We start from the raw sequence: 57671 nt of genomic DNA, 5'->3' as shown, positions 1-57671 counted from the left end.
ACCTGTATGGCGCCGAAGTGAGCCTGGACACCAGCCGTTTCAGCCGCCGCAACAACGAACTGATCGGCCTGTTGCGTGGCGACATCGATGCGATCTTCCTCAAAGGCGCCCATGCCGTTCACCTGGCCCACGAATTCGGCCTGCGCGTGGTGGTCGACACCGGTAGCCACCCCGACCCGCTTATCCGCAGCAATAACGGCACGCCGCGCACCTTGACCGTGGATCGGCACCTGCTGGAAGAGCATTTCGATGCCAGCCGCACGCTGGTCGACACCGTGCTGCGCACCGAGCAGTGGGCCTGGGCCAACCCTGAGGAGACCCGGCGTTTTCTGGCCCGCGAGCTGAACACCAGCGAGTACTGGGTGGCAGCGGCGTATGGTGACGATGCCCACCGGCGCTTACGCACGACCCTGGACAGCCGCTCGATCGAGGCGTTGCAGGACTTCACCGAGTTCCTGTTCAGGTGGGGGTTCATACCGCGCCGCTTCGATGTGCGGGAGTGGATCGACTTTAGCGTGCTGGAGCGTGTGATCGGCTCGACTTCGCGGTTGGCTGTTTGAATTTGGGGGCGCTTTGCGCCCCTTTCGCGGGACAAGCCCGCTCCCACAGGGATTGCAGCAACCTTTGGACTGTTGCCCCCACAACCTCTGTAGGAGCGGGCTTGTCCCGCGAATGGGTTACAAAGCAGCCCCCGGCAATCCCACCCCGAAACTGCTGCCTGACCCGCACCTGCTGCCCCAGCAGCACCCGCCAAGCACCCCACTGCTGCCCTACCTGCAACAGCTCCCTTAAAATCAAATTTAATTCATATAATTCAATATCTTACAAACATGGCACAGTCCCTGCTCTAGCTCTCCCCAACAACGCTTTACATACGGGGAGATCCACCATGCACCAACTCCATCCACTGGCCCGCCAGATCAGCCTCGCGCTGCTGTTGGCCGGCACTGGCGGCCAAGCCGTCGCCGCCAGCGAAGACACCAAGACCGAGCCAGCCCTGGAAACCGTCACCGTCACGGCCCAGCACCGCGAGCAGACCCTGCAGGAAGTACCCGTCGCCGTGTCGGCGATCAAGGGCACCAGCATCACCGCCGACGGCGTGCGCTCGATGGGCGACATCACCACCTTCGTACCCAACGCCTCCGCCAAAAACCCCGACGGCGATGGTCGCCCGCGCTGGTACATCCGTGGCCTGGGCACCGGCGACACAGGGGCCGCGACGGTGTTCCCGGTGGGCATCTACGCCGACGATGTCTACCTCAACGCACCGATCGCCGGGGGCGGCCCTCTGTTCGACCTCGAACGCATCGAGATCCTGCGCGGGCCGCAGGGCACCCTGTATGGCAAGAACACCACGGCGGGCGCGGTCAACGTGATCTCCAAAAAGCCGACCTTCGACACCGACGGCTACGGCACCGTCGGCTTCGGCAGCAAGAACGAACGCATCCTCACCGGTGCCATCGGCGGCGCGCTGGTGGACGAAAAGCTGGCCGGTCGGGTGTCGCTGTACTCCGAAGAGCGTGATGGTTTCCAGAACAACGACTTCGACGGCAACACCTATGGCGACGTGAACAAGAAGGCGATCCGCCTGCAGTTCCTCGCCCAGCTCAACCCCGACCTGGACGCGCTGCTCAAACTGCACAGCCGCCAGTTCAAGGGGGACGGCAGCAACGGCTCGCTGCCCGTAGGCCGCTACTACAACGTCGGTTACGAACGCCCCCATGGCCGCGACATTTCGCTCAACGTCAACGAAGATTACCGCCTCGACCACGACGGCGCATCGCTGACCTTCAACTGGTACCTGGGCGACTACACCCTGACCTCGATCAGCGCCTACGACTACATCCGCAACCGCTCGACCAGCGACGCCGACTACACCCCCTACGAAGTCAACGGCGCCGCAATCACCGACAACAGCTACCGCCAGTGGTCGCAGGAGCTGCGCCTGGCGTCGCCGGAAGACCGCCCGCTGCACTGGCTGGCAGGCGCCCACTACTTCCATGAAGACCTGGACAGCTCAGCCCAGCGCATCATCACGCCGGGCCCGACCCCCAACGGCACCGGCTCCAACCAGGTCGGCACCACCGCATTGCGCGACCTGGGTTACGACCACCGCACCGACAGCTACGCGCTGTTCGGCAACCTGACCTACGACTTCACCGATGACTTCAGCGTCACCGGTGGCCTGCGCTGGACCCAGGAGAAAAAGGACATCGACCTGGACCTGGTGCAACTGACCCGCGCCACGGCCAACGGCCCGCTGATCCCGCTCGGTGGCGTGGGCAGCAACGGCAATCGCCAGGAAGACAAGACCTGGGAAGCCTGGACCTACGACCTGACCCCCGAGTACCGCATCAACGACAACCTGCGGGTGTTCTTCCGCTACGCCCACGGCTTCCGCTCCGGCGGTTTCAACACCGGGCTGTCGACCAGCCTTGCACAGCTGACCACGGTCGATCCGGAAGAGCTGGATGCCTACGAGCTTGGCCTGAAATCCGAATGGTTCGACCGCCGCTTGACGGTCAACGCCAACGTCTTCTACTACGACTACAAAGACATCCAAGTGAACCTGCTGACGGTCAACAACGGCGTCCTCACCACCGCCTTGACCAACGGCGCCAAAGGCAAGGTCAAAGGTGCGGAGCTGGAGATCGAAGGCCAGCCGACCGACCGCCTGCACCTGCGTGCGGCGGTGTCGTTCCTCGACACCGAGTACACCGATTTCAAGAACACCAACCCCACCACCGGCGCTGTGACCGGCGACTACAGCGGCAACAGCTTCGTGCGCTCACCGCGCAACGTGGTGTCGCTGGGGGCCGACTACACCATCCCGCTGCAGGTCGGCGGCAAGCTGGTGGCCGGTGGCGACGTGAGTTTCCGCGACAAGGAGTACTTCCTTGCCGACCGCCAGAGCAGCGCTGACGAAACCCTGAGCCAGCCGCACTACACCCTGGCCAACGCCCGCCTCACCTGGTTCAGCCCCGACGACAAGCTGAGCGTGACCGGCTTCGTCAATAACCTGACCGACCGCCGCTACCAGGTGCATGGCCGGCCCAACGGGACCGCCGGGCAGTACGTGATCACCTACGGCGACCCCCGCACGGTGGGCCTGAGTGTCACCAGCCGCTTCTGAGTTGCCCTTTCGGACCCTATCGCCGGCAAGCCGGCTCCCACAGGTACTTCGCTGAGCCTGAGAACCGTGGGGGCCTGTGGGAGCTGGCTTGCCAGCGATAGGGCCAGCACTGCCAATACATCATTCAGCAGGAATACCCCATGCCCCACTACACCCCCTTGGCCAGCGCCATCGCCCTGGCCATCGGCAGCCTTGCCGTGCCCGCATTCGCCGCAGAACCCGCCGCCAACCTCGACACCGTGGTCGTGGTCGGCACCCACCGCAGCGACGTCACTGCCCTGCAGAGCGCCGCGCCCGTCGATGTGCTGAGCGGCGAAAAACTGCAAGAAACTGGCGCCAGCGACCTGTCCGCCGCGCTCACCGCCTTGTCGCCGTCGTTCAGCTTCCCGCAATCGCCGCAAGGCGCCTTCGCCGGCTCCATCGCCCAAGGCGCCTCGTTGCGCGGCCTGGCCTCCGACCAGGTGCTGGTGCTGGTCAACGGCAAACGCCGCCACACCAGCGCCAACGTCACCCGCCAAGGCCTGGTCAACGCCCGCGGCGCGGCGGCGGTGGACCTCAGCCTGATCCCGCTGTCGGCCATCGAGCGGGTGGAGATACTGCGTGATGGCGCGGCCGCCCAGTACGGTTCGGATGCCATCGCCGGGGTGATCAACATCGTCCTCAAGGAGCGCGACGACGGCGGCAACGCCGGCTACCGCTTCGGCGGCTACAACAAAGGCGACGGCCTGCAGCGCAAGCTCAGCGGCTGGAAAGGCTTTGCCTTGCCCAACGACGGCTTCCTCACCCTGGCCTTCGACGCCGGCAGCCAGGACCCGGCCAGCGATACCCGCGATGACAACCGCATCTTCTACCCAGGCTCGACCAGCATCGACACCCCGCGTGAGCAAAACAACCGCTACCGCAACTGGCGCTGGGGCTCGGGTAACGTCTCTGACCAGTACAACTTCACCGCCAATGCCGAGATGGGCGTTGGCGAGGGCTTGAGCGCCTACGGCTTCGCCACCTATGCGCACAAGAACACCGACGCCGAGAACTTCTTCGACCCGCCCACCACCCTGCGCAACAACTACGGCAGCGTGGCCCTGGCGCGTTACCCCGACGGCCGCCTGCCGGTCACCCGCTATGGCCTGGAAGACTTTGCCGTCACGGGCGGCCTGCGCTTTGAAAACGAAACCCTGGGCAACTTCGACCTCGCGCTGAACTACGGCAACAACCGCGTCGACTCCACCGACCGCGACGCGATCAACCCCAGCTGGGGCAACGCCAGCCCATCGACCATCTACACTGGCCGCCGCGAAGCGGACCAGACCAACCTGACGCTGGACTGGACCCGCGACTACGCCAACGACTGGCTGTTCAAACCCCTGACCGTGTCGGCAGGGCTGGCCTGGCGCCAGGAGAACTACGACCTCACAGCAGGTGACGCAGCCGGCTGGTCCAACGGGCCGCTGTTCAACACCATCGATCCCGTGTCTGGCCGGCGCATTCCCGGTTATTACTCGGGCATCACCCAGGTCGATGCGGTGTCACTCGACCGCCGGGTGATCGGTGCCTACTTCGATGTCGAAGCCCAGCTCACCGAAAAATTCCAGGCGGGCGTCGCGGTGCGCAGCGAGCACTATTCGGACTTTGGCGACACCACCAATGGCAAGCTGTCGCTGCGCTACGACTTCACCCCTGAAATTGCCGCACGGGCCAGCGCCAGCACCGGCTACCGGGCGCCGTCGTTGGTGCAGAGCGGGCTGTCATCGTTCAGCGTGCAGGTGGTCGAGCAGCCACCGGGCAGCGGCAACTGGGTCGAGGTGCAACAGCGCACCCTGCGTGCCGACAGCCCGGAGGCGGCGCTGCTGGGTGGCAAGTCGCTCAAGCCCGAGGAATCGACCAACGTCTCCGTGGGCCTGGTCTGGCGTCCGCTGCCAAACGCCTCGCTTACCCTGGATGCCTACCGCATCGACATCGACAACCGCATCACCCTGTCCGACCAACTGCCGTCGTCGGTGGTCACGCCCATTTTCGCCGGCACGCCCTACGCCAATATCCAGAGCGCTGCGTTCTACACCAACATCGCCGACACCCGCACCGATGGTTTCGAGCTGGCCGGCCACTACCAGCTTGAGCTGGGCGGCTGGGGGCGCCTGGACTTCAACGGCGGCTATGCGCGCAACAACACCCGCATCACCGGGCTGGACGATGTGGGCAGTATCTCCGGCAACCAGATCATCGGCCGCAACACCCAAGGCCTGATCGAGGACGGTACCCCCAAGGACAAGCTGACCTTGAGCGCCAACTGGCTGTATGACGGCTGGAGCGTCACCGTGGCGCAGCGGCGCTATGGCGAATGGCAGAGCCGCAACGCCGCCAACCCGGCGCTGGACCAGACCTTCGGGGCGCAGTGGGTGACCGACCTGGATGTGTCCTACCGCTTCGACCTGGGGCTGACCTTGTCGGCGGGCGCGATCAACCTGTTCGACAGCCACCCGGACAAGCTGGAGGGCGCGCAGCTGTATGGGGTGCCGAAGTATTCCATCACAAGCCCCGAGGGCGCGCAGGGAGCGTTCTACTACACCAGCGTCAGTTACGATTTCTGATCAGCGGCCGCGCTGGCTTCTTCGCGGGCAAGCCCGCTCCCACAGGCCTTGCACCAACCTGTGGGAGCGGGCTTACCCCGCGAAGACGCCAGCACACCTGTTGCTGACGGCCTGCTGCTGGAGCAGCAGCCCTGTGCTGCTCCAGCATCACCTCGTGCTCAGCCCCCGTACTTCCGGGCCTTCACCGCCTGGCACAGCTCTTGCGATAGCCCTTTCTATCGTCTGCTTTCCCAAGGCCCGCCATGCGCTTGCTCTCGCCCCTCTCCTGGTTGATCTCCCCTGTGGCCCTGCTCGCACTCTGGGCCGTGCTGGCCAACAGCGGTCTGTTCCCTGCCAACTTGCTGGTGCCACCCCTGGAGGTCTGGCGCAGTTTCAGCGAGCTGTTGGCCACCGACGAACTGCAGGCGCACCTGGCCGCTAGCCTCTCGCGCCTGGCCCTGGGTTTTGTCGGCGGCGCGCTGGGCGGCCTGGCCTTCGGCACCGCATTGGCCTTGTCGAAAACCGTGCAAGCCTACTGCGCACCGCTGTTTCACACCCTTCGGCAGGTGCCCAGCATCGCCTTGATCCCGATGTTCGTGCTGCTGTTTGGCGTCGATGAAACCTTCAAGATTGTCATCGTTGCCAAGACCGCGTTCTTCCCCGTGGCCCTGGCCACCTGTGAAGGGGTGCGCGCCATCCCGCGCAGCCACTTTGAAGTTGCAGCGGTGTACCGCCTGCGCTGGCCCACGCTGGTGGGCCGTATCGCCCTTCCCGCGGCCGTGCCGGCGATCGTCACTGGTATCCGCATCGCCCTGACTCGCGCCTGGGTGGTGCTGGTGGCATGCGAACTGCTGGCGGCAGATAGCGGGCTGGGCCAGATGATCGAAATGGGCCGGCAGATGCTGCGTATCGACGTGGTGATGGTCGGCGTGGTGGTCACCGGGCTGATCGGCTTCACCCTTGACTACGGCCTGCGTCGCGTCGAACGACGCTTTACCGGCTGGCAGAGCCGCTGAGGAATTGCTGATGACACTGAAAAATCTGCGTGGCCTGGTGTTGCCGTTAGTGCTGCTCGGCGCCTGGGAATACGCCTCGCGTCAAGGTGCTGCCGGTGCCTATGCCTTCGTGCCACTGGCCCAGGTCGGTTCGGCATTGACCGAACTGCTGGGCAGCGGCGAACTGCTGGTCAACCTAGGGGCCAGCCTGCTGCGCACCTGCACGGGCCTTGCCATCGGCGTTGTCGCGGGCATCGGCCTGGGCGCCTTGATGGCCCTGTCGGTGCCGGCCAACCGCCTGATCGCGCCGCTGTTCCATGCCCTGCGCCAGGTGCCGATGCTGGGCTGGATCCCCTTGATCGCCCTGTGGCTTGGCAACGGCGAAAGCGCCAAGCTGCTCATCGTCAGCCTGGCGGCTTTGTACCCCATGGTGCTCAACACCTTCGAGAGCCTGCGCCAAGTCGAGGGCCAGCACCGCGAGGCTGCCCGGGTGCTGATGCTCAGCCGCTCACAGCAGTTGCGCTTGATCCTGCTGCCCGCGGCCTTGCCGGGCATCGCCGCCGGCGTTCTGCAGGCGCTGGCGTTCGCCTGGGTGACCTCGGTGGGTAGCGAACTGTTCCTGTCCTCGGGCGCCGGCCTTGGCAGCCTGATGATGACCGCCGAGGCCGGCGCACGCATGGAGATCATCGTGGTCTGCGTGCTGTGCATCGGCCTGTGCGGCTACCTGATGTCCTGGCTCTGCACCCTCCTCTCCCGCCGCCTGCTGCGCTGGCGCCCGACCCGTTGAAAGGCCCGACCATGAACGCCATCGCCCACGCTTTACCGACCACCGCCACCCACGGCGCACTGACCCTTCGCGGCCTGAGCAAAACCTACGCCCTCAAGGGCAAGCCGATGCAAGTGCTCAAGGACATCGAGCTGAACATCCGGCCTGGTGAATTCGTCAGCATTGTCGGCGCCAGTGGCTGTGGCAAGTCCACGCTGCTGCGGCTGATCGTCGGCCTCGACCAGGACTACCAGGGGCAGATCCTGCTCGACCAGCAACCCGTGCACGGGCCGGGCCTGGAGCGCGGCATCGTGTTCCAGGACCACCGCCTGTTCCCGTGGATGACCCTGCAGCAGAACATTGCCCTGGCCCTTAAAAACCACGCCATGCCGGCCGCGCAGAAGGACCGCCTGGTGGCCGAGCATATCGAACTGGTCGGCCTAAGCGGATACGAACAGGCCTACCCACACCAGCTCTCCGGCGGCATGGCCCAGCGCGCGGCCATTGCCCGGGCGCTGGTGAACAAACCCAAGGTGCTGCTGCTGGACGAGCCGCTGGGCGCCTTGGATGCACTGACCCGAGTGAGGCTGCAACAGGAACTGCAGCGTATCTGGGTGCAGGAGCGCTGCACCGTGATCATGGTCACCCATGACATCGAGGAGGCGCTGTACCTGGGTGACCGGGTGATCGTGATGGATGCCCACCCCGGCAGAATCCGCGAGGACCTGCGCATCGACCTGCCGCACCCGCGCGAGCGCGACAGCGCGTTGCTGCACGACTACAAGCAACGGCTGTTGGGCGAACTGGTGGGGCATTGAGCTGCAAGTGAAATGGCCTGTGGTACTGTGCTGCGACACACCTGAAGGAGACTGCCACATGGACGTACGTTGCACCTCGATCGAGGACGTTCGCTCGCGCATCGATCACATCGACCAGAACCTGGTCGCCCTGCTTGCTCAACGCGGCCAACTGGTCGCCCAGGCGGCGACGTTCAAGAAGACCACCGACGATGTGCGCGCACCGGCGCGGGTCGAGCAGGTGATTGCCAAGGTGCGTGCAATTGCCAGCGAGACAGGCGCATCGCCCGAGGTGGTGGAACGGGTGTACCGGGCGATGATTGCGGCGTTCATCGATGAAGAGCTGAAACTGCATGCCGCGTTGAACGATGAATGAAACGGGGCCGCTTAGCGGCCCCGATGTACATCGACTCTGGTTTAGAAGATTGAGGGCATCCCTTGCCCTCACCTGCGCGACTCACCCCACCAGGACGAAGTCTGCCGCCGTCACAGTCGTGGCGTCGGCTACCCCTACCAGGCGAATCGAGTCGGCAGCGCCGATGCTGACCAGCGTATCGGCGCCGACATCGGCGATGGTGACGTTAGCCGCAAAGGTTGCCGCAGTGATGTTGAATGCAGTGATATCCAGCAGGTCCTGCCCTCCCGCCAGGTTGGCATCGAAGTTGATGATCAGGTCGGCTCCGGAGCCGGCAGCGAACTGGAAGGTATCGTTGCCATCGCTGGCGATCATCGTGTCATCACCCGCGCCGCCGTTGACCGTGTCATCGCCAACCGCACCGTTGATGAAGTCATTGCCGCTACCACCCGACAGGATGTCGTTGCCATCATCACCGAACAGCGTGTCGCTGCCTGCCCCACCGTTCAGGATGTCGTTGCCCAGACCTCCATCAAGGCTGTCGTTGTCGTCGCCGCCGTTCAAGGTATCGTTGCCAACGCCACCCAACAGTTGGTCGTTACCCGCACCACCGTTGAGGGTGTCGTTACCTGAACCACCGGTGATGACGTTGTCCAGGGCGTTACCTGTGCCGACGAAGTTGCCCACCCCGGTATAGCTCAGGTTCTCGATGTTGCTGGCCATGCTGTAGCTGGCTAGCGTGGTACGCACGGTATCCGTACCGGCCCCCGTGGCCTCGATCACTACATCCCCGGCGTTATCCACCACGTAGCTATCGTTGCCGAGACCACCCGCCATGCGGTCGGCACCTGCGTCGCCGTTGAGCGAGTCGTTGCCAGCGCCGCCGATCATGGTGTTGTCCAGCGCGTTACCTGTGCCGACAAAGTTGCCCACCCCGGTATAGCCCAGGTTCTCAATGTTGCTGCTCATTCTGTAGCTGGCTAGCGTGGTACGCACGGTATCCGTACCGGCCCCCGTGGCTTCGATCACTACGTCCCCGGCGTTATCCACCACGTAGCTATCGTTGCCGAGACCACCCGCCATACGGTCGGCACCTGCGTCGCCGTTGAGTGAGTCGTTGCCAGCGCCGCCGATCATGGTGTTGTCCAGCGCGTTACCTGTGCCGACAAAGTTGCCCACCCCGGTATAGCCCAGGTTCTCAATGTTGCTGCTCATTCTGTAGCTGGCTAGCGTGGTACGCACGGTATCCGTACCGGCCCCCGTGGCTTCGATCACTACGTCCCCGGCGTTATCCACCACGTAGCTATCGTTGCCGAGACCACCCGCCATACGGTCGGCACCTGCGTCGCCGTTGAGTGAGTCGTTGCCAGCGCCGCCGATCATGGTGTTGTCCAGCGCGTTACCTGTGCCGACGAAGTTGCCCACCCCGGTATAGCCCAGGTTCTCAATGTTGCTGCTCATTCTGTAGCTGGCTAGCGTGGTACGCACGGTATCCGTACCGGCCCCCGTGGCCTCGATCACTACGTCCCCGGCGTTATCCACCACGTAGCTATCGTTGCCGAGACCACCCGCCATACGGTCGGCACCTGCGTCGCCGTTGAGTGAGTCGTTGCCAGCGCCGCCGATCATGGTGTTGTCCAGCGCGTTACCTGTGCCGACGAAGTTGCCCACCCCGGTATAGCCCAGGTTCTCAATGTTGCTGCTCATTCTGTAGCTGGCTAGCGTGGTACGCACGGTATCCGTACCGGCCCCCGTGGCTTCGATCACTACGTCCCCGGCGTTATCCACCACGTAGCTATCGTTGCCGAGACCACCCGCCATGCGGTCGGCACCTGCGCCGCCGTTGAGCGAGTCGTTGCCAGCACCGCCGATCATGATGTTATCCAGCGCGTTACCTGTGCCGACGAAGTTGCCCACCCCGGTATAGCCCAGGTTCTCAATGTTGCTGCTCATGCCGTAGCTGGCTAGCGTGGTACGCACGGTATCCGTACCGGCCCCCGTGGCCTCGATCACTACGTCCCCGGCGTTATCCACCACGTAGCTATCGTTGCCGAGACCACCCGCCATGCGGTCGGCACCTGCGCCGCCATTGAGCGAGTCGTTGCCAGCACCGCCGATCATGATGTTATCCAGCGCGTTACCTGTGCCGACGAAGTTGCCCACCCCGGTATAGCCCAGGTTCTCAATGTTGCTGCTCATGCTGTAGCTGGCTAGCGTGGTACGCACGGTATCCGTACCGGCCCCCGTGGCCTCGATCACTACGTCCCCGGCGTTATCCACCACGTAGCTATCGTTGCCGAGACCACCCGCCATGCGGTCGGCACCTGCGCCGCCATTGAGCGAGTCGTTGCCAGCACCGCCGATCATGATGTTATCCAGCGCGTTACCTGTGCCGACGAAGTTGCCCACCCCGGTATAGCCCAAGTTCTCAATGTTGCTGCTCATTCTGTAGCTGGCTAGCGTGGTACGCACGGTATCCGTACCGGCCCCCGTGGCCTCGATCACTACATCCCCGGCGTTATCCACCACGTAGCTATCGTTGCCGAGACCGCCCACCATGCGGTCGGCACCTGCGCCGCCATTGAGCGAGTCGTTGCCAGCACCGCCAGTCATGGTGTTGTCCAGCGCGTTACCGCCAGCGATGATGTTGCCTACCCCGGTATAGATCAGGTTCTCGATGTTGCTGGCCATGACGTAGCTGGCTAGCGTGGTACGCACGGTATCCGTACCGGCCCCCGTGGCCTCGATCACTACATCTCCGACGTTATCCACCACGTAGGTATCGTTGCCGAGACCGCCCTCCATGCGGTCGGCACCTGCGCCGCCGTCGAGGAGGTCGTTGTCAAGCCCACCGCTGAGGATGTCGTTGCCAAGCCCGCCAAACAGCTGGTCGGCACCGTCCAGACCTGAGATCACGTCATCGCCCGCGCTCCCACTCAGGAAATCGTTACCGTTGGTGCCGACCAGCGTCAACCCTGGCACTGGAGCAGTCGCCGCCGAGGTGATTGACTCCTGGGTGCCGAAGGCGTCGGTGTAGCGCACGATCACCTGCAACTGCTGATTTCCCTGATTGAGGCCCGGGGTGAAGGTGGCCGCAGTTGCGCCAATGATGTCGCTGAAGACCCCGCCAGTACCTTGCTGCCACTGGAAGCTGAACGCTCCCAGACCGTCAAGGTCGGCAATACTGCCGGTAAGTGCCGTCAGCACTTGCCCCTGAGCCGGTGTAGTGTCGCTGATCAGTACCGCTCCGGTCGGTGCATCGTTGGCGTTGGCCACCGGGTCGAGGATGTCGGAGGCGATGCTTTCATGCACGCCGAAGTCATCCACGTAGCTGACCACCACCCGCATGTTCTGCCCCACCTGGGCCTGGGTCAGGACGAAGGTGCTGCCAATGGCGCCAACGATGTTGACCCAGCCAAGCCCCCGGTTCGACTGCCACTGGAAGGTGAACTGCGGATTGCTCAGGCCGTCGGCATCGACGATGGTCGCCGTATTGGCGGTCAGCGTCTGGTTCTGCACCAGCAGCCCGGTCACGGCCGGCCCGGCGCTCGGCGCGCTGTTCGGTGCCGAATCGACGATCTCCAGGGTGCCCTTGGCATCCTGATACACCGCCCGCACCCGAATGCTCAGCCCCGCCACATCGTCCGCGACCCGGTAGGTGCTGCCAATTGCCCGCGACACCTCGCCTGCGGCGACGAAGGTGATGTCCTCGTACACACCCGAGCCCGGCAGTTGCTCGACCTGCCAGTAGTAGGCGACCGGCCCGTTGACCGCACCGGTGGGGTTGCTTGCACTGACGTTGTCGGCATCGTGCACCGCCAGGTCAGAGACACGCAGCAGTTGCCCTGCTACAGGTGCGTCCGCACGCCCGCCCGTGGCATCGTCAAGGATCGCCAAGTGGCCCGATGGGTCAGCGTTGACGGCCGTGCCGACACCGGAGGCAATGGCACGGTCAGAGAACTGCAGACGCTCGATGCCGGTCAACCGATCGACACCATCACGCCCCGCCACCAGGTCGGTGACGATGACCGCATTGCCATCGACCACCACGTTGTAGTCGGTCGCAACCCCCGAGAACAGCGCGGTATCGAAGCTGTCAGTGCCGTTCAGGATCTCCCGCACGATCACCAGCTGGCCTGGGTTGTAGGTACCGTTGAGCATCAGCGGCACCATGGGCTCCATGCTGTCGAACGTGGCGATTTCCGGGCCGGTGCCATCGCTGTTGGCGCGTACGCTGATGCGCACGTTGAGCCACTTGTCACCGTCGAGAATATCGTCGCCGCCGCGGCCTTCGATCAGGTCGCTGCCGCTGCCGCCAAGGATGATGTTGCCGCCATCGTAGAAGGTCGCACCGGCAGCCAACAGGTCGGCCAGGCCGTTGATCAGGCTGATGTTGGTCAACACGCTGCCATTGGCACCGGCGGTGGGCAGCGAGGCGGCATCTTCGTTGTCACCGCGCAGGAAGTCGCCGTGTGCCGAACCCGAGAGCCCTTCCATGATGTCGAAGCGCACCAGTGCCGAAGCACCCGATCCCGGCACCGGTGGCACATCGAAGAAGCGGTCGGTGTAGTCGATGGTCACGCCCTGGGCAAGCCCTTTGAAGGTTGCCCAGTCGTAGCCGGAGCCGCCGATATAGCGGTCACCGAAGCCGAGGCTGCCGACCATGATGTCGTCGCCACCTTCACCGTTGAACTTGTCGTTTTCGTTGCCGCCGATGAACACATCGTGGCCGATCACTGGGTCGTTGCCGAGTGGGTCGAAGTTGTCACCAGGCGCACCGTCCGAGGTGCCCTTCTCGATCCAGTCGTCGCCTTCGTTGCCCATGTCCTGTTCGTTGGCCTTGCTGCCCAGGATGAAGTCATTGCCTTGGCCGCCAATGGCCTCGGAAGCATCCTCGCCGGTGACGATGAAGTCGTTGCCAAAGCCACCAATGATCAGGTTGACGCCATTACCGCCGTGCAGCACGTCATTGCCGTCGCCGCCCTGGATATTGTCGTCGCCGCCCACGTCGCTGATGATGTCGTCGCCGGCACCACCGCGCAGTTGGTCGTTGCCATTGCCGCCTTCGATGCGATCGTTGCCGGCATCACCCCACACCGTGTCGTCACCACCGCCAGAGACGAGGATATCGTCGCCGTTGGTGCCGCCCAGCACGATGTGCTCTTCACCGGCGTAGCGGATGTAGTTGGTGTCTGGCCCTGCGGTCAGCGGGTTGTCGCGGAACACCACCTGCTGGCCGTTATCGCCCAGCGGGTCGACATTGCCCAGGCCATCGTTGTACTGCTTGCTGCGGTCCACTTCGAGGTAGAACGCCGGGTCAGAGAACACCAGGCCCGGCAAGTGGGTGGCCGAGGTGTTGGCCATAATCAGCTTGGCGAACGAGTTGCTTTCAAGCTCGGCATTCATCGACAGGCCAGCGGTGCGTTCCAGGTAGTAGAAGCGGTCGCCGTCCTGGAGTTTTTCCAGCTGGTTCTCGAACACGAAGTTGAAGGTCGAGCCGAGCATGCCGCCGAACGGAGTTTTCGCTTCGGCAAGGCCGCCGATCCACAGGTCGATGGCATCGACCCCGGTCACCGTGACGGCCTTGAGGTCATCGGCGGTGCCCAGCACACCGTCCTTGCCGGGCAGCGTCACGTTGGCCCAGGCCCCGGTACCGTTGAGGAAGTCCAGCCGGTCGAGCGGCGAACCGTCACCGCCGAACACCAACGCCATGGCCGCCGCGCGCTTGTCCACCAGGGTAGTCGCCCCGGTGATGGTGCTGTGGGTGCCGTAGGCGGCGATGAAGTTGATCAACGACTCTGGATGCTTGAGGTGCTGCACCAGGTCGACCCAGCTGCTGTAAGGCTTGAGTTGGGTATCACCGGTTTGCCCGAAGATGTCGCGGCGCACGGCGTTGAGCGAAGGAATCCCTACATCGCGGCCACGGGCGATGTTGATCGCCGGCAGGTCGAGCGGCAGGCCAAGCAGGTTGTTGCGCAGCGCCTCGGTGACGAACTCGTCGATTTCGTTACCGGCCTGGCGCGTGACCCCGCGCACGATGGCGCTGGTCGCGTCCTCGGGCGTGACACCACTGGCGGCGTACGCCAACGGGTTGAGGAACGCGGCAATCAAGCCAAGCTGCTGATCGGGGTTGGTGCTAGTCGGGTCATTGACCACGTTGAAGTCGATGTCGAAACGGTCGACGGTTTCGGTCAGCATCGAGTGGCCGAAGCGGTACACGGTGTGCGCGAACTCGGCGACGATCGAGGCATCGAGGTCGACGTCATAGACCTGGGTCGGGGCGAAGAACAGGTCAACGCGGGGCTGAATGGTGCGGGCGAACTCCTCGAACACCAGGTGCTGATACTGCATCTCGGTGCCGAACTTGGCTGCCTGGAACAGCCGCTCGCCATTCCACACCAAAGCATCGATCTCGGCCTGGCTGGCAGGCAGCGCGTTGACCGGGTTGAGCAGCCACTCGTTGAGGAAGGCCACGTCACCCGCATCGAGCACGGTGTCCTTGGTCTGCGCCACCAGCCGGTTGTGCTCGGCGTGGAAGATCGCATGCACAGCGGTCAGGCCGATGTTTTCGTTGACCCGGCCGTCGCCGGCAATGTAGTGCGCATCCAGCAGCTCGTTGTCGTAGGCCAGGTTGGCACCTGTCTGCGGGTTGACCGGCACGGCGTTGCCGACCAACGCATCGGCATCCGGCGCCAGCACGCCACCGCTGAACACCGGCACGGCATTGTGGGCGATGTCGGCAAGGAACTGATGGCCTGTGCGCACGGCATTGGTCAGGTCGATCGGGGCCAGCGGGTTGCCTTCGACCAGCACGTCATCCGCTGTGCCGCCAAGGCCGTCGGCGCCCTTCATCACCACCATCGGGTAGCCATTTGGCCCCTTGATGAAGTTGCCATAGGCGTCGGTCGCCAGCAGCGGAACGTTGTCGACGTCGGCATCGGTGAGGTGAATGCCGAGCAGGTCGTTGGCCTGCGCCTTGACCACTTTCCAGGTCGCCATGCCACCGATTTCACTGTCGTCCGCACTGCCGAACTTGCCATCGGCGCCAAGGTCACGGTTGGTGATCAGCCGGCCAGTGGCGACTGGGCCTTGGTCGGTCATCTGATAGCCGCGCAGGAACACCTGGTGCGAGGGGTGCGAGCTGTAGGTCTGGTTCTGGTCCACGAACGGCGTGGTGGTATTGGTGTGCTCATGAATATCGTCGGCGTTGCCAAGGATGCCATCCGGCCCGGGCAGGTTGGTGGCACGGGTCAGCACCATGAAGTTGGCGTTGCCGCCCGGCACGTACAGGGGGTCATCCGGTTGCAGCGGAATGAACACAGTGCCCGAGCCGCCTTTGGTGACCAGGTCCAGGCCATGGTCGAAGAACTGCCCGAAGAAGGTCATCCAGGCGTTGAACGGCGCAGACAGCCCGGCATCCGCCGTGGTGTTTTCGAACAGGTAGACATCGTGGTCGTCCGTGGTGCCGAACTGGCCATCCAGGCCAGGGCTTGCGACGATCCGCACGCCATCTTTGAGCACGTCGTCATTGCCCGGCGTGCCGAAGTTGAGCACACCGTCCGCACCGGGGTCGTAGGCCGTGGCGTAGGCCGCCGGGTTATTCGAGGTCTGATCGACGATCAGGTTGCTGATGGTGCGCGGTTGCGAGTCGAACACCGCACCGCTGGTCTGCTGGTAGGACGACCCCGGTATGGCAGGCGAGCCGGGGCCGAAGAAGCCGGCCGGCGCGCCTTCGGCCGGGTTGAACACCGGGTCGGTCAGGCGTGGGAAGACGTTGTCGGCGGCACCGAATTGGGTGTTGTTGGTGCCGTTGAGGTTCATCAGGTTGTTGTTCGAGCCGTCCACTGCACGCAGGCCCAGGGGCGCGCGGATGTTCGGGACCAGCGAGAGAATGTCTTGCCCGGCGGCATCGGCCTCGGCGATCTTGATCTGGGCCAGGATAAAGTTAAGGTCGGAGCGGACCATTTGCAGGCCCGCACCACCTTCGCTGGCATCGACCACAGGCGTTGGCGCCGTAGGTACCACGGGCGCGCCAGGCTCAACCACGGCAGTGGGCTGGGAGAACAGCACCTCGGTGGTACCATGGGCGTCCTGGTAGATCGCCTTGACCCGCAGCGACAACCCGGCCAGGTCCGGCGAGACCTTGAACGCCGTGCCATCGGCGCTCTGGAACGCCAGGTCGCCGGCCGGCAGCAGGATGATGTCCTCGAACACACCGCTACCCGGGTCCGCCTCGAACTGCCAGTAGTAGGACACCGAGGTGTTGTTGAGCAGGCCTTGCGGGTTGGTCGGCGAAATGTTGTCGCCATCCAGCACCCCGGCCATGCTCACGGTCAGCATGTCGCCTACCGTTATCGCGCCGCCGTTGCCGTCGGTGACGGTCGGGCTGCCGGTAGGCTGGGCATTCACCCCTGGCACCAGCACCCGCTGGCCGTCGGAGAATTGCAGGCGCTCGATATGCAGCAGGGTATCGGTGCCGTCACCGCCGACGGTATCGGTTACCGTCCATATATCGTCCGCCACATCGGCCGTGCCCCGGGTGTTCTGGGTGACCACGTAGTCGGCCTGAAGACCGGAGAACACGGCGGTATCGAAGGCAGCCCCGCCCGTCGAGGTGCCCGGCAGGATTTCCCGCACGGCCTTGAGCTGGCCAGGGTTGTAGGTGCGGTCGAGCATGAACGGGATCATGTCGACCATGCTGTCGAAGCTGGCGATTTCCGGCCCGGTATGGTTGACATCATCCGGGGCATACACGGCGATCCGCACGTTGATCCACTTGTCACCGTCGATCAGGTCATCGCCACCACGGCCCTCGATCAGATCGCTACCATTGCCGCCGAGGATGATGTTGCCGGTGGCAAAGCCCGTAGTGGGCAAGCCGGCGTCAGCCAGGAACTGCTCCAGCCCACGGATCAATGCCACGTTGGTCAGCGCACTGCCGGTGGCACCGCCGTGGTTGAGAATGGTGACCGCATCGACGTCATCGCCTTTGAGCACATCGCCGAATTTGGAACCGGACAACCCTTCGACTTCGGCAAAGCGATCGAGGATCGAGGCCGGCGAGGCGCCGACCGGGTTGAACACCCCGGCGTTCTGGTTCGGCGCGTTGCCATGGGGCTGCGCCAGCGCGGCCAGGCTCAGGTCGACGGTCACGCCGACCTGGTCATTCTTGTAGGTCACCCAGTCGAAACCGGACATACCGTCCATCTTGTCCTGGGCATCGCTGCCGACAAAGATGTCATCACCGCCTTCGCCGATCATTTCGTCGAAGCCACCGCCACCGACGAAGATGTCGTTGCCGATCACTTCGTCACCCAGAAGGGGCGCGAAGTTGTCGCCGGGGGCGCCGTCCTGGGTGCCCTTCTCGATCCAGTCATCGCCCTCGTTGCCGGTCGGTGGCAGGTTGGTCTTGGCGCCGAGGATGAAGTCGTCGCCCTGGCCGCCGAAGGTGGTGCTGATGTCTTCGGTGGTGATGATGAAGTCCTGGCCGTCGCCACCCAAAATCAGGTTGCCGGCGACCCCCATGCTGCCGGCTACGATCACATCGTTACCGGCGTTGCCTTCCAGGCGGTTGTCGCCAAACGAGTCGGTGATGATGTCGTCGCCCGCGCCGCCCAGCACCGCATCGTTACCCGCCCCGCCTTCGAGGCGGTCGTTGCCGCCGTCGCCGTAGACAGTGTCGTCACCTTCGCCTGAGATGATGATGTCATTGCCTGCGGTGCCACCGAGGACCACATGGTCTTCACCGGTGTAGTGCAGGTAGTTGCTGTCGGCGCCCACGGTATCCGGGTTGTCGCGGATCACCAGCGGCACGATTTCCTGGCCGTAGATCAGGATGCCGCCCGTTGGGTCGGCCTTGCCGTCGGCACCCAGCCCGGTGAACTGGTTGGCCTGGTTCACTTCGAGGGTGAAGGTGGGCGTCAGGAACACGGTGTTGGACAGGTGGGTGACATCGGAGTTGAGCATGATCAGCTTGGCGAAGGAGTTGTTTTCAAGCTCCGTGCCGAAGTTCGTGCCCGCCATGCGCGACAGGTAGTAGAAGCGGTCGCCGTTCTGCAGCGCTTCCATCTGGGTTTCGAAAATGAAGTTGAAGCTCGACCCGAGCATGCCGCCGAACGGCATCTTCTGCTCGGCCAGGCCACCGACCCAGAAGTCAATGGTGTCAACGCCGGTGATGGTTACCCCGGTCACGTCGTCGGCAGTGCCCAGCACCCCGTCTTTACCGGCCTGGGTCACGTTGGCCCAGGCGCCGGTACCGTTGAGGAAGTCGAGGCGGTCCGCCGGCGCGCCGTCGCCACCGAATACCAGGGCCATGGCCGCCGCGCGCTTGTCTGCCAGCGTGGTGGCCCCTGTGATCGAAGCATGGGTACCGTATGCAGCGATGAAGTTGACCAGCGATGCGGGGTGCTTGAGGTGGTCGGCAAAGTCGACCCAACTGATGTACGCCTTGAGCTGGCTGTCGCCGGTCGCGGTATAGAACTCACGACGGGCCTCGTTCAGCGACGGGATGCCGGTGTCGCGCCCGCGTGCCAGGTTCAGTGCCGGCAGGTCGAGCGGCAGGCCCAGCAGGTTGTTGCGCAGCGCTTCGGTGACGAACTCGTCGATCTCGTTGCCAACCTGACGCGTCACGCCACGGATAATCGCCCCGGCCGCCTCATCGGCGGTCGCCCCACTGCCGGCGAACGCCAACGGGTTGAGGAAGGCGGCGATCAGGCCGAGCTGCTGGTCGGGGTTGTTGGGGTCGGAGAGGATCGGGTTGAACTCAGGGTCGAAGCGGTCGACGGTCTCGGTCAGCATCGAGTGACCGAAGCGGTACACCACATGGGCGAACTCGGCGAGGATGGCCGGGTTGATCGAGGTGTCATAACCGTTGGGCGCCAGGAATTCGTCGATCTGCGGCTGGATGGTGCGCGCGAATTCTTCGAACACCAGGTGCTGGTACTGCATCTCGGTGCCGACCTTGGCCGCCTGGAACAGGCGTTCGCCGTCCCACACCAACGCGGCGATAGCGGCGGGTGTGGTCGGTAGGGCGGCAACGTCATCCACCAGCCATTCGTTGAGGAAGGCCAGATCGCCCGCGGCAAGGATAGTGTCCTTGGACTGCTGGACCAGGCGGTTGTGTTCGGAGTGGAACACATGGTGCACGGCGGTCAGGCCGATGTTTTCGTTCACCCGGCCGTCGCCGGCGATGTAGTGGGCGTCGAGCAGTTCGTTGTCATAGGTCAGGTTGTTGCCACCTGCTCCCACTTGCTGGGCATTGCCCACGTCGCTGTCGGCGTCGGCCTGCAGCACGCCGCCGACCACTACAGGGGCCGCGTTGTGGGCGATGTCGTCAAGGAAGCCATGCCCGGTGCTCACGGCATTGGCCAGGCTGATGGGCGCGGCGCGATTGCCTTCGACCAGCTGGGTCACGTCATCGGCGGTCCCGGCGATACCGTCAGCGCCGTTGCTGACGCGCATCACCACCTGTGGCATGCCGTTGGGCCCCCGCAGGAAGTTGCCATAGGCATCGGTCGCCAGCAGCGGCACGTTGTGCACGTCGGCATCGGTCAGGTTGATACCGAGCACGTCACGGGCCTGGGCCTTGACCACGGCCCAGGTGGCCATGCCGCCACCCTCGCCATTGCCATCGTCAGCCGTGCCGAATTTGCCGTCAGCGCCCAGGTCACGATTGGTGATCAGGTTCCCGGTGGCGATCGGGTCGCCCGCGGCGTTGAGCATGTACTCGCGCAGGAACACCTGATGCGAGGGGTGTGAGCTGTAGGTCTGGCTCTGGTCCACGAACGGCGAGGTGGTGTTGGGCTGGCTATCGTCTGCGGTGCCGACCACGCCGTCCGCGCCGGCCGTGCGCACGGCACGCGACAGCACCATGAAGTTGGTCGGGCTGTCGGGCACGTACAACGGATCATCCGGCTGCAGCGGAATGAACACGATGTCGGTCGCGCTTTTGGTCACCAGGTCCAGGCCGTGATCGAAGAACTGGCCAAAGAAGGTCATCCAGGCGTTGAAGCCAGCGGTCAGGCCCGCGTCTGCCGACTGGTTGGGGATGAAGAACACCGGTTTGTCATCACTGGTGCCGAACACGCCGTCAAGGCCGGGGCTCATCACCGGCGCGGCGCCACCATTGGCCTCGACTGCGGCCGGGTTGTTCGGCGTCTGGTCGACGATCAGGTTACTGATGATGCGAGGCTGCGCGTCGACCACCGTGCCGGTTCCGACGTAGGCCGCACGATAGGCGGGGTCGAGCAAGCGCAGGAACGCGTTGTCGGCGGCGCCGAACTCGCTTTGCCCAGTCACCAGGTTATTGAAGCTGCCGTCCACGGTGCGCAAGCCGAACGGCACCTGGCTGTTGGGCAGCAGATCGGTGAGATTGGCGCCCTTGGCGTGGGCTTCGGCGATAAAGATCTGCTTGAGGATGAACTCCAGGTCCGACTTGCTGAAATTGGCCATTTCAATTGCCCTCGATCTATCGGGAGAGAGAAACAGGGCAACAGGGTCCTTCCCGCGCCCAGTCAATGCTGACGTGCGCAGTTCGTGGTTCGTGGTTCGATGACGTCTGGTTAAACGCGATCCCTGTAGGTGCGGCCTTGCCGGGCGACCCTACAGGGCCCGAATAATCAAGACTAAAGTCGCAGAGTCAAACCTTGTCAATGAACCGTCGAAAAAATGACTCTCGATGATAATGCGTTGCAACTCGCTGTTTTTACGTGACTTATGAAAAGTTCAACGCATTTATAGAGCAAAATGATATTACAAGACATTTCAGTGCATCCTACGCTGCTGCTTGTGGGAGCAACGCAGCGTTTTGGGGCTATCCGCCTATAGAGCGACCCGCCTGCGAGCCAATCAGAAGCCACATCTACAGCTGTCCGGGACGCCGCAACGGCCTCCGGTTTTGTGAAGAGGGAGGCCCCAGATGCACAAGCAGCCGCGCACCCGTTCCGAGCTGGCCGACGCGCTCTTTCGCCTGCGCCGCAGCTTCTACTCACTGGCAGGCTTCAGCGGCGTCATAAACGTCATGATGTTGACGCCAGCCGTCTACATGCTCCAGGTCTACGACCGCGCCCTGGTCAGCCGCAACATCACCACACTGACGATGCTGACCCTGCTGGTGGTCGGGCTGTTCCTGCTGATGTCCGCCCTGGAAATGATTCGCACCCGGGTGTTGATTCGGGTAGGCAACAGCCTGGACATGGACCTCAACCGGCGCATTTTCAGCGCCGCGTTCGAACGCAACCTGAACCGCGCCGGAGGCAACCCAGCCCAGGCCCTGCAAGACCTTGCGCAGGTTCGCCAGTTTCTGACCGGCAATGGCCTGTTCGCCTTCTTCGATGCGCCCTGGACACCGATCTACCTGTTGGTCTGCTACTTGATCCACCCCCTGCTCGGGCTGGTCACGATGATCGGCTCGCTGATCCTGGCGGGCCTGGCATACCTCACCGAAAAGACCACCCACAAGCCGCTGGCCGAGGCCAACCACGCGGCGCTTTCCTCCGCCAGCTACGCCAACAACAACCTGCGCAACGCCGAAGTCATCGAGGCCATGGGCATGCTGCCGTCGATCAGCAAGCGCTGGTACCAGAGCCACCTGCGCATCCTGCAGATGCAGACCCTGGCCTCCGACCGTGCCGCCCTGATCAGCAGCACCGGGCGCTTCGTGCGCATCACCCTGCAATCGCTGATCCTCGGCACCGGTGCGCTGCTGGCCATCGAAGGCAAGATCACCCCGGGCATGATGATCGCCTGCTCGATCCTCACCGGCCGTGCGCTGGGGCCGGTTGAGCAGGTCATTGCCTCCTGGAAGCAACTGCTTGGTTGCCGTTCGGCCTGGGGGCGGCTCAACGAGCTGCTGCAGGACTACCCGCGCCGGCCACCGAGCATGTCGCTGCAACGGCCCGTGGGCATGCTTGCCGTGGAGAACGTGTTTGCCGGCGCCCCCGGTACCAACACCACCATTTTGCGCGGGGTGAGTTTCAGCCTGGCGCCGGGCGAAAGCCTCGGCGTCATAGGCCCTTCCGCTTCGGGCAAGTCCACCCTCGCCCGCTTGCTGGTTGGCGTCTGGCCGACCCAGGCCGGCAAGGTGCGCCTGGACGGCGCCGACATCTTCACCTGGAACAAGGGCGAACTCGGCCCGTGGCTCGGCTACCTGCCGCAGGACGTCGAACTGTTCGAAGGGACCATCGCCGACAACATCGCGCGTTTTGCCGAGGTGGACAGCGATGCGGTCATCCGCGCAGCCAAGAGCACCGGCGTGCACGAAATGATCCTGCGTTTCCCGCAGGGTTACGACACCCGTCTAGGCACCGATGGCAGCCCGCTTTCCGGTGGCCAGAAGCAGCGCATTGCCCTGGCCCGTGCACTCTATGGCGAACCCAACCTGGTGGTACTGGATGAGCCCAACGCCAACCTCGACGATGTCGGTGAAAAGGCCCTGGTCGATGCCCTGGCCGAACTCAAGGCGCGCGGTGCCACGGTCGTGCTGGTGTCCCATCGGCCCAATGTGCTCTGCGCCGTCGACAAAGTCCTGATGCTGCGTGACGGCGGCGTGCAGATGCTGGGCACGCGCGACGAAGTCTTTGCAGCACTGCGTAAAGCGAGCGTGATACCTGCCGGCGCAGCGGCGCCACTGGCCTCGGTAAAAGTACGGGAGTGACCGATCATGCACATGAGCCAACCTACCGAGTTGATTCCCGCCGAGGCCAACAACCTGATCGACCAGGACGCCGGCAAACCGGTGCGCTGGGGCCTGTGGCTGGTCCTTGCCGGCTTTGGCGGCTTCCTGCTGTGGGCCTGGCTGGCGCCGCTGGATGCCGGCGTGGTCGCGACCGGCACGGTCAAGGTCACCAGCAATCGCAAGGCGGTGCAGCACCTGAGTGGCGGCACCGTGGAGGCGATTATGGTGCGCGAAGGCGATGTGGTGAAAAAGGGCCAGGAGGTGGTTCGCCTCGATGCCCTGCGCGCCGTGGCCGAACAGGGCGCGGTCAGCGCCCAGTACATCGTCAGCAAGACCGTTGAAAACCGCCTCGAAGCCGAGCGCGACAGCCGCGACACGGTGAGTTTCGACCCGGCGTTGCTCAAGCGCTTCGGCGCTGACCCACGCCTGCTGGCCGCCATGGACCTGCAACAACGCCTGCTGGATACCCGTCGCGCCGGCCTGGCAGGAGAAATCAGCATCCTCGAAGAGAACCTGGCGGCATCGGCCGTGCAGCTCAAGGGCCTGCAGCAGGTGTACGGCGCGCGCGCTTCACAGATCAACTTCCTCGGCCAGGAACTGCAAGGCACCCGCGTGCTGGCGGCCGAGGGCTATGTGCCACGCAACCGCCTGCTCGAACTTGAGCGCAGTAACGCCGACCTCTCCGCCGGCCAGGCCGAGAACCTCAACAACATCGCCCGCGTTCGCAGCCAGACCACCGAGATCAAGCTGCGCATTCTCCAGCGCCAGCACGACTACCTGAAAGAGGTCGAATCACAACTGACCGATACCGCCAAGGAAAACACCACCCTGGCCGACCGCTTGCGCGCGCTGGACTACGAAGTGACCCACACGGTGATCCGCTCGCCCATCGACGGCATGGTCCAGGCCCTGGGCATCGCCACGGTTGGCGGGGTCATCCAGCCGGGTGCCAAGCTCATGGAAATCGTCCCGCTCGACGAGCCGTTGCAGGTCGATGCGATGATCCCGGTACAGGCCATCGACAAGATGGTTCCGGGGCTTGCCGTGGATATCGCCTTCCCGGCCTTCAACCACGCCCAGACACCGAACATCCCTGGCCGGGTCAAGACCGTCTCCGCCGACCGCCTGCTCGATGAGGAAAGCAAGCAGCCGTTCTACCTGGCCCAGGTGGACGTCTCGCCGGCCGGCATGAGCCTGCTTGGCAGCAACCACATACGCCCCGGCATGCCCGCCACCGTCACCATCAAGACCGGTGAGCGCAACCTGCTCAGCTACCTGCTCAAACCAATGCTCGAACGCGTGGACAGTGCCTTCAAGGAGCAATGAAATGAACCGACACTGCCTGATGTTGTGCCTGCTGGGGTTGTCCTTGCCGGCCAGTGCCATGGACCTCAAACAAGCCTGGGACCTGTTGCAATATCAAGGCCCTGTCTACCGCGCCGCCGAACATGAAAAAGCCGCCGGTATGGAAAACCGGGCCATCGGCCAGGCTGGCCTGCTGCCGCAAATCAACGCCACGGCCTACTACAACAAGGTCAATGGCACCCAGGAGCAAAGCAGCCTCGAAAGGGATCTGGACTACAACTCTAAGGGCGCCAGCGTGCGCCTGCGCCAACCGCTGTTCAACAAGCAGAAGATGGCCGAATACCGCCAGGGCCAGCAACGTGCCGACTACAGCGTCGCGGTGTTCGATGCCAAGAGCCAGGATGCGGCGGTGCGCCTGGCCGACAGCTACTTCGATGTGCTCCTGGCCAGCGAAACCATCACCCTCGCCAAGGCCAAGCTGAACGCCTTCGAAGAACAGCTTGCCTCGGCCAAACGGCGCATGGAACTGGGCGCCGGCACGGTGACCGACATCGACGAATCGGTCGCTCGCCGCGACCTGGCCGAGGCTGACCTGATCGAAGCCCAGGACAACCTGGTCAACACCCGTCGCAAGCTTGAGGAGTACATCGGCGAAACCCCCGCCTCGCTGACCACCCTGCAGCCAGGCTTCAGCACCCCGCCGCTGCTGCCGGGCAACCTGCAGGACTGGCTGGTCAAGGCCCAGGCCGACAGCCCACTGATTCACGCCCGCCGGCACAGTTACGAGCTCGCCGAGGAAGAGGTGAACCGGGCCAAGGCCGGGCATTGGCCCACCCTGGACTTTGTTGCGGGCTACACCGCGGGCAGCAGCCAATCGATTTCAGAGCTGAACCAGCGCAACCAGTACAGCTCGATCGGGCTGGAACTGAACATTCCGCTGTACAGCGGCGGCAGCACCAGCGCGCTGACCCGCCAGGCCAGCGCCAACAGTTCGAAAGCCCTGGACGAGCTCGACGCAACCCGCCAGGAGGTCATTTCCGATACCACCCGTGAGTACCGTGGCGTGCAGAGTGGCGCGATGCGTATTCAAGCGCTGGAAAAGGCCGTCTCGTCCAATGAACGCTCGCTGACCTCGACGCGCAAGGGCTTCAAGGAGGGGGGTACCAGCACCAACTCGGACGTACTCAACGCTGAAGAACTGCTGTTCGATGCACGCCATGACCTGTTCGAGGCCAAGTTGAACTACCTGATGTCGCGCCTGCGCCTGGCATCATCGGTGGGCAGCCTGGGGGATGATGATATCGAGCTGGTCAACGACTACCTTGGGCCGGAGTTGATGGTCAGTAACTGAGGCCTTCGCGACCACTGCCGCCAACCCCAGTAAACAAAGCAAACCCAGCGCAAAGCTGACCGTCCGCCAAGGCTGCATACCGCGTAGATAGCACAGGGTATGCGCCACTCTGGCAACGGTGAACACCACACTCAGCCAAATGATGGCCACCTCAGTCGCGCCCAGGGCAATCGCCAGGCCAGCCATGGCGAAAAACGCTGGAATGTTCTCCAGGTCATTGGCCCAGGCCCTGCTGGCCCGGCTGACCTGTGGCAGTTCTTCAACGTTGGCAGAACGTCCAAAGAACGCCGCGTCTTCACCATTGGTAAAGGCCTTGTAACGAAGGCGGTAGTAGCCTTGATAGCAAGAGATCGCCAGCATTTTCAGGAACAGCACGACCACACAGACCGCATAGACAGACAAGGCGCCGTGCATCATGCCTGCTCCTGCGTTTCATGGGGCAAGCGCCCAGAGAAACCTTCAAAGACGATGTACAGCGAAAACGGCATCAATGCAGCCAGCGCGATCCTGGGGCTTTTCATCTTCAATCCTCCTTAACCAATACCGCGCCAAGGTAGTGCTATGGTTGCAGCCCACTCAATGACCTCACAGGTCATCGACGCCCCTCTCTCGGTCAGTCAGAGTTGCCCCATGAGTAACCGCCCTTTCCACACGACCGCCTCAGCCGGTAACCCGGCAGGCAACCGCTTGCGCCGACACCGTCAACAGGCTGGTTTGAGCCAGCTTGAGCTTGCCCTGCTCGCCAACGTATCCCAGCGTCATCTGAGCTGCGTGGAAACCGGGCGCGCCAAACCAAGCCCAGGCACGTTGCATGCCCTGCTTTCTGCTTTGGACGTACCTTTGGAGGAATGCAACGAAGTTTTCCTCGCGGCAGGCTATGCGCCTCGTTACACCGCCTCCGCGCTGAGCGCACCTCACCTGGCGGTGGTTCACGATGCGATTGCGCACATCCTGCAGGCCAACAACCCAGCCCCGGCGATCGTCCTGGACAATACCTGGCGCATCACCGCCGCCAACACCGGTGCAACCCGGCTGCTGCACATAGCCGGGGTCGATACGGGCAGTGGCACAGCGCTCAACCTGCTGCAGTTGCTGTTTTGCCCTGGGGGTTTGGGTGATGCCCTGGTCAACGCCGAGGAAGTCCGCGCAATCGCCTGGCAGCGCGCCTCGCGCGAAGCGGTCGGCAACGCGGATCTGGCGCGTATCTTGGCGCAACTGCCAACGCCTGCCGAGCGGACCTCTGCCGTATCACCATCGCCTGTGGTACTGACTCGCCTGCGCTCCAGCCAGGGCGAGTTACAGTTTCTCTCAACGTTCACGACGTTCGGCATGCCGCAGGATATAACAGTGGCATCGCTGCGCATCGAGCACCTGATACCTGCCGATGCACATACCTGGCAAACCATGACGATGGTTTGCAGCCAAGCCACGCAATTGGCCCCCACTGAGCCTTGAGGGACACCCTATGCAAGACGCCGAAAGCCACTTGCTGAACAGCTGGCAGCACAACGCCCAGGCCTGGATCGACGCGGTGCGCAGCGGCGCCATCGAGAGCCGTCGGCAAGTGACCGACCAGGCCATCGTGCTGGCCATTCTCAGCCGACAACCCGAGCGCGTACTCGACCTTGGGTGTGGTGAAGGCTGGTTGCTGCGGGCGCTGGCCGATCGTGGCATCGAGGCGGTCGGCGTGGATGGCGACAAGACCCTGGTGGAGGCGGCCCGCGCGGCAGGCTCCGCCGAGGTGCACCTTGCCAGTTACGCACAGCTGGCCGAGGGCGAAGTCAGCGTTGGCCGTGACTACGACCTGGTCTGCGCCAACTTCGCGTTGTTGCAGCAGGACGTCATTCCCCTGTTGGCGGCAATGAACGGGCTGCTGGCGCCCGGTGGTGCACTGGTGATCCAGACCTTGCACCCCTGGAGCGTGGCAGCGGGCGATTATCAGGATGGTTGGCGGGAAGAGTCGTTTGCAGGGTTTGGCGGGGACTGGCGGCCGATGCCCTGGTACTTCCGCACCTTGGCCAGTTGGCTCACTGCATTGGACATGGCCGGGCTGCGCCTGGTCAGCCTGCAAGAGCCGCAGCATCCTCAAAGTGCGGTGCCGCAGGCGTTGTTGATGGTGGCCGAAGGGCGATGAATTCACACTGCGGTGGCTTCAATACCTGTGGGAGCGGGCTTGCCCCGCGAAGAAGGCGACGCGGTATATGGCACCGGCTTTGCCGGTGTTCGCGGGGCAAGCCCGCTCCCACACAGACCTTGCTAGAACAATAAGATCAGTTATGAAGTAGCGGCGCTTACAGCACCGGCTTGCGCGCTGCCCCGCTGCGGGCCTTGGCCATCGCAGCCAGACGCACCGCGACATTCGCCGCGCCATACCCGGCATAGCCGCCCTTGCGCTGGATGATCTCGAAGAAGAAACGCTCCTCGAACGGCTCGGTATAGACGTGGAACAACTCGCCGCCCTGGGCGTCACGGTCGTACAGCACGTTGTAGTACGCCAGTTCGCTAAGGAACTCGTCGTCAAAGTCAAAACGCGCCGCCAGGTCGTCGTAATAGTTGAGCGGGATTTCCAGCAGCGGCACACCCGCCAACTTGGCACGCGCCACCTCACGGAAGATGTCGTCACAATCGAAGGCGATGTGATGCACACCCGATCCACGGTAGCTGGACAATGCGTGGGCAATGGCCGTGTTGCGGTTCTCGGAAATGTTCAGTGGCAGGCGCAAGGTGCCGCACTGGCTGCGCAGGGCGCGGCTCTTGACCAGGCCATAAGGGTCGGGCAGCACCACTTCATCGTCGGCGGCGAAATCGAACAGGCTCTTGTAGAACAGCACCCAGCTGTCCAGCGACTCGGCCGGCAGCGCCAGGGCCATGTGGTCGATACGGCGCAGGCCACCGCTGGCTGCAGCGGCTTTGTCCAGGCTGAAGTCGGTGTCGTACAGGGTCTGGCCAGCAGTACCCTGCTCCACCAGGTACAGCAGGCTGCCATCGGGCGCGCGCACCGCAGGTACTTCACATTCGTTGGGGCCGACCAGGCCACGGAACGGCTGCCCACGGAAGGCGGTGGCGCGTTTAAGGCAAGCCTGCTGGTCCTTGACCCGCAACGCCGTGGCGCACAGCGACGGGCCATGCGCCTCGAAGAAGTTGTGGCCAAACGAGTAGGGTTCGGCATTGAGGACGATGTTGATGTCGCCCTGGCGCAGCAGTTGCACATCCTTACTGCGGTGTTTGCCGGCGTCGGCGAAGCCCAGGCGTTTCAGCCAACTGCTCAGGCGTGCGCCGACGGCTTCATCGACTGCAAATTCAAGAAACTCCACGCCGTCATAGGTACTGGCCGCCGGTGGGGTGAACAGCACGCCAGGTTCGATTTGCGTGTTCTCCTGTTCCAGGCGCAGGCGAGTCTGCTCTTCGAGGTACAGCAGCGAGCGCAAGCCGTCGGCGGCGTTCTGCCGAGGCGGCGCGGCGCGGAAGCCGTCGTTGAAAATTTCCAGTGACAGCGGGCCACGGTAGCCGGTGGCGAGGATGGGGGCAAGAAAGCCCGCCAGGTCCATTTCGCCCTGCCCCGGGAAGCAACGGAAATGCCGGCTCCACTCCAGCACGTCCATGGCCAGGATCGGCGCATCGGCCATCTGCACGAAGAAGATCTTGTCGCCGGGTATGTCGCGGATCGCGCTGGGGTCACCCTTGAGCGACAAGGTATGGAAACTGTCGAGAATTACCCCCAACGCCGGATGGTCAGCCTGGCGCACCAGGTTCCAAACCTGCTGATAGGTATTGACGTGACGGCCCCAGGCCAAGGCTTCGTAGCCGATGCGCAGGCCGCGCTGGCCAGCATGCTCGGCCAACAGGCGCAGGTCGTCCACCAATAGCTGCTCGTCGCCCAGGGCGTCGGCCTGGACGTTGCTGCACACCAGCACCAGGTCGGTACCCAGTTCCTGCATCAAGTCGAACTTGCGCTCGGCGCGATCGACGTTCTTCTGCAGACGCTCGCGGCGGCAGCCTTCGAAATCACGGAACGGCTGGAACAGGGTGATGGCGATGCCCAGGTCGGCGCACATCTGGCGAACCTGGCGCGGGCTGCCGGCGTAATAGAGCAGATCGTTCTCGAAGATCTCGACGCCGTCGAAACCGGCGGCGGCGATGGCTTCGAGCTTTTCCGGCAGGGTGCCGCTCAAGGACACGGTGGCAATCGAACGCTGCATGGCGGGAGTTCCTTGTTGTTAGGGGACGACGGCGCAGGAAACTGACGGTGACGGTGCCTGGCATGATGGATTATTCGCAGGTAAAGTCGCCTCATCAACGTCTTTGTACGGAATGGTTAGTTTTGTGTTCGATTACCGAACAAAACCCGATTTCGTGAATTGCTACACCGCCACCCCGTGGTCAACATTAAAACCAGACGCAGGCACACCGACCGCCACCTTCTTGCCGAGACGGTCGTTGGGCAGCAACCTGCGCTGACAAGCCCAACGTCACAACATAATAAGTTCAATAAAACCGGGTACCGACCTATGCACACTGCTCTCGCCTTGCGATCCGCACCTGTCTCCTGGCTGTCTGTCACGGCCTTGGCGCGGCGTACACCCGCTCTTCACGTTTGACCCCACTCCCGAGATAACCCCCACGCTCGCCTTGCGCCGTGCGGGAACCAACAAGAACAACGGAGACACCGATGGCTCACTCCAGCTCTCAAGCCAAGAAAGCGACCGCCAGTGGATGGATAGGCTCGGCACTCGAGTACTACGACTTTTTCATCTATGCCCAGGCTGCGGCCCTGATTTTCCCGCAAATCTTCTTCCCCAACACCGACCCAAAAATGGCGATCATCGCCTCGCTGGCCACTTACGGGGTCGGCTACCTGGCCCGCCCGGTCGGCGCCATCGTGCTTGGCCACTGGGGTGACACCCGCGGTCGCAAGAACGTACTGCTGCTGTGCATGTTCCTGATGGGCGTGTCGACCATGGCCGTGGGCCTGCTGCCCACGTACCACGACATCGGCATCCTCGCCCCGGTCTTGCTGGTGCTGCTGCGCCTGGTCCAGGGCTTCGCGGTAGCCGGCGAGATCTCAGGCGCCAGTTCGATGATCATGGAGCACGCGCCGTTCGGGCGACGTGGCTATTACGCCAGCTTCACCCTGCAAGGCGTACAGGCCGGCCAGGTTCTGGCGGCGGCGGTATTCCTGCCACTGGCCTACTTCATGCCGAGCGAAGCCTTCAACGACTGGGGCTGGCGCATTCCGTTCCTGATGAGCGCGGTGGTGTTGATCGCCGGCTTCATCATCCGTAAGGAAGTGCACGAAACGCCTGCATTCGTGAAGGAAGAGAAACAAGACAAGGTCGCCAAGTCGCCAGTCAGCGAGGCTTTCCGCCACAGCTGGAAACACATGGTGCTGGTGATGTTCATGGCCCTGATGAACGTGATTCCGGTGGTCGCCACTATCTTCGGCGCAGCCTACGCGGTGCAGCCGGCGTATGGCATCGGCTTCGACAAGAGCGTGTACCTGTGGATTCCGGTGGTCGGCAACATCGTTGCGGTGCTGGTGATTCCCTTTGTCGGCAACCTGTCCGACAAGATCGGCCGTCGCCCGACCATGATCGCCGGCTGCCTGGGTTCGGGCCTGCTGGCCTTCGTCTACCTGTATGCGATCAGCATCCAGAACGTACCGCTGGCCTTCGCGGCCTCGATCGTCATGTGGGGCATGGTCTACCAGGGCTATAACGCGGTGTTCCCAAGCTTCTACCCAGAGCTGTTCCAGACCCGTTACCGTGTGTCGGCCATGGCCATCGCGCAGAACATCGGCACCATGCTGACCGCCATGCTGCCGGCGCTGTTCGCCCTGGTGGCACCACCGGGCTCGGACAACATTCCGCTGGTGGTCGGTGGCATGGCGTTCTTCATCACCTGCATCTGCGCCCTGGCGGCGTACATCGCACCAGAAACCCATCGCCTGTCGATGGAAGACCTGGGCAATCCGCAGGCCAAGCCGATGGAGAAGGCTGCGTACGAAGCCAGCCGTAAAGGCAGCTTGCAGACCGCAAGCCATTGATAGAACGCTGGGGCCGCTTTGCGGCCCCAGCCATTTCAGCCCTTGATCACTTCCTGCAGTCGCTGCCACAGTCTTTCGACATGTTCGCGCTCGGTCGGCAATGCGCCAATCGACACCCGCACCATCCACCGTCCCTCCAGCGTCGCCGGCGTCACATAAGCCTCCCCTGAAGCATTGAGCCGCTCGGCCCAGGCCCTGGTATGCGCATCCAGCGCCTCCCCTTCCAGCCCCGCTGGCCGATGCTGAATACACAACGTCTGCAACTGCACCGGCGCCAACAGCGCCCAACCCGGCGTCGCCTCGACCTGCCCGGCAAGCCACTGGGCGTTATCCAAGTCGCGACGCAAGCGTGCCTGCAGCGCTTCGACGCCTTCGCTGCGCAACATGAACCACAGCTTCAAAGCACGGAACCGCCGGCCCAGCGGAATACCCCAATCACGCAGGTTCTTGACCTCGCCATCCACCGCCGACTGCAGGTAGCTGGGGTTGGTACTCATCACCCGGATCAGGTGCTGCGGGTCGCGCACGTAGTAGATCGAACAGTCGAAGGCCACGCCCAGCCACTTGTGCGCATTGACCACCACCGAATCGGCCATCTCGATGCCCTCCCACATCCAGCGGCACTCAGGCAGGATCATTGCCGAGCCTGCCATGGCCGAATCGACATGCAGCCACAGGCCATGGGCCTGGGTAATTTCACCAATCGGGCGCAGCGGGTCGAGCGCCGTGGTGGCGGTGGTGCCGGTGGTCGCGACCACCGCACAAGGCTGATTACCGGCCGCCAGATCCTGCTCGATGGCCGCCCGCAGCGCTTCTGGCTGCAGGGCGAACTGCGCGTCGGTAGGGATCAGGCGAATGTTGTCACGGCCAAACCCGGCCAACAGCGCGGCCTTGTCCACCGAGCTGTGGGCGTGGGCGCTGACATAGACGATCAGCGGCTTGGCCTGAGCCTGCAGGCCACCGCGCACCAGCGCGTAATCGCTGGCACGCTCACGGGCGCAGATCAGCGCCACCAGGGTGCTGGTAGAGGCTGTGTCTTGGATCACCCCGCTCCATTGCCCTGAAAGGCCGAGCAACTGGCGCAACCAGTCGAGGGTGGTTTCTTCCAGCTCGCTCAACGCTGGGCTGGACTGCCAGGACAGGCCCAGTACGCCCAGGCCGGTACTTAGGAAATCACCCAGCACCGATGACAGCGTGCCGTTGGAGGGGAAGTAACCGTAGAAATCCGGGTGCTGCCAGTGAGACAGGCCGGGCATGACGAGGTTATTGACGTCGTCGAGAATCGCCTCGAAGGGTTCGCCCTGCTGCGGGGCGTTTTCCGGCAGGGCCGCTTTCAGGTAGCCGGGCTCGACCTGCGCCATGACCGGGCGTTCGCCCACGGTCTGGCGGTAGTCGGCGATCAGGTCGATCAGTTGGTGGCCGTACTGGCGGAATTGTTCGGGGGTCACGGGCGGTCTCCTGTGGGCAGTTTGCTGCCTGAGCCGGCCATTCGCGGGCAAGCCCGCTCCCACAGGGTGATCACAGCTCACAGGGCTGTCGTTAACCTGTGGGAGCGGGCTTGCCCGCGAATGGCCGGCCCAGGCAATCCATGCCCGACAGTCTAGGTGCCGCCGGCCCTGCAAAGAACCCCGCTTCGCGCATACCTCCTATGGCGTTGGCGCATGCCCCCCTTGCACGCCGAACTGCGACTGGCGCCACAGGTCAAACACCCGGTTGCGCAACCAGCGGTGCTCGGCCGAGGCCTGCAGGCGCTGGTGCCAGACCACCCAGTAGCGCTGGCTGTGATCGATAAAGCCCAGCGGTCGCCAGGCCAGGTCATGCAGGCGGCACAGTTGCCGGGCAATGTGTTCGGGCACCGTGGCCACCGCCTGACTGTTGCCGATCACCTGCACGGTGGCGGAGAAAAACGGCACTTCCAGGCTGACCCGCCGCTGCAGGCCTTGAGCGCGCAAGTGGCGGTCGATGAAGCTGTCCTTGTCGCCACCACCGGAGATGCGCACGTGCTTGTGGGCCAGGTAGTCCTCCTGGCTGAGCGTGGCATGGGCACTCAGCGGGTGATCGCGGCGCATCAGGCACACGGCGCGATCCTCGCCGAGCAAGCGGCCATGCAGATTGGCGGGCGACTCGTCGAACAACGTGGTGGCCAGGTCGATCTCGCCGCTGGCAAGCAAGGCGTATTGGCCGGCCTGCCAGGTGCGGTACTCGAGGGAGACGCCGGGCGCTTCGTGCTCCAGCGCTGCCACCAGCAACGGCAGCATATGCTCGGCGACGTAGTCCGAGGCAGCCAGGCAGAAACGCCGCTCGCAGCGGGCCGGGTCGAACACGGCCGGTTGGCGCAGTGCTTGCAGCTCTTCCAGGATTTGTCGCAGGGGCTCCAGCAACGCTTCGGCGTGCTCGCTGAGCACATAGCCACGGCCTTGGCGCACCAGCAGCGGGTCGTCGAAGGCTTCGCGCAGGTGGGCCAATTGACGGCTCAGGGCCGATTGGCTGACGCCCAGGCGTTCGGCGGCGTGGCTGAGGTTCTTAAGCTGCAGGAGGCAGTCAAGGGTGCGTAGATGGGCGAGGCTCAGGGAGGCGAAAGTTGGGTTCATGCAGGCTCCCCTTTATCAAATTCACCGGCCCATTCGCGGGGCAAGCCCGCTCCCACAGGGCCCGGCAGTGTTTGAGGTTAGCGGGGTCCTGTGGGAGCGGGCTTGCTCCGCGAATGGGCCGCAAAGCGGCCCCGGCTTTTAGTCGGTCAGGCCGACATAGACGTTCTGCACGTCATCGTTCTCGTCGATCGCCTCGAGGAACGCCTCGACCTCGGCCAATGCCTCAGCGCTCAGGCTGGCAGCACTCACCGGGTTCTTCGGGGTGTAGCCGATCTTTGCCGAGGTCACGGTAAAGCCATGCTCCGGCAGGGCCTTCTGCACCGCGTCCAGGTCGGTGGTGTCGGTGATGAACAGGGTCGAACCCTCTTCTTCCCCGTCTTCAAAGTCCTGGGCGCCGGCTTCGATGGCGGCCATTTCCGGGTCGGCATCGCCGCTCGGGGTGGCTTCGATCAGGCCGACATGGTTGAAGTCCCAGGCCACCGAGCCGCTTGCACCGAGCTGGCCCTTGCGGAACAGCACACGGATCTGCGCGACGGTACGGTTGATGTTGTCCGTCAGGCACTCGACGATCAGCGGCACCTGGTGCGGTGCGAAACCTTCGTAGCTCACCGCGTGGTACTGCACGGCATCACCGTCCAGGCCAGCACCTTTGCGGATTGCCCGGTCCAGAGTCTCACGGGTCATCGAGGCTTTCTTGGCCTGCACGATGGCCAGGCGCAGGCGCGGGTTCATGTCGGGGTCGGCGCCCGATTTGGCAGCGATCTGGATCTCTTTGGACAGCTTGCCCATGACCTTGCCTTTGGCATTGGCCGCTGTTTCTCTATGTTTGGCTTTCCACTGTGCGCCCATGTCGACTCTCTTGTTTCAACGGCCAGTTCAGGAAGCGACCGGCCAAAAGTGGGTGCAGTTTATACGCCCTCGGGCATGTGATCGACAAGAAATCTCACGCTTTGTCGGCCTTCCCCGCCGCCGCCGCAAAACGCGCCAGGCGCACGTCAAGGTGGCGGGGCCGCAGGCCGCGGTCTTCGGCGCGCTCCTTGCGGCGAATGGCATCGCGCACCATCAGCGACCCCAGGTAGCGGATCGGCTCCGGTGGGAACAGCCCCAGCGGCCCCTTGACCAACGGCGAGCGGGTCCAGGGGTTGTCCAGCCCCAGCGCCAGCGACGAGAGGATCTGCCCGCCCATGTGGCACGGCCCGACGCCGCTGCCGGAATAGCCAAAGCCGTAGAACACGTTGCCCTGCCCGTCCAGCCGACCAAAGAACGGCAGGCCGGTCACGGAGCGGTCCGACGGCCCGTTCCAGCTGGCCGCCAACGGCACCTGCGCCAGGGCCGGAAAGAACCCGGCCAGGCTTTCACGCAGCAGCGGCCGGTACGGCGATGGCTGGTCGAATACCGGCAGCATGCGCCCACCGTAGGCAAAGGTATTGCCACCCTTGCCGAGCATCAGCCGGCCATCGGAGGTGTTGTGGTAGTAATGCACGAAAATGCGCGAGTCGAGCACGCTGACGCCGGTGTCCAGGCCGATTTCACGCAACAGCTCGGGGCACGGCTCGGTAATCACCATGTCGCTTGAAACAATCGCCACACTGCGCTCGAACTGCGGGAACGCCCGCGCCATCCAGGCATTGAGGCCCAGTACCACACGGTCGGCGTGCAACGTGCCCTGGGCCGTGCGCACCTGTACCGGGGTACCGTGCGCCAGGCCGGTCATGGCCGTGCCTTCGTGAATGCGCACGCCACGCTGCAAGGCCACCCGCCGCAGGCCCCGCACCAACTGCCCTGGCTGCACGGTGGCGGCGGCCGGCGAGAACCAGCCCTCCCGATGCCGCGCCGACCCCGCCAGGCGCTGCACCTGCTCCAGCGGCAGCCGCTGGAACGAATTGATCCCCTTGTGCTCCAGCGCGGCGATCACCGCATCGGTGGCACCGACCTGGGCCTGATTGGTGGCGGTGTACAGCGTGCCGTCCAGGCGGTAGTCGCAGTCGATACCATTGGCGTCGCAAAACGCCCCGATGGCACCGATGCTGCGCTCTGACTCACGTACCAGGCGCACGGCCTCGGCCGCGCCGAAAAGGCGTTCGAGGGTGAAGTACTTGGCCGACCAGGACAGCGCGCAACCGCCATTGCGACCACTGGCACCGGCACCGCAGATGTCGGCCTCGATCAGCACGACATCCAGCGCAGGCACGGCCTCCTTGAGCATCAATGCGGTCCACAGGCCGGTGTAGCCGCCGCCGACGATGCACACATCGCAACGGCTATTGCCTTGCAGCGGCGGGCATGCCGCCTCCTGCGCAGCATCCAGGGCTTGTTGCAGCCAGAAGGGTCTCATTCGCTCGCTTTCCTTTAGGTACGCAGTGGCTTGATGGCCATGCTGGTGTTGGGCGCCACGTCATGGCTTTGTACCGCTGTGGCCGGGCGGCTGTTCCAGTGCGGCAGCAGCACCAGCGCCGAGAACAGCGCACAGCCGGCGAACACGATGAACACCGTGACGCCATCGAAGTAACCGGGCAGCAGCCCGCCGAGTACAGCCCCGACCGAGCCGCAGCCGTTGACGAAACCCGCAGCGGTAGCCCCGGCCTTGGCGGTGCCGAAATCGATGGCCGCAGCGCCGCTGATCATCGAGTCCGGCCCGTACAGGGTCAGGCCCATGACGAACAGCAGGCCCACCACCAGCATCACGCTTCCGGTGTGCATGGCCGCCATGAACGCCGCCAGGGTCACCGTCAACAGCACCAGGCTGATCACGCAAGCCGGCATCCGCCGCGCGCCGAACAGTTTGTCGGAGGCCAGGCCGATCATGATCGGCCCCAGCAACCCGGCCAGCTCGAAGGCCGTGGGGATGATCGCCGCACCGACCTTGCCCACCGACGGCATCTGCTCGAAGACGATCACCGGCCCCCACAGCAGGATGGCGTAGCGCGCAGGTTTGAGCAGAAAGTAGGCCAGGCCCAGGGTCAACACCGTGCGGTTGCGCAGGATCTCGCGCAGGGGCGCCCAGACACTGCACAGGTTCGAGCCCGGCGCCATGCTTTGCGGCTCGGGCTCGACGGCGGGCAAGCCAACATCTTCAGGCTTGTTGCGCTGCAGGAAAAAGAACAGCACGGCCACCAGCGCGACCACCGCGGCACTGGAGAAGAACGCTGCGTGCCAGCTACCGACCAGGGTGTAGGCCCACCAACCGGCAAACGGCGAGGCCACCAGGCCGCCAAAGGCATAGCACGAGCTCCACAACCCCAGTACCCGCCCGCGCTGCGCTGCGGGGAAGAAACTGCCGATGTTCTTGCACAACCCTGCCCAACCGGTGGACTGCGCCAGGCCCTGGATCAGCATACAGGTGGCAAAAATCGGGAAGGTGGCGTAGCTGCCCATCACCACCGCCGCCGCAGCCGAAATCAGCAAGCCGCCGAGCACCACCACGCGGGGGCCGAAGCGGTCGGCGAGCATGCCCCAGGTGAACTGGCCCACGGCATAGGCGGCCAGGTAGATCGCGTCGAGGTTGGCCATGGCAGCCTTGTCGAGCATGAAAGCGGGGTCTTCGGCGATCCCCAGCTTGGCCACCGAGAAGGCCTTGCGGGTGAAGTAGAAGGCGGCGTAGGCCAGCCAGGTGATTGCGAAAATCTGCATACGCCAACGTTTGAACGTGGCTAGGGACTGGTTCATGTGAGTCTGACCTCTTGCTCAAGTGTGCCGGCAGAATGTGAAGAAACGCCTGTCTTGTTCTTGTGTTGCGCACAGCGATGACGATGGCCCGTCATCGGGTCAGATGGCGCTGTATGAGCACCATGGCCCGGCCGGCACTTGTGGCACCGGCGTTGGGCTGAGGGGTATGGAAACAGTTGGTGACTGATAAATAAAATCGATTTATCGTATTTCACACATAAGCTCAGCTTGTTACTGGAGGCGTCATGTCGGTGTCACACGCTCAACTCAAGGCCTTCCACGCGGTGGCGGTGCACGGCAGCTTCACCCGTGCGGCGCAGAAGCTGTTTCTGACCCAGCCGGCGATCTCCGACCAGGTGCGCAAACTTGAGGAGCGCTTCGGCGTGCTGCTGTTCCACCGCAACAAACGCTCGGTGCAACTGACCGACCTGGGCGAGCGCCTGCTGGGCATCAGCCAGCGCCTGTTCGCCTGCGAAGCCGAAGCCCACGAGCTGCTGCAGGACTCCCGCGCCCTGCACACCGGCAGCCTGGTGCTGGCGGTGGACGCACCGGTGCACGTGCTGCCGCAGATTGCCCGGTTCTGCCAGCGCTACCCGGGTATCCAGGTGAAGATCGAAACCGGCAACACCGATGAATCGCTGGCCCGGCTGTTCAGCTACCAGGCGGACCTGGCACTGCTGGGGCGGGACGTCGACGATGAGCGCCTGCATTGCCTGCCACTGCGCCGCGACCCGATGGTCGCGTTCGTTTCCCACCACCACCCTTGGGCAAGTCGGGGTTCGATCAGCCTGGCGGATCTGGATGACACCCCGCTGGTGCTGCGCGAACCCGGTTCGGTAACGCGCCAAACGCTGGAGGAGGAGATGCAGAGGGCCGGGCTGCGGATTCGGCCGGCGATCCAGGTGGAGGGCCGGGAAGCGGCGCGCGAGGCGGTGGTGGTGGGGATTGGTGTGGGGGTGGTGTCGGCGGCGGAGTTTGGCGCGGATGCGCGGGTGTGTGCGTTGCCGATTGTCGATTGCCAGCGGCACTTGACCGAGACACTGGTGTGCTTGAGCGAACAACGTACGCGGCGAGTGGTGGCGACGTTCTTGCAGATGGTTGAAGAAGGGCTGTAAAGCTGTACCAATGATTGAGGATCACGCCCATGCTCTTGCGATTAGCCGCCGACGCTCTGGTGCTGTTGCACCTGGCCTTCATCCTGCTGGTGCTGTTCGGCGGCCTGCTGGTACTCAAGTGGCGCACCGCCCTGCTCCTCCACCTGCCCGCCCTGGCCTGGGGCCTGGCGGTGGAAGGGCTGCACCTGGAGTGCCCGCTGACCGACTGGGAAAACCGCATGCGCTTCGCCGCCGGCGACGCCGGCTACCACGGAGGCTTCGTCGAGCACTACATCTGGCCGCTGATCTACCCGGCCGGGCTGACGCCGCAGATACAATGGCTGCTGGGCGCCATCGTGCTGCTGCTCAACCTCGGCATCTACGGCTACGTGCTCTGGCGCTGGCGCCGCCCTACCGCGTAGCGATCACGAACAACCGCGGGAACGGCAACAACACCTTGCCGTCGGTGGCAGGCGGGTAGTCGCGCTGCATCGCCTGCAGGTACATCTGCACAAAGCCTTCCTGCTCTTGCGCGTCCAGCCTGGCCAGGTAGGGGCGCAAGGCCGAGCCTTTAAACCACTCCACCACCGCTTCGGCGCCACCGGCCAACGGGTGATGGTACGTGGTACGCCACACATCCACCCGCGCGCACAACGGGCTGAGCAGGTCGTAATAGAACGCCGCGTTGTGCCTGGGCGGTAGCTGAAAGTCGGCGAACTTGACGGCCCAAGGGCCTTGGCTGGCGATCTCGCGCAGCTGCCGGTGCGCCGGTTCGTCGAGGTTGTCCGGGGTCTGCACCGCCAGGCTGCCGCCCTCGCTCAACTGGCTGACCAGGCGCGGATACAGCGACGCGTGGTTAGGCACCCATTGCAACGAGGCATTGGCCAGGATCAGGTCTTGCTTTTCGGGGGTGGCCCACTCGGCAATATCGGCAATGGCGCAGCGCACGCGGGGCACGCACAACCGCTTGCGCTCGCGGGCTTTTTCGATCATGTCCGGGTCGCTGTCCAGCGCTATTACCTGGGCATCGGGGTAACGCTGCAGCAGCACCTCGGTCGAGTTGCCAGGGCCGCAACCCAGGTCGACAGCATGGCGTACCGGGTGTGGCGGCACGGCGGTCAGCAGATCGCGGACGGCGCGGGTGCGCTCGTTTTCGAACAGGGAATACTGGGTGGCGGACCAGGCCATGTGCGGCTCCTTTTGGCGGGCAATGTGCCCAGCATAAGCCAAGTACTGGCACTTAGGGTCTATTCGCGGGCCGGAACCGAGCGTCTATCCTTGAAGTCAGCCCCTATATGCACATGCCCATGAAAACCTTCCTCGCCCTCGCCATCCTCGCCCTGATCGGCGCCGCCGCCCTCCTCGGCTCACCCTGGATGAACCAGCGATTCCACATGCCGCCGGACAAAAATCCGGCCCATCAACGCGAAACGGCCGGGTCCCCAAGGGAGCCGGCCGTCTCGAACCACAACTGACGCTTAGTGACGCTTGGCGCTGCGGATCTGATGCACCACACCCATGGCTACCACGACCGCCGCCGCGATACCGGTGGAGATCACCAGGATCTGGTAGTCAGGCATGAAGGCCATGGTCACCAGGGCCGCCACGATGAAGGCGATCACCAGGTAGGTCAGCCAAGGGAACAGCCACATCTGCAGACGCACTTCCTTGCCTTCGGCAATCAGCTTGCGGCGCATGCGCAGCTGCGAGAAGGCGATCACCAGGTACACCAGCAGTGCGATCATGCCAGTGGTGTTCATCAGGGTGTCCAGCACGTCTTTCGGGCGCAGGGTTTCGCTGAAGTTGATCAGCGCACACACCACCGCCACGGCGCACGAACCCATGATCGCGTACACCGGTACACCGGTGCCGGCGCGGGTGATCTTGAAGAACGACGGCGCGTCGCCACGCTGGGACAGCGAGAACAGCATGCGCGACGCGGTGTAGTGACCGGAGATCAGGCAGCTGCTCACCGAGGTCAGGACCACGAAGTTCATCAGCAGCTCGGCATACGGCACGCCCAGCAGCTCCAGGGTACGGCGGTAAGCGCCATAGCCCGATTCGCCCAGGTGCGGGTCGTTCCACGGTACCAGGCAGACGATCAGGAAGATCGAACCGACGTAGAACAGGCACACACGCCACACCACCGAGTTGGTGGCCTTGACGATCTGTGCGGCCGGATCCTTGGCTTCGGATGCCGCGATGGTCACGATTTCGGCGCCGAGGAAGGCGAACATCACCCCGAGCAAGGCACCAATTACCGTGGTGATGCCGTTGGGCATGAAGCCTTCTGCGGTCAGATGGCTGATGCCGCGCACCTCACCGAACTGCCAGACGTTCATCACGGCCGCGGTGCACACCACCAGGAAGCAGACGATGGCGATCACCTTGATCAAGGCAAACCAGAACTCGAACTCGCCGTAGTGCTTGACGTTGAAGAAGTTGACGGTGATCAGCAGCAGGGTCGTGGCCAGCACGAACACGTTGACGCTGACGTCAGGGAAGAAGCCGTGCAGGATCTTGCCGGCCACGTAGGCTTCCCACGCCATGAGGATGACCCAGTACCACCAGTACAGCCAGCCGATGGTGAAGCCCGCCCAACGGCCAATGGCGCGGTCGGCGTAGGTGGAGAACGAGCCGGTGTCAGGCGAGGACGTCGCCATTTCGCCGAGCATGCGCATGATCAGCACCACCAGGATGCCGCCCGCCAGGTAGGCCAGGACAGCGGCCGGGCCGGCGCTGTGGATCACGCTGCCGGAACCGACGAACAAGGCGCCGCCGATAACCCCGGCGATCGACATCATCGTCAGGTGGCGCGACTTGAGGGAGGCACTGAGCTTGCTCTCGTGCTCGCCTTTCGCGGTGGTGGTTGTGGATGTTGCGTCCATCAGTTGTGTACCCCGTGCTTCTTTTTATCCAAGGAAAACTGTGAGACCCCGATGGCTAGCGGCCTCACCTGTACATCAGTGCTAATGCGGGCAGGATGGTGTGAACAAACACACGCAGGCCATCCATGGCGGCCTGCTGACGCGCCCCAAGGTTTGCCCTTCGAGCGAACTGAACATGCTTTATGTGGCGATATCCGACACCTAATGTAAAAATGTCCGACGCAGAGAGCCATGCACAGTGGCATGAATCTCGCACTGCACTGTACAGGTCGCCATTGCAATACACCCTGCGAGCGCTAGCGCTACGCACCCTGAAAGGCCCCCGAATGTTCGAATTACATCCAGACTCCCCAACCCCGCTGGTCAACCAGATCATCGACGGCTTGCGCGAGCTGATCGACAACCAGACGCTCAAGCCTGGGGCCAAGGTCCCGTCTATCCGCGCCTTTGCCGCGACCTACTCGGTGAGTACCTTCACCGTGGTCGAGGCGTATGATCGCCTGGTCGCCCAGGGGCTGCTGGTAAGCCGGGGCAACGCGGGGTTTTTCATCAATCGCGCGGCCGGCGAGCTGCTGGACAAACACAACGCCGAGGCCGACACCAGTCGACCAACGTTCAACTCCGAGTGGTACCTGCAACAGATCTTCGAGATCCGCCAACTGCCGTTCAAGCCCGGCTGCGGCTGGTTGCCCAATGACTGGATGTACGAAGACGGCCTGCGCCGTGGCCTGCGCCAGGTTGCCGGGAGCCCGCTGGAACTCTCTGGCTACGGCGACCCCATGGGCCTGGCCGAGCTGCGCACGCTGACCGCGCAGAACCTGCAGCAAGAACTGTCGATCGTCGCCAACCCGGCGCAGTTGATGCTTACCCACGGCGCCAGCCAGGCCCTGGACCTGGCCGCGCGCACCTTGGTACGCCCAGGCGACGTGGTGCTGGTGGACGACCCAGGCTACCCCAACCTGATGAGCATCCTGCGCACCCAGGGTGCGACGTTGGTCGGCGTGCCGCGCACCCCTGCCGGATACGACCTGAACCAGCTGGAGCAGTTGCTGGTGCACCACCGCCCCACCGCGTTCTTCACTCAGCCACACCTGCACAGCCCGACCTGCTCGCGCACCCCGCTGCCGCAGTTGCACCGCCTGTTGCAACTGGCCAGCCAGCATGGCTTCCGCCTGGTGGAAAACAACCTGTACGCCGACATGGTCGCCGAGCCGCAACCGTGCCTGGCCAGCCTCGATCACCTGCAACAGGTGGTGTATGTCGGCAGCTACTCGAAGAGTATTTCGCCTAACGTGCGGGTCGGCTACATGATGGCCAACCCGGAGTTGATGCAGAAACTGGTGCACCTGAAAATGCGCTCAGGCCTCACCACCTCGCAGGTGATGGAGCGTGTGGTGTACGCCGCGATCATCGATGGGCGCTGGCGCAAACACCTCAAACGCCTGCGCCAGCGTTTGGCCGAGGCGCACCAGGAAGTGGGCCGGCACTTGCACCGGCTGGGCTTTGAGCTGTTCACCGAATCGGACGAAGGGATGTACATCTGGACCCGCCACCCGGCGATCCCGGACAGCGCGGCGCTGCTGGACGATGCATTGGAGCAAGGCATCATGCTCGGGCCTGGGCAGTTGTTCATGGTGGATGCCAAGGCGACCGGGTGGATGCGCTTCAATGTGGCGTTCAGTACGGACCCGGCGATGTGGGAGTTGTTGGAGAAGGTGTTGGTGAAGCATGTGCGGCGGGGTGGGCTGTAGGGGCCGTGCTGTGGCGGGGGTCGCCTTGACATCTCCAGCGTTTTTGAGATCGAGCGCCGCGCGGGCGCTCTGGGGGCGCTTGGTCGGTGTATGGCTGCGATTTATCGTCCCGGGGCTATGATTAGTCAATTTTCTATTTATTATTCGAACTATTAGCCACGCTTATCATCGAGCCCGACAATGTCTGACCGCCTGCTCAACGACCGCCTCGACTGGAACCTGCTGCGCACCTTCCGGGTCATCGGCCAGGAGCTGTCCATCAGCCGCGCAGCCGCCCGGCTGCACCTTACCCAGCCGGCGGTCAGCCAGGCGCTCAAACGTCTTGAAGAACAGCTCGGCCGGCAACTCATCGCCCGGCGCGGGCCGCGCTTCGTGTTGACCGAAATGGGTGAGCAGCTGTTCTTGCTGGCAGGCGAGGTGTACGGGCAGATGTCGCAGATCAGCGGGCTGCTGGAACAACCGGCGGACGAACTGGTGGGCAAGGTGCGCCTGCTGATGATCAGCCGCATCGTCAGCGAGCGCTTTGACGACTTTCTCGCCGACTTCCACCGCCAGCACCCGCGGGTGGAGCTGGAAATCGACGTGATGCGCAGCTCCGACATTGTCGCCGCCTTGCAGGAGAAAACCGCCACGGCAGGCCTGAGCCTCAACCGGCGGCCTCAACCGCGACTGGAGCAGCGGCTGTTTCTGCGCCAGCGCTATGCGTTTTTCTGCGGCAAGCACCATGCGATGTTCGGCCAGCTTGAAGGCGACCTGCAGCGTGAGAACTTCGTCAGTTTCACCAGTGACCAGATTGGCGGGATGCTCTCGCCGCTCACCATTTTCCGTGACCAACAAGGTTTCTCTGGGCGGATCGTGGCCTCTTCGCCCAGCCTTGAAGAGGTGCGCCGACTGGTGATTGCGGGGTTTGGCATCGGTTGCCTGCCGGAACATGTGGTAGCCCCGGATGTAGCAGCGGGACTGCTATGGAAGCTACCGCCGCAGGAAGGGATCGCAGATGTCGATATTCACCTGCTGTGGAACCGGGAGCAGCGCCTGAGTCGCGCGGAGGAGATGTTTATCCAGGCAATGCAGCAGTGCCTGGATAACGGGCAGGAGTAGCCTAAAAATTTGGATCCCATCCGCGGGCAAGGTATGCTTTGCGCGATAGCTAAATGCCACCACCCAGGAACGCTAAGCGCCTGGCACTCACGGACGAGCCTCCTTTGCCCAGCCACCCTACCCGCCACACCATCGCCCGCCAATGGGAGCTACTCAAGCTACTGCCTGGCCGCCACCCTGGCATGAGTTCGATGCAGTTGCAGGCTGCCCTGAGTTTGGTGGGCCACACCACCAGCAAGCGCACCGTCGAGCGCGACCTGGTCGAGCTGTCCGCGTTGTTCCCGTTGCACTGCAACAGTAAAGGCACGCCCTATGGCTGGTACTGGCAACCCGGGCTGAGCCTCGCCGAAGCGCAGCAACTGCAACCGGATGCGCTCTCTGCGGTACGCCAGATCGCGCTGCGTGCGTGGGTCGATGACACGCTCGCCCGTCGCCTCGAACAGCAACCGCTTTCCACGGACATGCAACTGACCCCGCAGCAAGACGGCGGCGCCACGCTGGCGGCCACCGTCGACGACAGCCGGGCGTTGATGGGTTGGTTGCTGTCACAGGCCGGGGCGATTCGCGTCCAGGCCCCCGAGTCGCTGCGCGCTGCCTTGCTGGAACAATTGCGCCAAAGCCTGGCGCTACACGATGAATGTCACTGATTCGATGGGTACGTCAGGACGGCAACACCGGCACGCGTCGGCGTGACAGGCAAGCGTAAGCCAACGCCAGCACACTGAACCCCAGCACGCCCAACAGCACCAACACTTCACGGCTGTAGCGCGCCATCAGTGCAGGGAAACCGCTGAACTCGCGGTACACCTGCACATCGGCTGCGCCGTCGGCGTGACGAATGCTGACGCCACCCTGGCGGATTTGCGAGTAATCAGCGTCGAAATACACCCACACCTTGCAGGCCCCACCGGGTTCGATGGCGGGTATTTCGACCAGGGGCGTGGCGGCTTCGACAATGGTGTCGTTGCCCGCGGCATCGCGCACCTGCACCAGGCCCTTGGCCGGCAGGCGGATCTTCACCAGGCGCACAGGCGCATCACCGGTGTTGCGCAGGTCGATGAGCAGACCGGTACGGTGGTCCACCAGCCCCGCCTCGAAGGGTTTGGCGAACAGCTGGGCGTAAGGCGCCTGGGCCAGTTCGATCAACCGCTCGACCTGGTCATGGTTCAACTGCCCTTCGCTGATGACGTTGATACGCCCCTGCAACTGCTCGTACTTGAGCTGCTCGCTGGCCTTGCTGATGCGCTCGCTGAACTGGCTCGGGTAGGTCAGGTAGGCATAGGTCAGGGAGGCTTCCAGACGAGGGCTGCCTTTGATCACCACATAAGCCACCACCATGACCATCAGGCCAATCAGCAGGGCTACGAGGACTTTGCCGACTTTGTCCCAGCTCAACACACACTTCCTTCTGTCGTGATACTGACGATTCAAGCGGCCCAAGGGTGCCCATTTAGTGGCGCCCAGGCAAGCGTTCAGCACCCTAGTAGTGACGGCAGCGACGCCATCAGCATGGCCACCCCGGGCAGCGTCAACAAACTCAGCCCCAGCCGCATGTTGTAGGTGACCACGCCGGCCCCAGATAAGTGAGCATAGTCACCCTCAACATCGACAGCCGGGGTGTTGAGCGCTGTACCCTGCCAGAGCCCGGCGAAGATGTCTGCCACGGGGCTGTTTGCGCGGTTGTTCTTGACCGTGGGCATGCCGTGAACGACGATCAGGCTTCCACAGACAAGGACGAAAACCATGTTACGGATCTTGGGCAGAGCGTCTTCCATCAATGTGCGAAAAGTCCTCTGGGCCTGTGCCGAATTCGATATCCCCTACGAGCGGGAAGACTGGGGCTCGGGTTTCAACGCTACCGACACACCCGAATTCCTGGCGCTGAACCCCAACGCCATGATCCCGGTGATCCAGGATGGCGACTTCACCCTGTGGGAATCCAACACCATCATCCGCTACCTGGCCACGCGCCATGACCAGGGCGCCATCTACCCGGCCGAGGCACAAGCGCGAGCACGTATCGATCAGTGGATCGACTGGCAGGCATCGGACCTCAACAAGTCGTGGAGCTACGCGTTCATGTCGCTGGTCAGGCACTCCCCCGCCCACCAGGACCCGCAAGCACTGGCCACCGGCTGTGCAGACTGGGGCCGCTACATGCAGATTCTGGATCGTCAGCTCGCCGCTACCGGCGCCTATGTCGCAGGTAGCCGGTTCTCGTTGGCCGACATTCCTATCGGCCTTTCGGTCAACCGTTGGTTCGAGACACCCTTCGAGCACCCTCACCTGCCGGCAGTCAGGGCTTACTACGAGCGGCTAAGCCAACGCCGTGCGTTTTGCCTTCACGGCAGAAACGGCACGCCGTAGGCCCTTCACGTCTAGGGCACTGGTTGCACCGCTGGGTAGTGGGCACTATGGCCGGGGGCGCATTGCGCCCCCACGACCTAAAGCACAAGCACATCCATCGGGATGACAAAGTTGACTGGGTTGCTGACTGAGCGTGCAACTTAGGCTCAGCGTGCCTCCAGCAACTTCGCCAACACGAAGGTCACCACCACTGCCAGCAACACGCCAACGGCAACCGACGTTACCGCACCCCACTGCAACAGTGTACTTTGCAGGACCAGGTAAAAGCCCACCACGCCCACGGCGCCAATACCGTTGCCGCGTACGATCGCAGCCAGTTCCTGGCGCCCGCCCTGGACGTGGGCGAATACCGCAAGAGGCCAGGCGATGACCGGGACCGGCGCCAGCATCCCACTGACCACCGGGCCGAGCAAGGTCGCGCTTGCCGTGATCACCAACAGCAGCAACGTGGCCGTCATCATGCGCATCGGGATGACCCAACGGGGCATCGGCACATAACGCGCAGCGCTCGCGTCTGCAGGTTTCGAGGTGGCAACGACAATGGCGATGACCAGTAACAGCGTGGCAATCACGGACAATGCCACCCAACCCAGGTGGCTGGTTGCCAACGCTGCCACGACGAAGAAGACCAATGCCGCGATGCAGCCGGCAAAGGCGCCAATGTGTCGGGTAACCCAGTAGTAGAACAAGCAGGTCGCCTGCACGGCAGCCACCCCGGCCAATGCCCCAGGTACGGCCAACGACGCGAAGCCCTCGCCCTGCTCAAGGCTGAGAAACAGCATGACCAGCGCCGAGGTGACTGGCAGCCCGGAAAGCAGCCCGCCAATTTGCGCACCCCAGCGTTTACCCGCAAGCGAAATGGCCAGCATGAGGATGGGGGTCATGAAGAGTTTGAGGTAGAAGACAGTCATGCAGAAGTTCGGATCTGGAGGGAGGGATAAGCCTTGAGCGCTTGGGCACGGCTTGCTTGGCAACAGCGCATGCTAGCTGAAGAGCGCCTCGCAGCACAGTGACGATGGCCGTCCCAGGCGCTTATGCCGTGTAACAACCCCTCTCTCACGGAACAACACATGACTGATTGATCAAGCCGGCACCTGGGCTGCCTTCGACGCCACCACGCCCCGCGAGCGCCAGGCAAACAGCAACACCATCACTAGCCCCAACCCCGCCATCAGCGCCCCCGCCAGGGAAATCGCCGGGTAGCCCAACCCCGCATTGATCACCGCTCCACCCAGCGCGGCGCCTATCGCGTTGCCCAGGTTGAACGCCCCGATGTTCACCGCCGATGCAAGGTTGGGCGCTTCCTTGGCCGCTTCCATCACGCGCATCTGCAATGGCGGCACCAGGGCAAAACTGGCCGCGCCCCACACCAGCACAGCCAATGCGGTGGGCACTGACCAGGGCATCAGCAACGGGAACACCAGCAGCACGGCGATCAGTACCGCCAACGAGACGATCAACGTACGGTCGACCGAGCGGTCCGCAGCCTTGCCGCCCCACATGTTGCCCAAGGTCAGGCCGATACCGAACAACACCAGCATGACCGTGATGAACGTGGTGGAGGCCTGGGCTTCGCTGTGCAGGATCGGCGCGATGTAGGTGAAGACGGTGAACATCGCGCTGGAGCCCACCATGGTCAGTGCCAACGCCGCCAGCACCGGCCCACGGCAGAGCACGCGGATCTCGGCCAAGGCCCCGTCACTTTTGGGCAGCGGCACGTTGGGCAGTGCATACCACAACGCTGTCATCGCAATCAGCCCAAGGCCCGCAATCCCCCAGAATGCCGTACGCCACCCCAGCAATTCGCCGAACCAGGTGGCCAGCGGCACACCGCCGATGGTCGCCAGCGTCAGCCCCATGAACATGGCCGCCACGGCCCCTGCCCGCTTTTCAGGCGGCACCACGCTGGCCGCAACAATCGAGCCGATGCCAAAGAACGCACCATGGTTGAGCGAGGTCACCACGCGGGCAACCAGCAGGCTCGCGTAGTCGTCCGCCAGGGCCGACATCAGGTTACCCAGGGTAAAAATGGCCATCAGCCCGATCAGCAGGTAACGCCGTGGCACCCTGCCGGTGGCCAGGGTCATCAGCGGGGCGCCGATCAGCACGCCGAGGGCGTAGGCGCTGACCAGCAGCCCGGCGGCGGGTATCGATACCCCAAGGTCTGTGGCAATGCTGGGCAACATGCCCATGGGGGCGAACTCGGTGACACCGATGCCAAAGGCACCGATGGCGAGTGCGACGAGAGGTGGATTGATGCGCATGGAGGGCTCCTTATCTATGCCCAGAATGCTACGATCCGCCAAACGAATGCACTAGACCGCATCTTTGCCAATCACCTTTGCGCACGAGGCACAAATGGACTTCAACGGCAGGTCCGGAGAGATGGAGATTTTTGCCAAGGTGGCGCAAGCGGGCAGCTTGTCTGCGGCGGCGCGGGCGCTGGGGCTGACGCCATCGGCCGTCAGCCGGATCATCGCGCGTACCGAACAGCGTCTAGGTACGCGCCTGCTGCTGCGCACCACGCGGGCCATTTCGCTGACCCCTGAGGGCGAAGCCTACCTGCGCGGCGCGCGGCGGATCCTGGCCGACATGGATGAGGTCGAAGAGGCGATCACCGACCAGGGTGTACCCAGGGGCCGGCTGCGGGTGAGTGCCGCACTGGGGCATGCACGGCTCACGGTGGTGCCCTTGCTGGCGCAGTTCAGCGCCCTGTACCCGCAAGTGCTGGTCGACCTTACGCTGGGCGACGAACTGGTCGACATTGCTGGCGGCCAGGCCGATGTCGCGCTGCGCTTCGGCCACTTGCCGGACAGTTCCCTGAGCGCCCGTTACATTGGCGATACCGGCCAGGTGATCGTCGCTTCCCCCGATTATCTGCAACGCTGCGGTACCCCCGTAGAACCAGAAGACCTGGCCCGCCACAACTGTTTGCGCTTCAACTTCCGCCGCGCGGAGCCCGACTGGCCGTTTCGCCGAGACGGTCAGGAATTTTCCCTTAAAGTCACCGGCAACCTGGAGTGCAGCAGTGGCGAGGCACTGGCCCAATTGGCCAGGCTGGGCGCCGGCATCGCGCGCATTGGTACATTCACGGTTGGCGATGACCTCAACAACGGGCAACTGGTGCCCCTGCTGGAAGCCTACAACCCCGGCGACCGGGAGCCGATTCATGCCGTGTTCGTCGGCGGCCCGGCAATGCCGGCGCGGGTTCGGGTGTTGGTGGACTTCCTGGTCCAGCATCACCAGGGCTGGCCTTCGAGCCACGTACCACCAAGATTGACACCCTGAGCGCAATTCATTCGCTATTTTCGGCTGTGTTCTGGGTGACTTAGCAACCACACCTCAACGCCTTGCGATAGCATTGGATCCAATCTTTACCCTGCTCGCCGCAAACGCCCTGAGGAGATTGGCATGCACGCTTTGGGAATGGACTATCGGCACGGCGAGGTGGTTGCCAGCCACTGCCATGCCGAGGATCAGCTGATCTATGCCGCCAACGGTGTAATGCGCGTGTGCAGCGACGGCGGTAACTGGGTGATCCCCCGTGGGCAGGCGCTGTGGATACCCGCCGGGGTCAGCCACGAAGTTCGCATGCAGGGCGAGGTGGCCATGCGTACCTTGCTGCTGGGTTCGCACGTTACGCGCTGCCATGTCATTGCCGTCTCGGGCCTGTTGCGCGAATTGATTCTGGCGGGGTCACGGATGTTGCAACGCGACGAGCCGCTGGGCGAGCACGCGCGGGCGCTGATCCAGCGTGAGCTGGAAACGGCCGAGCGCATCGATGCTTACGTGCCGGTGCCGCAGCATGCCCGGCTGCGAGCCTGGTGCGAGGGCTTTCTCGAAGACCCGGCCCAGGACCTGACCCTTGAGCAATGCGGCGCGCAACTGAACATGAGCGCGCGTACCCTGGCGCGGCTGTTCCAGCGCGAGGTGGGCATGTCTTATGGTGCGTGGCGGGCGCGCACCCGCATGATTCTCAGCCAGCAGAGCCTGGCCGACGGCAAGCCGATCCTGAACGTAGCGCTGGACCACGGTTACCAGAGCGCCAGCGCCTTTGCTGCAATGTTCAAGCGCATCCTTGGCTACAACCCCAGCGACTGGCAAGTCTGCGTGCTGGGCACGGGCGCCGCACCCACGCACTGAGCACCTTGGTTAAGGTTGTCCCACTTGCGCGCAGGGTTGTCCCGCTTGCGGCAGCGGGGCTGCCCTGCCCCTCGCTAAGCTGGCCTCACGACCCCTCATACGACTTGCGTGATGCCAATACGATCCCTTCGCTGCCCTGCCAGACGGGCTGCCGCCATCGGCGTGTTCGCCGTACTGTCGGCGTGTACCGGGCAAGCCACAAACGCCCTCCCGCCAACCGCCTTCCAGGCAACCCCTGTGTTGCACCTGCCTGCCGACGTCAGCGGCCAGGCGCTACCCGCGCGCTGGTGGGAGCTGTATCACGACCCGCAGCTCAACGCCTGGGTGCAGCAGGCCCTGGAACACAACCAGGACCTGGCGCAGGCCGAAGCCACCGTCCTGGCCATGCTGGCCGGCATTGGCGAATTCAATGCCCAGCGCTGGCCGTCCACCTCCATTGGCATGGGCGCGAGCTATGGCAAGAGCGCCGATGACCAGACCTTGGCCGAGGCAACCGACAGCCATGCGCCGTCGCAATGGGCCTTCAACCCGTCCATCGAGTTGGCCTACCAGGTTGACGTGTGGGGCCAGGTGCGCGCCGCTATCGAACGGGCGCGGGTGCAGGCCGAGGCCAGCCGCGATGCCTTGGACCTGGTGCAGCTACACGTGGTCAGCCAGACCACCCGCGCCTACATCGACCAGTGCGTGTACGGCGCCCGCATCGAGGCGGCCAAGCAGTCCCTGAGCACCCTGGCGCGCAGCGTGCAGCTCAGTGACCGCCAGCGCCAGGCCGGGGTCGCCACCGAGCTCGACGGCGTGCGCCTGCAGGGGTTGCGCGAACAGGTGCGGGCGCAACTGCCGATGCTGGAGGCACGCCGGCAGATGGCACTGTACGAACTGAGCATGCTCAGTGGCCAGGAACCGGCGGCCCTGGCGGGCAACACCGACGCCTGCCAGCGCATCCCGAGCCTCGCCGCGCCGTTACCCGCTGGCGACGCCTGGCGCCTGCTCGAACGCCGCCCGGACGTGCGCAAGGCCGAGCGCGAACTGCAGGCTGCCGCCCTGCAAGTGGACATCGTCAAGGCCGACTTGTACCCGAAGGTCAGCTTCGGCGCCTCGTTGACATCGTCGGACCACCACCTTGCCAACCTGGGTGACAGCCGCGCGCTGATGTTTGCCATCGGCCCGTTGATTCGCTGGGAGTTTCCCAATATCAAGGCCAACCGCGCCCGGGTAAGCAAGGCCCAGGCCTTGCAACAGGCGCAAATCGCTCATTACCGCGGGGTGGCGCTGGCGGCACTCAAGGATGTGCGCCAGGCCCTGGCGCGCTTTGAGGGCGAACGCCAACAAGCCCTGGCCCTGGACGCGGCCTTGGCGCAAGGCCAGCGTGGCTTTGACCTGGCGCAGCGTAGCTACCGCGCGGGCACCCTCGATGCACTCGCGCTGCTCGACAGCGAGCGCGACCTGATCACGGTCAGCGCCCGCCATGTCGAGGCCCAAGGCCGCCTGGCGCGTGCCCAGGTCAACCTGTTCCGCGCCCTGGGAGGGCGCTGGCAATCGTCACCGGCATCCAGCCTGGTGCACCGTTCCCACTCTGAAACTGGAAGCCAACGATGAATGTTGCCGTTGCAAAAAACGCGCTGGCGGATGACCAGCCCCAAGCGGCTATCACTGCCCCAAGGCCCACCCGTCGCCGCTTGGCGTTGTACGCCGGTGGCGGCCTGACGCTGCTGGCAGCGTTGGCATTCGGTGGGTACTGGTTCACCACCGGGCGCTACCTGGAAACCACCGATGACGCCTACGTACGCGCCGACTGGGTGGCCCTGAGCGCGCGCGTGGCCGGCTATGTGGCCAAGGTTGAAGTGGAGGACGACCAAACCGTCAAGGCCGGCGATGTGCTGGTGCGCCTGCAGAGTCGCGACTACCGTGCTCGCCTCGACCAGGCCACTGCCGGCGTGGCCGAAGCGCAGGCCGCGCTGGCAGCCGCCCAGGCCCGTCAGCAAGTGGCTGCCGAACACATCAACCAGCAACAGCAAGCCATCGTCCAGGCTGAAGCGGCCGTGCACAGTGCCAGCGCCGAGCGCCAGCGCAGCGAGCTGGACATGCAGCGCTACCGGGGCCTGGTGCGCGATGACGCAGCCACCGTGCAGCGCCTGGAAGCCGCCCATGCCAGCGCCGTACAAGCAGGCGCCGCGCTGCAAGGCGCACAGGCGCGCTTACGTGAACAGCGCTCCCAGCTGCTGATGGCCAAGGCACAGGCGCTGGTAGCCGATGCCGAGATCACGCAACGCACGGCCGGCCTGACCCGTGCCCAGGCCCGCCAGGCGCTGGCTGATCAGGACGCGCAGGACACCGTTCTGCGCGCGCCCATCGACGGTGTCGTCGGCCAGCGCCGCGTGCGTGCCGGGCAGTACGTGGTACCCGGCCAGCCGCTGCTGGCGGTGGTGCCGTTGCAGCAAACCTACGTGGTCGCCAACTACAAGGAAACCCAGCTGGCCCACATGCGCCCGGGGCAACCCGTGCAGGTGCGCATCGACAGCTTCTCCAGCCAGTCTCTGCAAGGACACGTGGCGAGCTTCTCGCCAGCGTCCGGCAACGTCTTCGCGCTGCTGCCATCAGACAACGCCACCGGCAACTTCACCAAGATCGTCCAGCGCTTTCCTGTACGCATCGTGCTCGACCGACCAACAGACGGCCTGCAGATACTGCCCGGTATGTCGGTGGTGACCACCGTCGACACGCGCACCGTGGAGCCTGCCGATGAGCGGTGAGCAAAGGGTACCGTTGCGCGCCTGGGTGGCCGTGTTCGGCGGCTTGCTCGGGTGCTTCATGGCCGGCATGAACGTGCATGTCACCAGTGCGGCACTGCCGGAAATCCGCGGCTCGTTGGGCGCCAGTTTCGAGGAAGGCTCGTGGATCTCCACTGCGTACCTGGTGGCGGAAATCGTCATGATCCCGCTGACGGCCTGGCTGGTCGAAGTGTTCTCCATGCGCCGGGTGATGTGGACGGGTTCGTTCATCTTCCTGCTCGCGTCGATTGCCTGCTCGTGGGCACCCAACCTTGAGGCGATGATCACCCTCAGGGTGATACAGGGCGCTGCCGGCGCGGTACTCATCCCGCTCTCGTTCCAGCTGATCATCACCGAACTGCCTGCCAGCAAGATGGCCATGGGCATGGCCCTGTTCAGCCTGGCCAACAGCGTGGCCCAGGCGGCCGGCCCATCCATTGGCGGCTGGTTGACCGATGTCTACTCGTGGCGCTGGATTTTCTACCTGCAGCTGTTTCCCGGTGTCGCACTGCTACTCGCCATCGCCTGGTCAATCGACGCCAAACCCATGCAACTGAGCCTGTTGCGCCGTGGCGACTGGCTGGGCATAACAGCCATGGTCGTTGGCTTGGGCGGCCTGCAGATCGTGCTGGAAGAAGGCGGCCGGCTGGACTGGTTCGGTTCGACCTTCATCGTCGGCATGTCGATCATCGCCGGCCTGGCGCTGGTGGCATTCGTGTTCACGCAGCTGTACGGCCAGCGCTCATTCATCAATTTGCGCCTGCTGGGGCGGTACAACTTCGGGGTCGCCAGCATTGCCATGTTCATCTTTGGCGGCGCCACCTTTGGCCTGGTGTTCCTGGTGCCCAACTACCTTTCTCAGTTGCAAGGCTATAGCGCCAGGGATGTGGGGGTGGCGCTGATCGCCTATGGCGTGGTGCAGTTGCTGCTGGCGCCGTTGATGCCACGGCTGATGGCCTGGACCAGCGCCAAGTTCATGGTGGCCAGCGGTTTTCTGATCATGGCCGCGGGCTGCTGGCTGGGCGCAAGCTTGACCATCGACAGCGCCGATAACGTCATCATCCCGTCTACGGTGGTACGGGGCATTGGCCAGCCGTTCATCATGGTCGCGCTGTCGGTGCTGGCGGTGGCGGGGCTGGAAAAGCGCGAAGCCGGCTCGGCCTCGGCGGTGTTTTCCATGTTGCGCAACCTTGGGGGCGCCATAGGCACCGCCGCGTTGACGCAGATCGTGGCCACGCGCGAGCGCTACCACAGCGAGCGTATTCACGAGCATGTCACGGTGTTCGCACCCAGTGTGCAGGAGCGCATCAGCCAGACCGTGCAGAGCTGGCTGCCGGCCCAACAGCAAGCGCTTGAGGGGTTGGCGGCGACCATTCGACGCGAGGCGTACCTGATGGCATACAGCGATGCGTTCTACCTGGCGTGCCTGGCGTTGATAGGCTGCGCGGTGGCGGCGCTGGTGTTGCGGGCCAAGCAACCGGCTTGAGCACACACACAAAACGGCCCGCAATCGCGGGCCGGCTTCGCGTGCAAGCAGCGTTCAATCGGCGAAATGGATCACCATGCGGCCTTTGATCGTGCCCTCTTGCATCTCTTCGAAGATGTCATTGATGTCTTCGATTGGGCGCAGGGTCACCTTCGGCACCACCTTGCCTTGCGCGGCGAACTCGAAGGCTTCGTGCAAGTCCTGGCGAGTACCGACCAGCGAACCCACCACCTCGATGCCGTCGAGCACCAGGCGCGGAATATCCAGGCTCATGGCTTCTGGCGGCAGCCCCACAGCCACCAGGCGCCCGCCAGCACGCAGTGCATCGACCGCCGAGTTGAAGGCGCTTTTTGCCACCGCTGTGACCACGGCCGCATGGGCGCCGCCCGTCTTGGCCTGGATGACTTTCGCAGCGTCTTCATCGCGCGGGTTGACCACCAGGTCGGCGCCCATTTCGCGGGCGAAGGCCAGTTGTGCATCGTTCACGTCGATGGCGATGACCCGGGCGTTGAAGACGTTCTTGGCGTACTGCAGGGCAAGGTTGCCCAGGCCGCCCAGGCCGTAGATCGCCAACCATTGCCCAGGGCGAATATTCGACGACTTCACCGCCTTGTAGGTGGTCACACCGGCGCAGGTGATGCTGCTGGCCGCTGCCGAGTCGAGCCCATCCGGCACTTTTACCGCATAGTCCGCCACCACGATGCACGCCTCGGCCATGCCACCGTCAACCGTATAGCCTGAGTTCTTCACCTCACGGCACAGCGTCTCGTTGCCGCTGTTGCAGTATTCGCAGTGCCCGCAGCCCTGGAAGAACCACGCCACGCTGGCCCGGTCCCCAGGCTTGAGCGAGGTGACACCCGGCCCCACTTCCACGACCACGCCAATCCCTTCGTGGCCCAGAATCACACCTGTCTTGTCGCCGAAATCGCCATTTTTGACGTGCAGGTCCGTATGGCAAACGCCACAGCACTGCATCTTCAGCAACGCTTCCCCGTGCGCCAGTGGCCGCAGTGTTTTTTCCACCACGTCCACGCGACGCCCTTTGGCAACAACAGCAGCTTTCATAAATACCTCCGTGTCTGGCTGAGTGAGCTTGAGAGAGTGCCCGGGTCAGCATAGTGGTGGATTGATGAAGTGGCGTTGCTTCAAGTCAGGTTTTGAAAAGGGGGCAGCGAAAAGCGGCACACTAACCAAAGGTACTGATAAACGGCCCTGCAGACTGTCGAATTGCGCTCACCACATGGGGTGCTTGCTCACAGAGTTCAGGAGAGCGAGCCAGAACATGCTCCAGCACCTGCAATTGTTCGCGAATGACTTCCTTTGGCCGAGCCACATCACAGGTGGCAGCAAAGTCCATCAACCCTTGCCGTGAAGCGAACAACGACTTGTTGCCGCCCAGGTCCAGGGCCAGTACATCCTCTGGGATATACGCCGTAGTATTGACGATGTCGTACGCTGGTGCGAGCCTCGCGTCACGCTGGGTGGGGTCGGAATACAGCAAACCGAAATTCTTCAGGTGGGCATCGCCATTGCCAATGATGCAGCTCAGGCTCACCATGGCAAACAATTGCGCCAGTGAACCTTGCACCTGCTCAGACGGGCAGAACAGACGAATAGCCTTGGCGATCGCCGCGTAGCTCTTACTGTACTTCTGCTCCGCAGCAAGCCCCATCAGTGCAGCCATGTCCTCGAAACCAATTGGATTGAGTTGCGCATCTCGATCAAAGCGGCGCATGACGAACAGCTTGGTGTTATCAGACAGATAGAACTCCGGCACCGGGATCCCCACCTCCTTGGCAACGGACATGCAGAGAAACTCGTTGATTGCCA

General features: G+C 63.8%; 41 protein-coding genes (2 of these 41 cut by a window edge). 25 read left to right on the top strand and 16 right to left on the bottom strand.

The annotated features are described in order from the left end of the window. The 7 genes from ACSSU5_RS21290 to ACSSU5_RS21260 form a co-directional block, all read left to right on the top strand. Positions 1 to 560: the 3' portion of an ABC transporter substrate-binding protein gene (locus ACSSU5_RS21290; protein WP_264313757.1), read on the top strand. 499 nt of this gene lie to the left of the window's left edge; the window shows 560 of its 1059 coding nt (coding positions 500-1059); its start codon lies beyond the left edge, outside the window; its stop codon occupies positions 558 to 560. Positions 561 to 889: 329 nt separating this feature from the next. Then, a complete protein-coding gene (locus ACSSU5_RS21285) occupies positions 890 to 3133 on the top strand; it encodes a TonB-dependent receptor (RefSeq protein ID WP_264313758.1) in 2244 nt (747 codons plus the stop codon). A 140-nt stretch (positions 3134 to 3273) separates the two neighbouring features. Then, on the top strand, positions 3274 to 5721 hold the full coding sequence (locus ACSSU5_RS21280; protein ID WP_492559742.1) for a TonB-dependent receptor plug domain-containing protein: 2448 nt from the start codon (positions 3274 to 3276) through the stop codon (positions 5719 to 5721). Between the two features lie 242 nt (positions 5722 to 5963). Beyond that, on the top strand, positions 5964 to 6716 hold the full coding sequence (locus tag ACSSU5_RS21275) for an ABC transporter permease (RefSeq protein ID WP_264313760.1): 753 nt from the start codon (positions 5964 to 5966) through the stop codon (positions 6714 to 6716). Positions 6717 to 6726: 10 nt separating this feature from the next. Beyond that, positions 6727 to 7482 (top strand): ABC transporter permease, encoded by a 756-nt coding sequence (locus ACSSU5_RS21270; RefSeq protein WP_264313761.1) that lies wholly within the window; start codon positions 6727 to 6729, stop codon positions 7480 to 7482. Positions 7483 to 7493: 11 nt separating this feature from the next. Next, positions 7494 to 8279 (top strand): ABC transporter ATP-binding protein, encoded by a 786-nt coding sequence (locus tag ACSSU5_RS21265; protein ID WP_492559741.1) that lies wholly within the window; start codon positions 7494 to 7496, stop codon positions 8277 to 8279. Between the two features lie 58 nt (positions 8280 to 8337). Further along, positions 8338 to 8634 (top strand): chorismate mutase, encoded by a 297-nt coding sequence (locus ACSSU5_RS21260; protein WP_264313763.1) that lies wholly within the window; start codon positions 8338 to 8340, stop codon positions 8632 to 8634. An 81-nt stretch (positions 8635 to 8715) separates the two neighbouring features. Here ACSSU5_RS21260 and ACSSU5_RS21255 read toward each other — a convergent pair whose 3' ends face one another. Continuing rightward, positions 8716 to 21063: a peroxidase family protein gene (locus ACSSU5_RS21255; RefSeq protein WP_492559740.1), complete on the bottom strand. Its 12348-nt coding sequence runs from the start codon at positions 21061 to 21063 to the stop codon at positions 8716 to 8718. A 466-nt stretch (positions 21064 to 21529) separates the two neighbouring features. On the opposite strand from ACSSU5_RS21255, the gene ACSSU5_RS21250 reads away from it, so the two are divergent. From ACSSU5_RS21250 to ACSSU5_RS21240, 3 genes are read left to right on the top strand one after another with little or no spacing between them, the layout of a single operon-like run. After that, a complete protein-coding gene (locus ACSSU5_RS21250; protein ID WP_264313765.1) occupies positions 21530 to 23266 on the top strand; it encodes a type I secretion system permease/ATPase in 1737 nt (578 codons plus the stop codon). 6 nt (positions 23267 to 23272) lie between these two features. Beyond that, a complete protein-coding gene (locus ACSSU5_RS21245) occupies positions 23273 to 24613 on the top strand; it encodes an HlyD family type I secretion periplasmic adaptor subunit (protein WP_264313766.1) in 1341 nt (446 codons plus the stop codon). Between the two features lies 1 nt (position 24614). After that, a complete protein-coding gene (locus ACSSU5_RS21240) occupies positions 24615 to 25943 on the top strand; it encodes a TolC family outer membrane protein (RefSeq protein ID WP_264313767.1) in 1329 nt (442 codons plus the stop codon). On the opposite strand, the gene ACSSU5_RS21235 is transcribed toward ACSSU5_RS21240, so the two are convergent. Further along, positions 25863 to 26357, bottom strand: a complete 495-nt coding sequence (locus tag ACSSU5_RS21235) for an MAPEG family protein (protein ID WP_492561349.1) — start codon at positions 26355 to 26357, stop codon at positions 25863 to 25865. The two genes, ACSSU5_RS21240 and ACSSU5_RS21235, sit on opposite strands and share 81 nt — an antisense overlap. Before the next feature lie 216 nt (positions 26358 to 26573). Between ACSSU5_RS21235 and ACSSU5_RS21230 the strand changes: the two genes are divergently transcribed. Next, entirely contained in the window at positions 26574 to 27398 is an 825-nt protein-coding gene (locus tag ACSSU5_RS21230) for a helix-turn-helix domain-containing protein (protein WP_264313770.1), read from the top strand. Between the two features lie 10 nt (positions 27399 to 27408). Beyond that, on the top strand, positions 27409 to 28077 hold the full coding sequence (locus ACSSU5_RS21225) for a class I SAM-dependent methyltransferase (RefSeq protein WP_492559739.1): 669 nt from the start codon (positions 27409 to 27411) through the stop codon (positions 28075 to 28077). A 157-nt stretch (positions 28078 to 28234) separates the two neighbouring features. Here the strand turns inward: ACSSU5_RS21225 and quiC are convergent, their stop codons facing one another. Beyond that, on the bottom strand, positions 28235 to 30142 hold the full coding sequence (quiC, locus tag ACSSU5_RS21220) for a 3-dehydroshikimate dehydratase QuiC (RefSeq protein WP_492559738.1): 1908 nt from the start codon (positions 30140 to 30142) through the stop codon (positions 28235 to 28237). 470 nt (positions 30143 to 30612) lie between these two features. On the opposite strand from quiC, the gene ACSSU5_RS21215 reads away from it, so the two are divergent. Continuing rightward, positions 30613 to 31986 carry an MFS transporter gene (locus ACSSU5_RS21215; protein ID WP_274887333.1) on the top strand — a complete coding sequence of 458 codons (1374 nt, stop codon included), beginning with the start codon at positions 30613 to 30615 and terminating at the stop codon, positions 31984 to 31986. Positions 31987 to 32021: 35 nt separating this feature from the next. Here the strand turns inward: ACSSU5_RS21215 and ACSSU5_RS21210 are convergent, their stop codons facing one another. From ACSSU5_RS21210 to ACSSU5_RS21190, 5 genes are all read right to left on the bottom strand, one after another. Next, positions 32022 to 33434, bottom strand: a complete 1413-nt coding sequence (locus ACSSU5_RS21210) for a DOPA decarboxylase (RefSeq protein WP_492559737.1) — start codon at positions 33432 to 33434, stop codon at positions 32022 to 32024. A gap of 198 nt (positions 33435 to 33632) precedes the next feature. Beyond that, complete coding sequence (locus tag ACSSU5_RS21205; RefSeq protein WP_264313775.1) at positions 33633 to 34577, bottom strand: LysR family transcriptional regulator; 945 nt, start codon at positions 34575 to 34577, stop codon at positions 33633 to 33635. Positions 34578 to 34715: 138 nt separating this feature from the next. Then, positions 34716 to 35426: a YebC/PmpR family DNA-binding transcriptional regulator gene (locus tag ACSSU5_RS21200; protein WP_264313776.1), complete on the bottom strand. Its 711-nt coding sequence runs from the start codon at positions 35424 to 35426 to the stop codon at positions 34716 to 34718. Positions 35427 to 35520: 94 nt separating this feature from the next. Continuing rightward, positions 35521 to 36912, bottom strand: a complete 1392-nt coding sequence (locus ACSSU5_RS21195; RefSeq protein WP_492559736.1) for an FAD-dependent oxidoreductase — start codon at positions 36910 to 36912, stop codon at positions 35521 to 35523. A 14-nt stretch (positions 36913 to 36926) separates the two neighbouring features. After that, the gene (locus ACSSU5_RS21190; protein ID WP_264313778.1) at positions 36927 to 38243 is read right to left on the bottom strand and encodes an MFS transporter; all 1317 of its coding nucleotides are present in this window, start codon (positions 38241 to 38243) and stop codon (positions 36927 to 36929) included. Positions 38244 to 38488: 245 nt separating this feature from the next. Here ACSSU5_RS21190 and ACSSU5_RS21185 point away from each other — a divergent pair, with 245 nt between their 5' ends. Continuing rightward, positions 38489 to 39358: a LysR substrate-binding domain-containing protein gene (locus tag ACSSU5_RS21185; RefSeq protein WP_264313779.1), complete on the top strand. Its 870-nt coding sequence runs from the start codon at positions 38489 to 38491 to the stop codon at positions 39356 to 39358. A 29-nt stretch (positions 39359 to 39387) separates the two neighbouring features. Then, the gene (locus tag ACSSU5_RS21180; protein WP_492559735.1) at positions 39388 to 39759 is read left to right on the top strand and encodes a DUF2784 domain-containing protein; all 372 of its coding nucleotides are present in this window, start codon (positions 39388 to 39390) and stop codon (positions 39757 to 39759) included. Here the strand turns inward: ACSSU5_RS21180 and tam are convergent. Further along, positions 39749 to 40525 carry a trans-aconitate 2-methyltransferase gene (tam, locus tag ACSSU5_RS21175; RefSeq protein WP_492559734.1) on the bottom strand — a complete coding sequence of 259 codons (777 nt, stop codon included), beginning with the start codon at positions 40523 to 40525 and terminating at the stop codon, positions 39749 to 39751. The two genes, ACSSU5_RS21180 and tam, sit on opposite strands and share 11 nt — an antisense overlap. A gap of 107 nt (positions 40526 to 40632) precedes the next feature. Between tam and ACSSU5_RS21170 the strand changes: the two genes are divergently transcribed. After that, the gene (locus tag ACSSU5_RS21170) at positions 40633 to 40812 is read left to right on the top strand and encodes a hypothetical protein (protein ID WP_264313782.1); all 180 of its coding nucleotides are present in this window, start codon (positions 40633 to 40635) and stop codon (positions 40810 to 40812) included. A 3-nt stretch (positions 40813 to 40815) separates the two neighbouring features. Here the strand turns inward: ACSSU5_RS21170 and ACSSU5_RS21165 are convergent, their stop codons facing one another. Beyond that, a complete protein-coding gene (locus ACSSU5_RS21165; RefSeq protein WP_264313783.1) occupies positions 40816 to 42225 on the bottom strand; it encodes an amino acid permease in 1410 nt (469 codons plus the stop codon). A 326-nt stretch (positions 42226 to 42551) separates the two neighbouring features. On the opposite strand from ACSSU5_RS21165, the gene ACSSU5_RS21160 reads away from it, so the two are divergent. The 3 genes from ACSSU5_RS21160 (at position 42552) to ACSSU5_RS21150 (ending at position 45724) form a co-directional block, all read left to right on the top strand. Then, positions 42552 to 43976 carry an aminotransferase-like domain-containing protein gene (locus ACSSU5_RS21160; RefSeq protein WP_264313784.1) on the top strand — a complete coding sequence of 475 codons (1425 nt, stop codon included), beginning with the start codon at positions 42552 to 42554 and terminating at the stop codon, positions 43974 to 43976. A gap of 180 nt (positions 43977 to 44156) precedes the next feature. Further along, positions 44157 to 45077 carry a LysR family transcriptional regulator gene (locus ACSSU5_RS21155; RefSeq protein WP_492559733.1) on the top strand — a complete coding sequence of 307 codons (921 nt, stop codon included), beginning with the start codon at positions 44157 to 44159 and terminating at the stop codon, positions 45075 to 45077. 104 nt (positions 45078 to 45181) lie between these two features. Then, complete coding sequence (locus tag ACSSU5_RS21150; protein ID WP_492559732.1) at positions 45182 to 45724, top strand: WYL domain-containing transcriptional regulator; 543 nt, start codon at positions 45182 to 45184, stop codon at positions 45722 to 45724. A 13-nt stretch (positions 45725 to 45737) separates the two neighbouring features. Here the strand turns inward: ACSSU5_RS21150 and ACSSU5_RS21145 are convergent, their stop codons facing one another. Then, positions 45738 to 46472: a hypothetical protein gene (locus tag ACSSU5_RS21145; protein WP_264313938.1), complete on the bottom strand. Its 735-nt coding sequence runs from the start codon at positions 46470 to 46472 to the stop codon at positions 45738 to 45740. Positions 46473 to 46549: 77 nt separating this feature from the next. Beyond that, on the bottom strand, positions 46550 to 46822 hold the full coding sequence (locus tag ACSSU5_RS21140; RefSeq protein ID WP_492559731.1) for a hypothetical protein: 273 nt from the start codon (positions 46820 to 46822) through the stop codon (positions 46550 to 46552). Between ACSSU5_RS21140 and ACSSU5_RS21135 the strand changes: the two genes are divergently transcribed. Then, the gene (locus ACSSU5_RS21135) at positions 46821 to 47444 is read left to right on the top strand and encodes a glutathione S-transferase family protein (RefSeq protein WP_264313789.1); all 624 of its coding nucleotides are present in this window, start codon (positions 46821 to 46823) and stop codon (positions 47442 to 47444) included. The genes ACSSU5_RS21140 and ACSSU5_RS21135 overlap by 2 nt on opposite strands. A 146-nt stretch (positions 47445 to 47590) precedes the next feature. On the opposite strand, the gene ACSSU5_RS21130 is transcribed toward ACSSU5_RS21135, so the two are convergent. Then, a complete protein-coding gene (locus ACSSU5_RS21130) occupies positions 47591 to 48355 on the bottom strand; it encodes a hypothetical protein (RefSeq protein WP_492559730.1) in 765 nt (254 codons plus the stop codon). Positions 48356 to 48526: 171 nt separating this feature from the next. After that, positions 48527 to 49708 (bottom strand): MFS transporter, encoded by a 1182-nt coding sequence (locus ACSSU5_RS21125; protein ID WP_264313791.1) that lies wholly within the window; start codon positions 49706 to 49708, stop codon positions 48527 to 48529. 94 nt (positions 49709 to 49802) lie between these two features. Between ACSSU5_RS21125 and ACSSU5_RS21120 the strand changes: the two genes are divergently transcribed. From ACSSU5_RS21120 to ACSSU5_RS21100, 5 genes are all read left to right on the top strand, one after another. After that, positions 49803 to 50732, top strand: coding sequence for a LysR family transcriptional regulator (locus ACSSU5_RS21120; RefSeq protein WP_492559729.1), 930 nt, complete (start codon positions 49803 to 49805; stop codon positions 50730 to 50732). Between the two features lie 123 nt (positions 50733 to 50855). Next, complete coding sequence (locus tag ACSSU5_RS21115) at positions 50856 to 51587, top strand: AraC family transcriptional regulator (protein WP_264313793.1); 732 nt, start codon at positions 50856 to 50858, stop codon at positions 51585 to 51587. 111 nt (positions 51588 to 51698) lie between these two features. Continuing rightward, positions 51699 to 53183, top strand: a complete 1485-nt coding sequence (locus ACSSU5_RS21110; RefSeq protein ID WP_492559728.1) for an efflux transporter outer membrane subunit — start codon at positions 51699 to 51701, stop codon at positions 53181 to 53183. After that, positions 53180 to 54337, top strand: a complete 1158-nt coding sequence (locus ACSSU5_RS21105; protein ID WP_492559727.1) for an HlyD family secretion protein — start codon at positions 53180 to 53182, stop codon at positions 54335 to 54337. The genes ACSSU5_RS21110 and ACSSU5_RS21105 overlap by 4 nt, the downstream gene beginning before the upstream one ends. Beyond that, on the top strand, positions 54327 to 55841 hold the full coding sequence (locus tag ACSSU5_RS21100; protein ID WP_492559726.1) for a DHA2 family efflux MFS transporter permease subunit: 1515 nt from the start codon (positions 54327 to 54329) through the stop codon (positions 55839 to 55841). The genes ACSSU5_RS21105 and ACSSU5_RS21100 overlap by 11 nt, the downstream gene beginning before the upstream one ends. Positions 55842 to 55895: 54 nt before the next feature. Here the strand turns inward: ACSSU5_RS21100 and adhP are convergent, their stop codons facing one another. Both adhP and ACSSU5_RS21090 read right to left on the bottom strand, forming a co-directional pair. Then, the gene (gene adhP, locus ACSSU5_RS21095; RefSeq protein WP_264313797.1) at positions 55896 to 56906 is read right to left on the bottom strand and encodes an alcohol dehydrogenase AdhP; all 1011 of its coding nucleotides are present in this window, start codon (positions 56904 to 56906) and stop codon (positions 55896 to 55898) included. A 121-nt stretch (positions 56907 to 57027) separates the two neighbouring features. Continuing rightward, positions 57028 to 57671 carry the 3' portion of a type II toxin-antitoxin system HipA family toxin gene (locus ACSSU5_RS21090; protein WP_492559725.1) on the bottom strand. The gene runs 553 nt beyond the window's last position, so the window shows 644 of its 1197 coding nt (coding positions 554-1197); its start codon lies off the right edge, out of view; it ends in the stop codon at positions 57028 to 57030.

The organism is Pseudomonas sp. E1MeOHC2, from assembly GCF_058745025.1.
This window is presented reverse-complemented; position numbering and strand designations above follow the sequence as displayed.

Coding starts and splice junctions, on each gene's coding strand:
- ACSSU5_RS21285 (WP_264313758.1), top strand. CDS start 890: ATGCACCAACTCCATCCACTGGCCCGCCAGATCAGCCTCGCGCTGCTG.
- ACSSU5_RS21280 (WP_492559742.1), top strand. CDS start 3,274: ATGCCCCACTACACCCCCTTGGCCAGCGCCATCGCCCTGGCCATCGGC.
- ACSSU5_RS21275 (WP_264313760.1), top strand. CDS start 5,964: ATGCGCTTGCTCTCGCCCCTCTCCTGGTTGATCTCCCCTGTGGCCCTG.
- ACSSU5_RS21270 (WP_264313761.1), top strand. CDS start 6,727: ATGACACTGAAAAATCTGCGTGGCCTGGTGTTGCCGTTAGTGCTGCTC.
- ACSSU5_RS21265 (WP_492559741.1), top strand. CDS start 7,494: ATGAACGCCATCGCCCACGCTTTACCGACCACCGCCACCCACGGCGCA.
- ACSSU5_RS21260 (WP_264313763.1), top strand. CDS start 8,338: ATGGACGTACGTTGCACCTCGATCGAGGACGTTCGCTCGCGCATCGAT.
- ACSSU5_RS21255 (WP_492559740.1), bottom strand. CDS start 21,063: ATGGCCAATTTCAGCAAGTCGGACCTGGAGTTCATCCTCAAGCAGATC.
- ACSSU5_RS21250 (WP_264313765.1), top strand. CDS start 21,530: ATGCACAAGCAGCCGCGCACCCGTTCCGAGCTGGCCGACGCGCTCTTT.
- ACSSU5_RS21245 (WP_264313766.1), top strand. CDS start 23,273: ATGCACATGAGCCAACCTACCGAGTTGATTCCCGCCGAGGCCAACAAC.
- ACSSU5_RS21240 (WP_264313767.1), top strand. CDS start 24,615: ATGAACCGACACTGCCTGATGTTGTGCCTGCTGGGGTTGTCCTTGCCG.
- ACSSU5_RS21235 (WP_492561349.1), bottom strand. CDS start 26,357: ATGCACGGCGCCTTGTCTGTCTATGCGGTCTGTGTGGTCGTGCTGTTC.
- ACSSU5_RS21230 (WP_264313770.1), top strand. CDS start 26,574: ATGAGTAACCGCCCTTTCCACACGACCGCCTCAGCCGGTAACCCGGCA.
- ACSSU5_RS21225 (WP_492559739.1), top strand. CDS start 27,409: ATGCAAGACGCCGAAAGCCACTTGCTGAACAGCTGGCAGCACAACGCC.
- quiC (WP_492559738.1), bottom strand. CDS start 30,142: ATGCAGCGTTCGATTGCCACCGTGTCCTTGAGCGGCACCCTGCCGGAA.
- ACSSU5_RS21215 (WP_274887333.1), top strand. CDS start 30,613: ATGGCTCACTCCAGCTCTCAAGCCAAGAAAGCGACCGCCAGTGGATGG.
- ACSSU5_RS21205 (WP_264313775.1), bottom strand. CDS start 34,577: ATGAACCCAACTTTCGCCTCCCTGAGCCTCGCCCATCTACGCACCCTT.
- ACSSU5_RS21200 (WP_264313776.1), bottom strand. CDS start 35,426: ATGGGCGCACAGTGGAAAGCCAAACATAGAGAAACAGCGGCCAATGCC.
- ACSSU5_RS21195 (WP_492559736.1), bottom strand. CDS start 36,912: ATGAGACCCTTCTGGCTGCAACAAGCCCTGGATGCTGCGCAGGAGGCG.
- ACSSU5_RS21190 (WP_264313778.1), bottom strand. CDS start 38,243: ATGAACCAGTCCCTAGCCACGTTCAAACGTTGGCGTATGCAGATTTTC.
- ACSSU5_RS21185 (WP_264313779.1), top strand. CDS start 38,489: ATGTCGGTGTCACACGCTCAACTCAAGGCCTTCCACGCGGTGGCGGTG.
- ACSSU5_RS21180 (WP_492559735.1), top strand. CDS start 39,388: ATGCTCTTGCGATTAGCCGCCGACGCTCTGGTGCTGTTGCACCTGGCC.
- tam (WP_492559734.1), bottom strand. CDS start 40,525: ATGGCCTGGTCCGCCACCCAGTATTCCCTGTTCGAAAACGAGCGCACC.
- ACSSU5_RS21170 (WP_264313782.1), top strand. CDS start 40,633: ATGCACATGCCCATGAAAACCTTCCTCGCCCTCGCCATCCTCGCCCTG.
- ACSSU5_RS21165 (WP_264313783.1), bottom strand. CDS start 42,225: ATGGACGCAACATCCACAACCACCACCGCGAAAGGCGAGCACGAGAGC.
- ACSSU5_RS21160 (WP_264313784.1), top strand. CDS start 42,552: ATGTTCGAATTACATCCAGACTCCCCAACCCCGCTGGTCAACCAGATC.
- ACSSU5_RS21155 (WP_492559733.1), top strand. CDS start 44,157: ATGTCTGACCGCCTGCTCAACGACCGCCTCGACTGGAACCTGCTGCGC.
- ACSSU5_RS21135 (WP_264313789.1), top strand. CDS start 46,821: ATGTTACGGATCTTGGGCAGAGCGTCTTCCATCAATGTGCGAAAAGTC.
- ACSSU5_RS21140 (WP_492559731.1), bottom strand. CDS start 46,822: ATGGTTTTCGTCCTTGTCTGTGGAAGCCTGATCGTCGTTCACGGCATG.
- ACSSU5_RS21130 (WP_492559730.1), bottom strand. CDS start 48,355: ATGACTGTCTTCTACCTCAAACTCTTCATGACCCCCATCCTCATGCTG.
- ACSSU5_RS21125 (WP_264313791.1), bottom strand. CDS start 49,708: ATGCGCATCAATCCACCTCTCGTCGCACTCGCCATCGGTGCCTTTGGC.
- ACSSU5_RS21120 (WP_492559729.1), top strand. CDS start 49,803: ATGGACTTCAACGGCAGGTCCGGAGAGATGGAGATTTTTGCCAAGGTG.
- ACSSU5_RS21115 (WP_264313793.1), top strand. CDS start 50,856: ATGCACGCTTTGGGAATGGACTATCGGCACGGCGAGGTGGTTGCCAGC.
- ACSSU5_RS21110 (WP_492559728.1), top strand. CDS start 51,699: ATGCCAATACGATCCCTTCGCTGCCCTGCCAGACGGGCTGCCGCCATC.
- ACSSU5_RS21105 (WP_492559727.1), top strand. CDS start 53,180: ATGAATGTTGCCGTTGCAAAAAACGCGCTGGCGGATGACCAGCCCCAA.
- ACSSU5_RS21100 (WP_492559726.1), top strand. CDS start 54,327: ATGAGCGGTGAGCAAAGGGTACCGTTGCGCGCCTGGGTGGCCGTGTTC.
- adhP (WP_264313797.1), bottom strand. CDS start 56,906: ATGAAAGCTGCTGTTGTTGCCAAAGGGCGTCGCGTGGACGTGGTGGAA.